This window comes from Rothia sp. P100, from assembly GCF_023712425.1.
GTDB classification, from domain to species: Bacteria; Actinomycetota; Actinomycetes; order Actinomycetales; family Micrococcaceae; genus Rothia; species Rothia endophytica.
Genome location: NZ_JAMAYG010000003.1, coordinates 171,559 through 229,229 on the forward strand (window position 1 = coordinate 171,559; position 57,671 = coordinate 229,229).

A 57,671-nucleotide genomic window follows, 5' to 3' on the forward strand; every position below is an offset into this window, starting at 1 on the left:
GGTACCGAAAGCAACGCCGGCCAGGGGCACGATAATACCTGTAAAGGTGTCACGCCAGCCCAGCTGAGAGACTAGGGCGTAGTTAGAGATAATGGTGATTTCGTTGGGTACCATCAAGGTGCCAATCACCAAGAAGAAGAGGGCATTGACGCCGGGGAATTTTATAAAGGCAAAGGCGTAAGCGCTGAGCACTCCCAGAGACACCTTGATGACCACCAGAATCGAGGTGATGATGATGGAGTTCATCAGGTACTGGTCAAAGTTGAGGGTGTTCCAGACGTAGGAGAAGTTCTGCGGAACCCAAACGCTGGGAACCCACTTGATAGGGTCAGCGTAGATATCGGCGTGATTCTTCAACGAAGTGATGACCACGAAGTAGAGGGGCAGGGCGATTACCAGGGCGGCAATGATGGCACCGGCGTAGCCACCGATTTTGCTCAGTGGGCTAATACCCAGAGCCACCTGTTGCCGTGACTTTTCTTTGCGTACTTTGGTCTTACCCGTAGCTTTAGAGCCGCGGCTGGCGGTCTCTTTTTTGGCAACAGGCGGGATGACCTGTTTGAAGGCGTCCTCAGAACGATGAGTGTTCATGGCTTACTTATCCCTTTCCTGCATACGAACCTGAACCACGGTGATAACTAGAACCGCCAAGAACATGATGGTTGCAATGGCAGCACCGTAGCCTGCACGGGAATTAACGAAGGTCTCCTGATAGACCTGGTAAACCAGGGTGGTGGTGGAGGTTTCCAGGGGGCCACCGCGGGTCATCACGTTGATGATGTCGAAGACCTGTAAGGAGTTCAGTAGCACGGTGATGGAGAGGAAGAAGGTAGTGGGACGCAGCTGCGGCAAGGTGACCTTGAAAAACTTGCGGAGGCGCGGGGTGCGGTCAATTTCTGCCGCTTCATCGAGATCTTTACGCAGACCCTGCAAGGCGGCGAGGTAAATGACGAAGGTATAGCCCAGGTTTTTCCAGATATAGGTGGTCGTAATCATGAACAGGGCCCAGTTGGGGTTGGTGTAGAACTGGGGCGAGTCAAGACCGACCCTGCCAAGAAGGTCTTGAATCAGACCGTAGCCGGGGTCAAAGACAAACTGGAAGGCAACACCAACCGCCGCACCCGAAATAACGTAGGGGGCAAAGACCAGCGAGCGGACCGCGTTGCGCCCCCTGAGGGGGCGGTCCAGTAGCAACGCCAAAGCAAGACCAAGAACCATCGATCCAGCAACAGCAGCCACCGTGAAGATGGCGGTCTGCAGGACGATTTGCCAGCTGACGGGGTTTTGTGCCCATTCGATGTAGTTATCAAGACCGACGAAGGTGGCTGGGCGCGTGGAGGCGATGTTCCAGTTATAGAACGACAAACGAATGTTATCGATCAGGGGTCGGTAAGTGAAGACCAGTAGCAGGATCAGGTTGGGCAAAACCAGGGCAAGACCCAGCAGGGTTGCCTTGGTTCCGCGCTTGTATTTACGCTGGGGCGGTTCGTGGGTGAGAGTCGAATTTTCGAGTCCAGGAATGGTAGGTGCGGTCACATAGCTGAATTTATCCTAAAAAAATGAACAGATAGTGTATTGCATCACTCTGGCAACTAAATCGTGTCGCACTTTTAGGTTACTTCACCGGTCAGCATTCACCCCTGTAGCCAGTGCGCCCAGCCGTCCTGGTGCAGCACTCTACATTTTGACGCTGCGCAGAGTTCGCAGAGCCACAAGAGCTGCGAGCACCATGACCGCCGCACCGATTAGGGAGGTGTAGACCGCTCCAGAGTCGAAGGCATGACGGGCTGAATCCAATAGTTGCTCAGCCAGGGCAGGTTCTAGATGCTGGGCAACGCTGGTGGCCCCACCCAAGGTTTCACGGGCCGCGTCAGCTGCAGCGGTGTCTACCCCTTCTGGCACAACCACCCGAGCAGCATATACCGCGTTCAGAATGGAGCCCAGCACGGCGGTGCCCATCACCGAACCGGTTTCGTAAGCAGTCTCAGAGATAGCGGACGCCGCTCCCGCCTTGGGTGCGGGAACACTGGTCATAATGATGTCATTGGAGAGAGTCTCGGCCATACCGATACCTGCACCCAGCAAAGCGAAAGCTAGAATGATACCCAGATCAGACTCCACCCGTGCCGAGTAGGCTACCAGCGCGAAGGCTAGCGAGCTGAGCATCAGCGCAAAAGCCACCACATGAGAGGGTTTAAAGCGCTTGACCATTCTGACCACCAACAGCCCCATAATCACCGTCGTGGCAAGCCCGGGCAGCAGCAAGAAGCTTGCCTGCAGGGGTGAATGTCCGCTGACCAGCTGCATATGCTGAGAGACAAAGTACAAGAAGCCAACCAGAGCAAAGACCGCCAGTAGATTGGCGGCTACCGCACCCGAGAAACGCGGGTTGGTGAAAAGGCGGACGTCCAACATGGGGTTGTTGCGTGCCAGCTGGCGGCGAGTGAAAAGCACACCTGCGATCACTGCCACCACTAGGGTGAGCGCGGTTTGCAGATCAAACCCAGCGGTCGCAAAGTGCTTGATGGAGTAGACCAGCGGTGCCATGGTTAGCATGACCAAAGCGATAGAGAGCGGGTCAATAGCACCGGGGTTAGGATCTTTAGATTCAGGCAACACCAGGGGCCCGGCAATGAGTAGAGGCAGGAGCACCGGTACTGCCATCAAGAAAATTGAGCCCCAGCTGAAGTGTTCAAGAAGCACTCCACCCACGATAGGGCCCAAGGCAGCGCCACCTGAGAAACCCGCAGCCCAAATAGCGATAGCGGTGCGACGCTCAACAGCGTCTTCAAACATATTTCTGATAATGGAAAGGGTGGCGGGCATCAGCATGGCTCCGAATAGGCCCATAGCGGCACGGGCTGCGATGAGCCAGTCAGCTGTGGGGGCGAAGGCAGCAGCTGCCGAGATGACAGTGAAACCCGTGCCACCGACCAGCAGCAGACGGCGGCGGCCCAGGCGGTCCCCCAGACTACCGGCTGGCACCAGTAGACCCGCGAGAATGAGCGGGTAGATATCGGTAATCCACAGCAGCTGGGCGCCCGTGGGATTAAGCTGTGCAGAAATGACCGGCAAGGCAAAGGAAAGCACAGTGTTATCAACAGACACCAAAAGCACCGGTAGCATCAGCACCGCTAATGCCCACCAGCGTTTGGGGTAGGGCGTTGTTGAGACGGGGTTCACGGCTGGGATTTGGCCGGTTGCCGAGCGCATGGGCACCTCAATACTCTAGGGGTTAGTGATTCCTACCCAAGATACTGTACCGTCTGGACGGTTCTACATCAAGGGTTTTGCGTGTACCCTGGAATACATGAGTGCACGCGAAAAGATATTGGATGCCTACGAGAGAGTGCTTGTTGAGAACGGCGAACGCGCCGCTACTTTAGAGGCCATAGCTAAAGCTGCAAGTGTCTCCAAGGGGGGTTTGCTCTACCACTTCAAGGACAAGCGGGCTCTGGCATCTGGGCTTTTGCAGCGCCTTGAGACCCTGGCTGAACAAGACGCAGTTCTTATGAGCCAGGACCCCGCTGGGGCCACCGACTATTATGTGCGTACCTCGGTCTGGCAGGACTCGCCTCTGGACCGAACCATCATTTCAGTTACGCGCCTGGGCAATGATTTTCAACCAGCGGTGAATACCGCCATGAAGCGGGTGCAAGACCGCTGGCTCAGTCTGCTTGAGGATGAGGTGAAGGACCCCCACGTTGCGCGGGCGATTTTGCTGATTGGGGACGGCCTCTACTACAACGCGGTGCTATCACAGGCAGGGGATAGCAGCGAGAAAGCAACCTCAGCACAGGGGCAGAGCCCCTCCCCCAGCCCAGCAGATATCAAAGGTCTACTGGGGGCTATCAGCAAACTAGTAGGCAATGCAGCCTAGAGCTGCTCAGGCAACCCATAGATCCTGAGCTTCTACAATAACTAACCTATTGGTGAAGATGAGTACCTTATAGCAGTGATGCCGGGTGGCTTCCCTTGGCTCTCAGCTCTCTTCCGTTGGGCTACCGCCATCTCTCCCACCACTGCTGTAGCACCGCTGAGTTAGTCATTTCCTCATCTGAGAATTTTTTAGACCTATTCTCTTGGCCATGGATGGCATCATGCACACCTTCCATACGCTCATCCAGCTCAGCTGTTACGCGAGCATTTTGGGTCAGTCCTTTAACTAGGTATTCAGGCACAGGGAAAGGCTATTCTTCCCGCTAAATCATTACACCCCACCCTTAATGTGGTGTGCCCTGGTTCATAATTCTTCATACCTAGACTTTTCACGTCATCCTCTGTCTTTCGTTTGCCAACCCCTACGAGGCATGATTAGAGTCAAACCCAACAAAACCATCAAGAGCGACCGAGAGACCTGGCTCAGTGACGTCGCAGCAACCAGCCCTTTGAGGCCCGGTGCTCCCGCCAGGAGGCGATGGAATCCCTTTTCCGCTCCGGCCTCCCCTCTGGATAGGCTTATGCTGTTCTAGGTTTCCCTCGCATGACTACGAGGAGTAAACAGTGATTCAACTGGATAACGTTTCGGTGAGCTACGGACGCGGCGAGCGCGAATTCTGCGCAGTCAAGGACGTCTCTCTCCACGTTCCCAAGTCATCTATACAAGGCATCATTGGGTTCTCTGGGGCAGGTAAGTCAACGCTTCTTCGTTCGATAAATCTGTTGGAGCGTCCCAGTGCTGGGCGGATTCTCATTGATGGGACTGACCTGACTATTCTCAACCCAGCGCAGCTACGCGAAGCCCGCCACAACATTGGCATGATTTTCCAGCACTTCAACCTGGTCAATAACCTAACCGTGCGCAAGAACGTTGAACTTGCCCTGAAATTTGCTGGTGTTAGCCGTGCGTTTAGAAAAGAGAAGGCGCGCCAGGCTCTTGAAATTGTGGATTTGGCGAGCAAAGAAAATGCCTACCCCGGGCAGCTGTCAGGGGGCCAAAAACAGCGGGTAGCGATAGCCCGTGCCCTAGCACCTCAGCCTCAGATTCTTCTCTGCGATGAGCCGACCTCCGCCGTCGACCCACGCACCACTGGAAGTATTTTGCAGTACCTCAAAGATATTAATACCGAATTTGGAATTACCACTGTTCTGGTTACCCACGAGATGAACGTAGTCAAGGCTTTGGCCGATGAGATTGCGATTCTTGAGGGCGGCGCCTTGGTTGAGCAGGTGAGCACCAAAGATATTCGCCGTAAAAATTTCATTCCTACTAGCGACATTGGCGCCTACCTGCTTGATGACTCCATCAGGCTTAACCCCACCGTTGAGCTAGCCGCATCAGAACCCGTTCAGTCTGTAGAGGAGCTACACCATGTTTGAGCGCATTGTTGAAATTTATCCGGAACTTCTGACAGCACTGGGGCAGACCTTTACCATGATTGCAGTAGCTATTCCCCTGGCTATTGCCGGTGGTACCCCCCTGGGGATTCTGCTGTACCTTTGGGGGCCAGATGGGCTCTCCCCTCGACCTAAAGTGCACAAGGTACTCGACACCGCGGTGAACATAGCCCGCTCTTTTCCCTTTCTGATTTTGCTCATTGCCATCATTCCCTTCACCAGACTTTTGGTGGGAACAACCATCGGCACCGCCGCGGTCATCGTCCCTCTCACCATCAACGCAGTGCCCTACTTCGCCCGTTTTGTAGAGCAGAACCTCACACAGTTAGGTCAGGGCACCGTAGAAGCAGCCCTTGCTATGGGAGCTAAACACCGCCAGGTAATTTCTCATGTTCTGCTGGTGGACGCAATTCCCGCCCTGGTTGGGTCTGTCACCATCATGACGGTCAGCTTTATTTCTTACTCAGCTATGGCAGGGCTGGTAGGCGGTGGAGGTATAGGCGACTTCGCTATCCGCTACGGCTACTACCGTTACGAAACCCCGCTGATGGTCCTAGCGATCCTTCTTATGATTGCCCTGGTATCTCTGGTGCAGGTCAGCGGATCTCGTCTTTCACGGGCCCTCGATAAACGCTAACACTATAAAAACTTCACCCCGCACGAGGATAACTATGTCTACTTTTAGCCAGCGCCCCCGCCTACTGTTGAGCGCTTTTGTTATGAACACTGGCAACCATATTCGCGGCGGTCAGTGGCGCCATCCCGATGCCCAGCAGCACCGTTTCAACGAGCTAGCCCTCTGGACTGATTTAGCCCAGCAGCTAGAAGCTGCCCACTTTGACGCGCTCTTCCTGGCAGATGTGGTGGGTCTGTATGGAAACCATGAAGGCAGCACAGACTCACTTATTCGTAAAGGCCTTCAAGTTCCTTCCAACGACCCGCTGGTACTGGCATCAGCTCTGGCTGCTGTCACTCAGAACCTGGGGTTGGCTATTACCTCATCGGTGATTCAGGCGCACCCCTTTACCTTTGCCCGCCAACTCTCAACCCTTGATCACCTGAGCGGTGGCCGGGTTGCTTGGAACATCGTTACTAGCTCTTTAGAAAACGCCCACAAGAACTTTGGCAGTTCCTCCATCACGGAGCACGACCAGCGTTACGACTGGGCAGATGAATATTTGGAGGTCTGTTACAAGCTCTGGGAGAGCTCCTGGCAGGAGGGTGCGCTGCTCACAGATAAAGAGTCCGGTATCTTTGCTAACCCGTCAAAGGTTCACAAAATCAACCATTCTGGCCAACGTTATTCTGTGGAGGGGCCGCATCTGGTGTCTCCTTCACCCCAGCGAACTCCCTTACTGTTTCAGGCAGGTAATTCAACCCGGGGCACGGTATTCGCCGGTAAACATGCCGAAGCTGCTTTTGTTTTTGCTCCCTCTCCCGACTACGCTCAGAGGTTTTCAGAAAAGCTGCGGGTGCAAGCAGAGGCAGCAGGACGGCGCCGGGAGGACATCAAGCTCTTTGCGGGCCTGTCCTTCACGGTTGGCTCCACGGAAGAGGAAGCTCACCGCCTGCACGAAGCAGAGCGGGAGTACCTAGATGTTGATACGGTGCTGGCCCATATCGGCGGAAGCCTGGGCATCGATTTAGGTGGACTTCCCTTAGATACTCCCTTAGGTGACATCGAAACCGAAGGCTCACGTGGGATCCTAGATGCGATTAAGGCCTCTACCCCGGGCCAGAATCCTACGTTAGAGGACGTTGCCCGCTACCGTACCGAGGCCCAGCACCTGGTAGGAACCCCAGAGCAGATTGCCGATCAGCTAGAGCGCTGGCAGGACGCCGGAGTGGCTGGAATTAATGTCATCAACTCCTTCTTACCCAGCTCTTATACGGACTTCATCGACCATATTCTGCCCGAACTGACCCGCCGCGGACTAGCCCAAACGAGCTATCCCCCCGGGACTCTGCGCGAAAAATTTGGGGAATCCCAACCCTACAGCGCCAACCCCACTGCAACTTTTTACCGCACACACTAAAACCTCTTCTTATCCTAAGGACGTACACCATGAGCCTCTCTATCAACCGCCGACAGCTTCTCATCAGTTCAGGCATCGCAACCCTAGGCGCACTGGCATTCAGTGCCTGCGGCACTGCCGCTAGCGGTAACGATAAAACCATCACCATCATCGCTACTGAATCAGCCCCCTACCAGGAGCCCACCAAAATCGCCCAAAAAATTCTGAAGGAAAAAGGCTGGGACCTACAGGCAACCTACGTCACCGATATCGTGCAGCCCAACCTCGAGGTTTCCCAAGGCACCTATGACGCTAACTTCTTCCAGCACGGGGCATACCTGCAGCAGTTTAAGCGGGACAAGGGGCTTGATTTGGTGCCCCTTTTCTACGAGTACACGTCCCCTGCTGGTATCTGGTCACAGAAGTATTCATCCCTGGATGCCCTGCCTCAAGGGGCGAGGATCGCCATCCCGGTCGACACCTCCAACAACGGCCGTGCTTTAGCTCTTCTTGCCCAGCATGGTCTTCTCACCCTTACCGAAGGTAAGCCTGTGACCCATCTTTCTCAACAAGACATCCTAGAAAACCCCAAAGATCTCCAGTTCGTAGAGGTCGACCAGCAGTCTCTGTCCAAGACCTTACCGGACGCTGACGCCGGTTTTCTTTTTGTCCGTCTCGCCTCAGAAATTGGGTTGGAACCTCAGGCCGCGCTGGCTTTTGAAACCACTGAAGACGCCCTGCCCTACATTTGCCTGGTAGCTGCCCGTCCAGATTTTGTTGGCACAGAGAAAGCTCAGGCGCTACAAGATGCCTTCCACTCAGATGAGGTTCGGCAGTGGTACAAGGACTACATCGGCGGGGTGCTCGATACCCCCTGGGACCGAGACATTAAAGCTGATTTTGCCTCCTGGGACGTAGACGCCTAACCCCATCTGGAGAGAAGAACGACACATGACACTTTCAATTTTGCCCACTTTTACCACCGTCCAGCGGAAGGCAAGCCACAAGCACTGGGTGGAGGTTGCCCATAAAACCGCTGAGAAACTGCGCGCAGATGTGGTGGAGCGCGACAGCGCTAATTTACCGCCGTTTGCTGCTAAGAAAATACTGCAAGATTCCGGCCTACTTCCCCTAAATATCCCTCGCTCGTTAGGCGGTGAAGGTCTGAACCTGCATGAGGCTTTTGAGCTGGTTCAGATCATTGCCCGGGCTGATAACTCAACGGGGCAACTCCTGGGGTACCACTACCTCTTTCAGGTTTTCCCCTACTTAGATATTGAGGGTGAGCGCGCTCAGCAACTGGCAACAGACAGCATCACCAACCGTTGGCTATTCTCGTCCACAGGCACACCTCAGGGGAGCCAGGTGCAGGCACAACGGGTAGAAGGTGGCTACATCATTAATGGTCTTAAGCCTTTTGCTACCGGTAGCAGGGTGGCAGATCAAATTTTTGCCCGCGTCTTTACTGCTGAGGGGGACCGTATTGCTCTGCTGGTTGATACCACTGTGGATGGGGTTGTGTTGCATGATGACTGGGATGTCTTGGGGTCCCGTGGGACAGCAACCAATAGCATTGAGTTCCGGGACGTTTTTGTGGCCCAAGAAGCGGTCATTGCCGACGTTGGGCCAACCGACGCTGACCGGGAAGTCTATAAGACCCTGTCAACGCTCGGCTTTCAGCTGCTCTTTAGCACGGTCTATCTGGCTGCAGCAGAGGGCGCCTTCCTTGAGGCGCTAGGGTACACGCGCGATACATCGCGGCCCTGGTTTCACGCTGATGTACAAAAGGCCACAGACGACCCCTATATTGTGCGCACCTACGGGGAGCTGGCCAGCAAACTACAGGCACTGAGCGCTCTAGTGCAGCAGGCGACCGATAGCTTGGATTGGCTCATCAGCCAGGGCAAGGGAATCACTCTTGAGCAGCGCTCAGCAGTTGCTGAGAATATTGTGGCTGCCAAGATTACTGCCCACGAGGTGAGCCTGGAGGTCACTCAGAGAGTCTTTGATGTGACCGGTGCAAGAGCCACCAAGACCGAACTTGGGTTAGACCGCCACTGGCGAGATGTCCGCACTCATACCCTGCATGACCCTGTTGCCTATAAATGCAAGGAGCTGGGCGCCTACCTGCTGAACGGTGAGTTGCCTGTTCCTAGCGCCTATCAGTAAAACGCAGAGGCGTGACCTCTCCGCACACGTAAACTGCGCGGGGAGGATTGGCCGGTTTTAGAGCCACTCTTTCTTTTTGAAAACCAACCAGAGTCCCAGAGAAACTGCCACCATCACCCCTAACGCAAAGGGGTAGCCAAAAGCCCAGTGGAGCTCGGGCATATCGTCAAAGTTCATGCCGTAGATTGACCCGACGATGGTGGGGGCAACGAAGATAGCTGCCCACGCTGAAATTTTCTTCATGTCATCGTTCTGACGTTCAGCAACAATCGTGGCATTGACCTGCAGAGCATTTTCTAGGGAAGTGAGCAGGTCATCCACCCGCTCGCTAACGTGCACCGCATGATCGTGCACATCGCGGTAGTGGCGCAGGAGTTCCAAGGTTTCTTCTTGTTGCTGCTCGGCACTCGCGTTGGCTTGCGTGCGGAGCCTGCCCATAATGAGCTCTAACATCTGGGCCACCGGTTTGACAGCGCGCTTGAAGTCACTGACTTCATTGAGCAGCCCGTAGATGCGCTGGGAGATTTCTGAGGCTTCATGATTGTCTCCAAAGAGGGAGTCTTCAATCTCATCCCCGTCATTTTCTAGACCCTCGACCACGGGGATATAACCATCGACTAGACCATCCATGAGCTGGTGTAAGAATTTCATGGGGGTGGGCTCGTCTTCAAGACGGGCGAAAGCGGCTTCCATGACTTCTTGGGAGTGAACCTCTGAGCGCAAGGAGTCTTTAATAAGCCAGATTACGAAGCGTGGACCAACAAAGACGTGGGCCTCACCGAACCTGATTTCCTCGAGTTCATCGACATAGACGGTGGGCTTAAGCACCACAAAGTAGATATCACCGTATTTTTCCATTTTGGCGCGCTGGTGGCCAAATTGAGAGTCTTCGACCGCTAGACGGTGCAGGCCAAAGGTGTCAGTGAGCCAGGCGAGGTCAGTATCGGTGGGGTTGCTAATCCCGATAAAGGCTTGTTCACCGGCCCGGTAAGCATCGATCGTTTGTTGTACCGAACCGCTAGATCGAGCAGCACCGGCGTCAGGGTTGAGGACGTTCAGGAGAAGAGGCATGGTCTCTATCTTAGGGCAGGACGCCGTGCGCGGCAGGGTCAGCGGCCTCAGCGGAAGGAGCCCCCACTGAGCAAGGAAGATTAGGGTCGATTCTCCTCCATGAGCGCCGGGCGAGGAATTCGACGTAAAACTCTGTAAAGGATGGTGCCCTGAAGGATGCCCAGGGCATACCCCAGGTCACTGAAAATCTTCACCCTTGTCTCTAGGTCGCGATAACGAGCCAGACGGTAGGGAGTTTTGAGCAGAATGGGCATCTGCTTGATGACCGAGGTATTTGTCTGCACCTGCGCAGGGAAACGTCTTGTCACCAGCACATCATTGAGACCGTAAAAGCGTTGACGTTTCAGTTGCTGAGCCGGGCTATGTGAAATCCGATAGGCAACTGCTGCCCCGTAGGCTTCTACCTGCCGCATACCTGCTAAGCGAGCGCGGGCAAAGAAATCCCAATCATCCCCGCCTCGGGTGTAGGAGGAATCGAAGCCTCTCAGCTGAAGCCCTGCTTCCCTGCGAAACGCTAAAGACCCCCCACCGATGAAGAAGTGAGTTTCAATGGGGGCAGAAGGGTCAGGGTCCTGAACAAAGACGTCCTGCCATTTAGGTTCAGTGAATAGCCGCTGCACCTCGGCGTGCTGCAGGCTCAGCCCTCCTTCGTCACTGATATAGAGGTATTGACCTAGCACGTAGGCATCGGGATAGGTGCACATTGCATCATACATCGCACGCACCCACCCCTGGGATACGAAATCATCAGCATCGCAAATCATAATAAAATCGCACTGCGATTCTTGAATCCCCACGTTCCGGGCATGGGAAACCCCCTGAATCTGAGAAGAATCCACGATGCGCACGTTGAGCCGATTCCGATATGGTTCAACCGCCGCTGCCAACTCATCTGTGCTGCCGTTATCACTGATAATTACTTCAAAGGTGGGTGCTGACTTTTGGAGCGACAGACATTCCAGCTGATCACCAATGGTGTGGGCGGCATTGTAGGCAGGAATAATAACGCTGACCAGAGGCTGACCTGCCACCCTTCCAGTAGGGTGGGCAGCGCGGTAGTCCACCCAGGACCGTTCCCTATCATACTGAGCATGTGCCAACGTCTCGCTCAGTGAAACCTGGGCTACTTTGGCCCTGCGAGCAGTATTCTGCTTAGACCAATCCCCCACCTCAAAGGTAGGAGCAGGGCCGAGATCCATCAGACCCCCGGAAGCTCGTTGCCCCCGAAGCTCGCTGGCAACAGCGTCCCACCAGGAAACGGAGAAAATTGCCAGCTCACGTGAACGAGATTGTAGGTGAGCGGTAATATCTTCACGCCGTTCAATCGCTTCAGTGAGAGCCTGATCAGCAACCTCAGCGATAAGCTCCTGCGACACAGCAAAACCCTCAACACCGTAATGAGCCATCAAGCCCGCTATCCGTATATCGGTGAATGCATCCGGTATGAGCGCAATATAGGGAACACCAGCTGCCAGAGAGAAAACACCGGGGTGGTAACGGTTAGAAAAGTTAAGGTGAGCGCCTTGGTGTATCGCTACCGTAGAATCTGCGTGCAGGACAGGAAGCACCAGGGAAGGTGAAGTCATACACTCAGCGATGCGCCGTGCAACAATAATGTCGTCAAGGGCGTCCCCGGGCCTACCCTTATGCTGCACCAGCACGGTGGTAAACCCATACCTTCGGTAAATATCATCCAACCGCGCAGCGATTTTCTGCACTTCAGAGTCACTCAGGTTGGTGAAAGTGGCACAGATATAGTCGCTGGGTAGCGTACAATCCGGGGCATGGGGAAGGTTTCGCTGACCTACCTGGTAGAAAGTCGCGTCATCCAGGCAATGTCTCGCATCTATTCCTAGCGCACGCACCCGGTCAAAGGAGGTCTGCTCGCGCATACCGACCAGCTGTGCAGCGCTCAGAAGCTCCGCCAGGGTACGCTCGTCCCGGTCGGTCAAAACAGGGCCAACAGACTGCCCTGAAATCACTAGAGGAATCCCGAAATGTTCTGCCACCAGAGCATAGGCTGCCCGCTCATACAGGAGCCAGCCGAAGACAGAGTTCATATTTCCGCCACCAGCTATCAGAATGCCATCCATGGCAGAAACATGATGGATGAATTCGGCAATCTCCCGCGCCACTCGGGCACCGCTCAGACAGGCTCGCACCTCTTCAAGATATTCTTCACGGCGAGCAGGCTCACCCGGAAAAATCAGGGTTTCTATATAACCTTGGGCAGAGCCAATGTAGGCGCGGGAGTGATCGGTCGAACGAGTAGCGATATAGGTTTCAAAACCCCGCTCTTCTAGAGCTACTTGGGCAGCGATACCCATAGCCTCATCACCGACGTGGTAATTTTCTTGCCCAAGATCCGCAAGGATTAGGACCTTTGGCACTTGATATACCTCATTCCAGACTGTGAGCTGCAGATTTCAATTAATGACAGAAGATAAGACCGCCAATGACGCCGCGTAGCTGTTTCCACCAGCTACTGAGCCCACAATGGCGGTCTTTTAGTGACTTTGACGAAGCTGTCTAGCTTTCGATCAGGTCGCGTACCACAATGGTCTGCTCGCGGCCCGGGCCGACACCGATTGCAGAGATGCGGCAGTCTGAGATTTCCTCCAGCTTTTCCACGTACTTCCGTGCGTTGGCTGGGAGATCCTCCAGGGTCTTAGCCTCGGTGATGTCCTCAGTCCAGCCGTCGAAGTACTCGTAGATAGGCTTAGCATGGTGGAACTCTGACTGGGTCATGGGCATCTCGTCATGACGCACGCCGTCCACCTCGTAGGCAACACATACAGGGATCTTCTCAAGCCCGGTGAGCACGTCCAGCTTGGTGATAAAGAGGTCAGTAAAACCGTTCACGCGCACTGCCTGACGTGCTAGCACGGCGTCATACCAGCCGCAACGACGGGGGCGGCCGGTGTTCACACCAAACTCGCCGCCGGTCTTCTGCAGGAATTCACCCATCTCATCAAAGAGTTCGGTGGGGAAGGGGCCAGCGCCCACACGGGTGGTGTAAGCCTTCTGAATACCGATGACTCGGGTGATGCGGGTGGGGCCTACACCGGAGCCAACGGATGCACCGCCAGCGGTGGGGTTAGATGAGGTGACGAAGGGGTAAGTGCCGTGGTCAACGTCCAAGAAGGTCGCCTGGCCGCCCTCCATCAGCAGGATCTTGCCCTCATCCAGTGCCTTGTTCAGCAGCTGAGTGGATTCAACAATCATGGGGCGCAGGCGGTCAGCGAAGCTCATGAAGTAGTCCACAATTTCTTCAACCTCGACGTGGCGGCGGTTGTAGACCTTGACCAGCAGTTCATTCTTCTGACGCAGGGCACCTTCGACCTTCTGGCGCAGGATGGACTCGTCCAGAATGTCCTGCACACGAATGCCCAGGCGGCCAATCTTATCCATGTAGGTGGGGCCGATACCGCGGCCGGTGGTACCGATGGCGCGCTTACCCAAGAAGCGCTCGGTGACCTTATCCATGGTCTGGTGGTAAGGAGCTACCAGGTGTGCGTTAGCTGAAATTTTTAGTTTGGAGGTGTCAGCGCCGCGTGCTTCAAGACCGTCGATTTCTTCAAAGAGAGCCTCGGGGTTAATCACCACACCGTTACCAATAACAGGTACCGCGTTGGGTGACAAAATGCCTGCCGGAAGGAGCTTAAGCTCGAACTTCTGACCGTTCACAACTACGGTATGGCCTGCATTATTACCGCCGTTAGGCTTCACCACGTAGTCAACGCGGCCACCTAAAAGGTCAGTCGCTTTACCCTTACCTTCGTCGCCCCACTGGGCGCCGACGATTACGATCGCTGGCATATATTCTCCTGTACTAGGATCTTCACCGGCCGGATTTCACGGCGGTGTGGTGTAGAACGAGAATCCAGTATCCAAGGCAGGTTTACGCGGAAAAATCAGAACACACCAGCTTCTAAGAATACCCGTTACCGGGGCGGGGTGCTATTTTTGCCCGATATTTCACCTCCTCAACAGTTGGCCCTGACGTGGAGCGGTCAGTAGATGCAAAAGTTACGCTGATAACACGTGTCACAGCCCACCCTTTCAGATAGAGTGAATCACATCACCCGCATACGTATTGGATCTACCCAAAAGGAATCCCCATGAAAGAAACAACCTCGCGTCAGCGAGTTCTTCGTTCATGCGCGGTAACGACGCTAGGGCTGGCTCTCGCTCTCCCCCTCACCGTCCTACCCACCGCACATGCGACAACCGATGCAGATGCAAATCTCGCACCAGTATCATCCCTCCAAGATGCCCTACTCTCAAATTCTGACGGCCAGAAAGTTAGCTCTAACCTCGATGACGCAGAGGGATCCGTTGCTGTTTTCGTGCAGTTCAAGGGTCAGGGCGCCTACGAAGCTACACAGCCTAGGAGCGTCCTCGACGGGATATCAGACCCGGTGGATACCGCTTCACAGGTTCGCAGCATTCAAAGCGCCGTTGAATCTCAGGCAGCTCAGGTGGCTGGCGAATCAGGTTCTGACGTCATTTACACCACCTATAACTCGGTACGAGGCGTCGCTCTTCAGGGTGATGCGGAGTCCCTGCGCAAACTTGCCGAACGCAACGACGTTGAGCGCATCTCACGTATCATTCCCAAGGAACGAGTCAACGGCACATCAGACATTGACACCGCAGCACTAGCAACCTGGGTCAACACCGGCAAGACCGGTAAGGGTGTCACCATCTCTGTAGTAGATACCGGTGTCGACTACACCCACTCAGCCTTTGGTGGCCCCGGCACCGATGAAGCATACCAAGAGGCTCAGGCAATGTCTGAAATGCCTTCAGCCGATAGCGGCCTTTATGACCCCGAAAAGTTCATCGGCGGTTATGACCTCGCAGGTGATGACTACAACGCTTCTGATCCCACCAAGAACGTCCCTTCACCCGATAACAATCCCCTGGACTGCGCAGCTGCAGGTCACGGTAGCCACGTAGCCGGCACTGCAGCCGCCTACGGCACCAACGCTGATGGAAGCACCTTTGACGGGGACTACTCTAAGCTAACCTCAGAAGATGTTCAGACGATGCAGATTGGCCCCGGTTCAGCACCCGAAGCTCAGATAGTGGGCCTGCGCGTCTTCGGCTGTGAAGGCTCAACCAACCTCACCGGTCAAGCTCTTGACCGCTCCCTAGACCCCAACGGTGACGGCGACTACTCAGACCGTGTTGACATCGTCAACCTTTCACTGGGCTCAGACTTTGGCCCCATTGATGATCCTGACAATATCATCATGGATTCGCTCTACCGCAACGGCGTTCTTACCGTTACCGCTGCCGGTAACGCCAATAACTTTGGCGGTCAGGGTGATACCTATTCAGTACTGGGCACCCCCGGTAACACCATCTCATCTCTAACCGTTGCTAACACCATTGGCTCCACGGGCTACGCAGATGGTGCTGAAATTCTTGCACCCGCCGATATCGCTGGCCCCGTTGTAGGTGACTACAGCGTCAACTTCAACTACAACACCGCCACCGAAGAGCAGCTCACCGGCGAAGTTGTAGCAACCACCGCTGAGAACCCCTACGCTTGTGACGCCTACCCGGCAGACACTAACTTCGCTGGCAAGTGGGTCTTCATCGACTGGTCGGATGAAACCGGTAACTTCCCCTGCGGCTCAGCAGTTCGCTTCAACAACATCCAGAATGCTGGCGCTGAGGGCGTCGTCCTTGCCTCCCAGGTTGTGAAGGAAGATTCGGGTATTGCCGGTAACGCAGGCATCCCCGGTGTTCGCTTGACTGCTCAGGATGCCGAAAAGGCTCGTCCCGCTGCTGAAGCCGGCACCCTGAAGATTAAGCTTGACCCTGAGATGATCGGCGCTGCCCTCCTTGAAACCGGACAGCATGATGACGCTAACCCCTCGACCGCTCGCGGCCAGCACGGTTCAGCAGGTTTCACTAAGCCCGACGTTGCAGCCCCTGGCACTTCCATCAAGTCAGTTGCAGCTGGCGGCGGCACCCAGCCTGCCGTGATGACCGGTACCTCCATGGCAGCTCCTCACGTTGCTGGTATTGCAGCTCTCGTGCTTGAAGCTCACCCCAACTACTCGCCTGCCTCACTCAAGGCAGCGATCATGAACTCGGCTAACCACGATCCCAAGGATCTGGATGGCAACACCTACTCGGTAGAACGTGTTGGTGCAGGCCGTGTTGATGCCCTGCAGGCTGTGAACTCAGATGTTCTGCTTTACAACGCTGATCGCGCTGAGCAGGTTTCATCGAGCTTCGGTGTAACCGAGGTTGCTACCGGTGACGTCCTCACACAGACCCGCAACTTCACCGTTGATAACCGTGGCGATCAGGATCGCACGTTCGCCATTAACTTCAACGACAGCTCCTCCCTGCGGGGCGTAGAGCTGTCCGCACCGGCCAACGTTACTGTTGCAGCTAACTCGAAGGCTACCTTCACCGTTACCGCAACCACTAACGGCGCTGAACTGGCGAAGACCATGGACCCTGCTCAGCTCGAGGAACACCGCGGTATTGCTCGCCAGTACCTGGCTACCCTGTCAACCCGCATGATTCTTTCTGACGGTGGCACCACTCTGCGCGTTCCTGTACAGGCTGCTCCTAAGCCCGTTTCAGAGATGAAGGCCGAGGCTATCCACTTTGGCGCTACATCCGCTCAGGAAAAGGTTAAGCTCTCAGGTACAGCTCTGAACCAGAACGGGTACGTATCAGGTCTGGGTGCCTTCCAGCTCGGTGCTGAAAGCGCCCGAATCCCCACCGGCAAGCTCGGTCAGCCCTCTTTCCAGGCAGTTGACTTGCAGTACGTTGGTGCCAACTCCACCATTCGTGAACTCGGTGGAGTTCAGAACGGCATCCCTGCCGGCGCTATGTTGAACATTGGTCTGTCGACCTGGGGCAACTGGGAAACCATGACCCCCTCTGTAGCGTTTGAAGCAAGCATCGACGTGAACAACGACGGTGTACCTGACTTTGCTGCTGTAACCACCCGCATCACCGGTCTTGACTACCCTGTCGTCAACCTGCTGCGTCGCATGGATAACGGCTCCTGGAGCCCCGTTGACAGCCAGCCCCTCAACGGCGCTCTCGGTGATGTTGACACCAACATCCTCGACACCAACGCCGCTGTTCTCCCTATCTCACTAAACGCACTGAACCTGACTCCCGCTCAGGCTCAGAGCCTCAGCTACAAGGTACACGGCATCGCGAACGGTGAAGTCATCGAAAGCACCGACTGGATCAAGTACAACCCCTACGATCCCGTCCTGTCTTTCGCCTCTAACCAAAAGCTAACTGATTCGCTCTTCATCGATGCTCCGGACACCGAAATTACGGCGACCCGGACCTCAAGCGACTCAACCCGTGCTCTCTTCTTACACATGCACAACTCAACCGGCGACCTCTCAGGTATCCACAAGAATGTTGTAGGTAATAAGGCACAGGTAGTAGACGTACAGAACAGCCCATCAGATCCCACCGTGATGAACCCCCGGTTCACCGACGTCCCCGCTGATCATCCCTTCTACACCGAGATTAACTGGCTTGCAACACGCGGTATTACCACCGGCTGGTCCGATGGCACCTTCCGCCCCAACGAGTCAGTAGAGCGCGGCGCGATGGCAGCATTCTTCTACCGCCTAGCAGGGTCACCGGCTTACACCGCACCCAGCGAATCCCAATTCAAGGATGTTCCCACCGATCACCCGTTCTACAAGGAAATCAGCTGGTTGGCTGAGCAGGGTATCACCACCGGCTGGTCCGATGGCACTTTCCGCCCCAGCGAACCCGTGAACCGTGACGCGATGGCAGCCTTCTTCTACCGCATGGCAGGGTCACCGGCTTACACCGCACCCAGCGAATCACCGTTCAACGATGTTCCCACCAACCGCCAGTTCTATAAGGAAATTAGCTGGTTGGCAGAACAGAACATCACCGATGGTTGGGAGGACGGAACCTTCCGCCCGAAGACCCCCATTGAGCGTGGTGCGATGGCAGCCTTCCTCTACCGCTACGATACAACCGTGCTCAGTCAGTGAGGAAAATAGCTGACATAAGGCTCGAATGTAAGTAGAAATGGTGCCCCCGGTTTCAAGATCGGGGGCACTTTTCTTGTCTCCCACGCGTTCCAATTCTGCTTTCGATAGGCACACGCTACGATGGTTCTAAGACGTCACCTTTCCGAATTTGTTATCGTGAGGCCCATGAATACTCCCTCTGTTGCAATCATCGTCCGCACCAAGGACCGCCCAGTTTTCCTAGCGCGTGCTCTCTCTAATATCGCGGAGCAAACCTTCACTGACTACACCATTGCGCTCATCAACGACGGCGGCGAGACAGAGGCAGTCGATGCCCTCCTAGCAGAACAGCCCGCTGAGTTCCGCAGTAAAATCCAGGCCTTGCACCGACCTGAGTCAACCGGCATGGAAGCCGCAACCAACGCAGGCATCCATGCAACTAACAGCACTTTTATTGCGGTGCACGATGATGACGATCTCTGGGAACCTACCTTTCTTGAAACTAGCGTGCGCACCCTGGTCGAAACCGGCGCTGCTATGAGTGTGGTTCGCACTGACGAATACTTCGAACGCATTACCGATGATGGCTTTGAATTTATCGACTCTGTCCCTTTCTGGGGTTACCTCGAATGGATGAGTATTCAGGATTTCTTCCGCATCAATCGCGCGGTGCCTATCAGCATCCTCTACCGCCGGGAGTTACACGAGAGCCTGGGTTACTATAATGAGTCTCTGCCTGTGGTGGGTGACTGGGAGTTCAACATTCGGGTGGCGTCCGCCCACGAGGTGGTTTTCATTAATGAAAATCTAGCCCACTGGTCAAAGCGTGTAGAAGCTACCGGCCCTAACGCTAACTCGGTTTACGCCGGGCAAAATCTGCACGCCGCCTACGATTCCAAGGTGCGGGCAGAAGCTATCCGTGAGGATCTCGCAGCAGGTGGCCGCCCAGGCCCCTACCTCTACCAGGCTCACCTTGCCAACGAGGTTCAGGACGCTGTGCACCGGGTGCTAGAGGTAGCCGAACGTAACCAGCATTTGCTGGGGGAGCTAGAGCAACGTATCACAGAGCTTGAACGGCAAAATGCCCATCTCAACCAGCAGATAAGTCGCAGAAACCCGAGAAAAATCGCACGGCGATTGACCGGTGGTTTCTCGCGGCGCGATACTGGCACGTAGAGCCAGACAAGCGAGCTCCTAGGCCAGGTGGCTACCGGCATGACCAAGGAACTCTTCTCCACCGAAAAAAGCAGGAAGATGGCAGAAACTGCCATCCCCATCCCTTATAAAGGCAGTGCAGAGGCAGAAGATATCGGCCCTTGTTCACGCCTTTTTCATGAACGCTGAGAACTCACGGATGACCGGGCAGGTTCGCTTTTTAGCTCAGGAGCTTAATGGTCATGGGGTAGGTGTAAACCTCACCCTGGTTAGCCTTAATTGCTGCAAGAATATGTAGCACGAGCAAAGCCACACCAATGGCGAGGAAGATGACCCAGGTGAAGATTCCTGCAAAACCAAGGGTCAGGACTGTCACCAGAATGGTCGCGATATAGACCAGCCAGAGGGTGAAACTGAAGTTAAAAGCACCGGCAGCGGCAACGCGTACAAAAGCGTAACCGGGGCGGTCCTTATAGATAAACCAGAAAACCAGAGGGCCAATAAAGCTGGCAAAAGAAGCGGTGAGGACGAGCCCTAACAGGCCCGAAAGGTGGGCCAGGGTTGCCATCGCTTTTGCATCAGAAGGGATAGGGTTGCCGTACGCGTCGAAAGCTTGCGCGGGCTGCTGCCCATTAAAGTTCTGTCCGTATGATTCAGTCATGATGTGTGCCTTTCTCTATTACTGCCAGCCTACCCAAGGGTTCGGGCGGCGGTAAGAGAAAAACCCCAATTTCATTCCTAAGGATGGTAGGGAGGCTCCCAGTATTCACGGAGTAAGATGGAGGCATGCGCGAACTACAGGCTCACATCATTGAAGAATTGGGCGTGAAGCCCACCATCAATCCAGCAGAAGAGGTGCGCAAGCGCGTCCAATTCCTGGTGGACTATCTCAAAGCCACTGGCACCCGCGGCTTCGTCCTGGGCATATCAGGCGGGCTAGACTCCACCCTAGCAGGGCGTCTTTGCCAGCTAGCTGTAGAAGAGCTTGAACTTGAAGAGATTGAAGCGGAATTTATCGCCGTTCGTCTGCCCTACCAGGTTCAGGCGGATGAGGACGATGCCCAGGCTGCCCTGCGTTTCATCATGCCGCAGCAGACTGTCACCTACAACATCATGGACGCCGTGAACGGCTTCGAGAGTGCCTTTGAAACCGCTACCGGCCGCGAAATCGCTGACTTCAATAAGGGTAATGTCAAGGCCCGTGCCCGCATGATTGCCCAGTACGCCCTAGCCGGGGAGAAAAATCTCCTGGTTGTAGGCACCGACCACGGCGCTGAGGCAGTCACGGGCTTCTTCACCAAGTTCGGCGACGGTGGAGCGGACATCATACCTCTGCACGGTCTCAACAAGCGTCAGAACCGCGAGCTGCTCAAGGTGCTGGGAGCTGACAAGCGGCTCTGGGAGAAGGTGCCCACCGCTGACCTTCTGGACGGTAAACCCGGCAGAACCGATGAGGATGAGCTGGGGCTGACCTACGACCAGATTGATGACTACCTAGAGGGTAAAGACATCGACCCGGCGGCTGCCGAAAATATCGAGGGTAAGTTCCTGCGCTCCCGCCACAAACGCACCACCCCCGTCACCATCTTTGATAGCTGGTACAAGTAGGTAGCGCACCTCCGCGAGTGTGCGTCTTATCGCCGAGCGTGCGCCTTAGAGGTGCACGCTCGGCGTTTTAGTGCACGCCCGTCAGTAGGCATGACCATACCCACCGATGATAGGCCCCCCTTAGATGGTGAAGAAGCCTTCAATTGCGCCGGTCAGGTGGGCCATGTCTGCCACGCTGACCATCTCGCGTGCCGAGTGCATAGAGAGCAGACCGACACCGACGTCCACGGTGCGCATCCCCAGACGGGTAGCGGTGATGGGGCCGATGGTGGAGCCGCAGGGCACGTTGTTGTTAGAGACAAACTGCTGATAGGGAACCCCCGCTTTGGCACAAGCCTGGGCAAAGATACCCGCGCCTACGGAGTCGGTCGCGTAGCGTTGGTTGGCGTTGATTTTGAGCAGGGGGCCGCCGCCGGGAACAGGGCGGACGCTGGTGTCGTGGTGTCCAACGTAGTTGGGGTGAGCTAGGTGTCCGGCGTCCGCTGATAGGCAGACAGATTCAGCAACCGACCTGCGGTAGACCGCCGGGCTTTCACCGCGGGCTTCTGAGAGCCGCACCAGGACGTCCTCAAGGAAGGGGCCAGCGGCACCTGATCGGGTTTCAGACCCGATTTCTTCGTGGTCGAAAGCTGCAAACATGAGGCTGTGATCCCCCACCGTGCCAGCCTCTGCCACCCGCTGCAGCGCGGTGAGGCCGGCATGAACCGAGGAAAGATTATCCAGGCGTCCAGAGGCAAACAGCTCGCCATTCTCACCAAAAGTGCGCGGGGTCTGGGCATCCGCAAAGAGCAGGTCGTAGCCCACGATAGCGGCGGGGTCTAGGGCCCCGCCCTCAGCTCGTTCTGCCAGGTAGGCAAGGACATCCCCGCGAGAGTCACCGAAACCCCAGACCGGGTAGAGGTTGCCCTGCTTATCCAGCTTGAGCCCGGCGTTGGCCTCGCGGTCCAGGTGGATGGCGAGCTGCGGGATACGAGCAATGGCATCGGTGGCTACCAGGCGGGTTTCAAGTTGACCGTTGACGAGTACGGTCAGGCGGCCTGCTAGGCGCAGTTCGCGGTCTAGCCAGGAGTTCAGCAGAGGGCCGCCATACACCTCGACGCCCACCTGGTTCCACGCCAAAGTGCGCACCGATGAGGCAGGTTTGACCTTGAAACCCGGTGAATCGGTGTGGGCACCGAGCACCCGGTAGCTCTGGTGGGTGGGTGACCCTATCCAGGCAATAATTGCCCCGTCGCGCACCACAAAATGCTTGCCAGTGGCGGCTTCATCGCCCCAGAGCTGGCTCTCCTGCAGTTCGATAAAACCGGCAGCCGTCAGACGGCGAGCGCTCTGCGCCGCGGCATGAAAGGAGGTAGGTGACGCCGCCACAAAATCGGCAAGGTCGGCAATGTTGGTCTGAGGATCAAGGGCTTGAAGAGTCATAGGACACAGTCTAGCGAACTGCTAGCGAGCGCCGGTAACCTCCTCCTTACCCCAGACCTGAGCGGTGCGGGTACGCGCCAGTTTCCGCTTCTTAGCAGCCCAAAGCACTACCAGCACGAAGAGGCCCTGGGTGATGACTGCCGATACCAGGTTGACCCAGGTGGAGCCCTCCAGGACGAAGGGGTCAGCCAGACCGTAAATGCCGAAGGTCATAGCCACCAGGTTATTGACGACGTGCAGGGCAATCGCTGCTTCTAAGCCGCCGGTGCGCCAGGTGACAAAACCAGCGGCAAGTGCCATCACTAGGATGGAGAGCTGCGCCCAAAGATCGTAGGCATGGCCTAGCATAAAGAGCGGAGCGGGAAGGACAATCGCCCAGGCGGGGTGCTTGAGCCAGCGGCCTACGGTTTGTAGCAGATAGCCGCGGAAGACCAGCTCCTCCGCATACGCCTGGAAGGGAACGATGAGTACCACCAGCAAGAGCAGAACCGCCAGGGTGCTGCCCTGAGTTTTGGGTTCGAAGGTCAGGTTTCCCCCGGTTGCAAGGTCAAGAGCGACAGGAAACACTACAAAAAGCAAGGCAGCGATACCGCAGCAGGTGAGTAGCCAGTCCCAGCGTATGCGCCCTGCCACCGAGTGCACCAGGCCCCAGGGTTTAGGGCCAATAATGAGGCGGGCCAGCCACATAACGGGGAACATGAGGGCGATTGAACCGAACATGAGGGTAAAGCTAAGGGGAGATTCTAAAGCTGACCGCTGAAGTGTCTCCATCGTGGAGGTCATTTCCCCCGCATCCATCGGCGACTCAGCAGAAGAAACAGCCTGCAGCACCAAGGGAATGCTCATCAGAAGACTCAGAACAAAGTAAATGGGCACCCCGATGGCGGCCTCCACCAGAGGTGACCACCAGCGGTTCTTGGGGTCCGCTAGCGCTAACCGGTGGTAGCCCAGCTCTTGGGTTTCAGCGCGGTAGCCCGGACGCCACCCCGGCGGTGGTACCTGTAGGGACGGAGCTTGGTCGTTGCCAAGGAACGGGGCCGGAAGATAGCCACCAGGAGATTGTTGCAGCGGCGCCTGCGTGTAAGGGCTCAGTGGTGGCTGGGTGACCTCTGGGCCGGGCGCGTCCTGCCCGTCTGAACCCCAGGGGGTGTGTTCTCTGCTGTTTTCGCTCATACTCCAACCTTACGCAAGAAAACCGGTTGTCACAGACTTTTAAGGAGGCCACGAGTGACGGACAAGGCGGTACGGTAGAAGTACAGGAATTCAGAAAGGCATACCCGTGGCTCTCATCTTCAATCCTCCGCCCAATTGGCCCGCACCACCCACCAAAGATTGGATACCGCAACCAGGCTGGCAACCTGACCCCGCCTGGGGTGAGGCGCCTGAAGGCTGGGATTTCTGGGTTAAAGAAAGTAACCTAGCTAGTGCCCATCAGAGCCATGCAGATGAGGCAGACCGCACCGCGGTCCTGTCATCCGAAACTGAAAAAGATTCAGCAGGCACCAACTCCTATGCCGCCGTTTTTGAAGCGATACGCCAAACCCTACCAGAGGATCAGCAATCCTCACCTGCCAGAGATGAAGCGACGGGGAGCCTGCGGGCAGGTAGTGCCGCGGGCGATACATCTGATGACGCGGCGACAGTCCCCCTTGGCGCCGCAACCCAGCCCGGTTTTACCAGCGCTTACCCCGGTTCTTCAGCCGGCACCTATCCTAACGGCGGTGGACCAACAGGGTCGGGGACCTCCAACGGCGCGGCGCCCTACAATGCTCAGCCAGCAGGTGAGCAGCCCAAGAGCAAAACCGGGCTGATCATCGGCGTGATTGGTGGCATCTTACTACTGCTCCTAGCCCTCATTGTCGGTCTTATCTTTATCATCGGAGGGATTAGCTACAACACTTCTACCACTAGTGATTCAGGTGATTCTTGGTTCTCAGACGGCACCGATAACTCCAGCGATACCGGTAATAGCGGCTCAGCTGATACCCCGGTCTACAGTGGTAGTGGCGACAGCACCTTTACCATCGAAAAACCGGGCGGGCAAGACAGCGTTGTCTGGTTAGAGTACACCTTCACCGGTGAGGACAAGTACGCCTCTTTTAATGTGCATTCTCTCGACGCAGGCGGAGAAACTAACAACTCTGTTTATGGTTCGGTTTACAGTCCGGAAAGCAGCGGGTCTTACTGGCTAGATTCAAACCTCTATGATGTTGAGGACCGCACCACCCAGCTGGTGATTGAAGCTGAGGGCGACTGGACGGTTACGCTTCACACCCCCGATAAGGCACCGGCGCTGAAATCCGAACAAACCCTTACGGGTGAGAATGCGACCGCCTTCCGAATTGATGAGGGCGCGGAGATAACCGCCGATATCGGCTTCACCGCCACTGATGAATACGGTGGTGACCTGGAGATTAGTTCCAGCACCGGATTAGTGGATGACTATGAGGTAACGGTACTACGCACCAGCCTAAGCCCCTTCAAAGGTAGCGTCACCTTCCCCACCGGCAAGCAGTATATTTTGGTGGAACCCTATGCCGGGTCCTGGGAGATTAAGGCCCACTAGCTCAGAGACAAAAATGCCCGGGCGGGTTTCCTACAGCTACGGAAACTCACCCGGGCATCTCTTTGTGCGTTTAGATTTCCTGCGCTCGGGGCTTACGGTAGAGCCACACTGCTGCCAGCCAGATGAGAGTGAGCAGGGTCAACGCGGCCATGGGCAGGGACGAGATCAACAGGGATGAAGCGCTCAGCTCATCCAGGTTGTGGGTGGTGGGGTCCAGCTTGATGGCAATGTTCATGGGGCCATAGCTCACCCCGGCAACACCTACCAGCGCCAGTGCGCCTGCCAGCCAGCGCACCGAGGCGGGGGCTGGCCGGAAGAAAACCGGGAAGGCGTCCAACACCAGCGCTGCGATAAAGACCGGTAGCCAGATGAAGTGGTGGGACCAGGAGATGGGCGAGAGCGCCATCATCAGAAAAGCGTTAAGTGAGATTTCCGAGAAGACCATACCGCGGCGGTGGAGCACCGGGATGGCAGCGGCGGTTCCCATAAAGAGCAGAGCAAGGATACTCAAACGCAGGGCAGAGAGTAGCGGGCCTTCGTCCAGCCCCAGGTGCATGAGCAGACCCTGAACCGAGATGTTATCGACGTAGCCGATGTTGCCCACGCGTGAGGGGTCTGAGATCGCGAAGAACCAGAAATCAAAGGCTTCATCACGCATGAAGATAAAGCCGGCGGCAACGGTTGCCGCAAAGCTGGCACCCAGGGTAAGAACGCCCTTATAGTCTCGGCGCATGAGCAGAATCAGACCGAAGGCAAGCGGAGTGAGCTTAATACCGCCGGCGATACCAATCAGGACGCCGCGGGGCACCCGGGTGCCCGGGCGTAGTAGGTCAATCATGACCAGCAGAAAGATGAGCGGGTTGATTTGCCCCAGCTCGATGCCGCGATCCCAGGGCGCTACCAGCGTCATGATAGTCGCCAGAAAAACCACCAGAGTGTAAGACCCGAAGAAGCTCTCACCGGGCACGCTAAAGCCGCGCGAATGAGCATAGTTAAACACTAAAATTGCCAGCCAAAACGCGGCGAGTAGGGCTAGCAGGGTCATAAAGCCCGTGCCTGCTGCCAACGGCAGGAAGGCAAAGGGAGCAAAGATCATCACCGCAAAGGGCGGATAGGTGAAGGGCAGGGTAATGGGCTGGCCATTCTCTAGGTGGTAGTCGTAGAGGCCCTTGCCCTCATACATGCCAGCGAACATGACCCCAGCACCGCTGCGGTAGACCTCAAAGTCCTGACCAGAGACCACCATGGAGGTGTAGAAATGGTCGAGGGCGATGTAGATTAAACAGGCAGCGGCTAGTAGCAGAAAAATCCAGTGCCTACCGCGCACCGGGGCATCAAGTGTGAGAAGACCCAAAGGTTTACTCGCCTGCTGGCGTTGAGCCGTTGCCGGCGTCCTTCTTGACCGCTACCAAGTTGGTGCCGCGCTGGGTCTTCTTGCGACGGGGTTCACGCACCGGCTTATCTTTTTTGGGTAGGGCAGCGATACGCAAGCCCAGCTCTAGCACTAAGAGCCCCAGCGCTACGTAGTAGACGTAGGCCGAGGGGTAAAAGTAGTAGAGGCTAGCGGTCATACCCGCAAAGCTTGCAGCTAGCGCCACCACAGCAAGCGCCACAATAATGATGTGCAGCACAGCAAAGCGCCCGGTACATTCCCGGTTCTTCCAGGAGATGTAAACCGCCATCAGTGCGAACAGCACGGGAAAGAAAACCTGCCCGGTGAAGCTCATGGTGTTCTCGGTGTAACGGAAGATTGCGAGCGCCTGCATAATTGCGGTGGCACTCAGCAAAAGGGAGGCTGGCAATGATTTCATGAGTCACCACTTTACCGGCTGGGCTGTGACTGTGCACCGGCGGCGCGATGCGATGGGTTAAAGGGTGATGAAGTAGGTGAAGGCGGCGATAGTAAAGACGCTTCCAGCGGTGAGCGCGCAGGCGAATTCAACCAGCATGCCCAGCCCCATTGAACGAAGGGCGGCGCCGGTGTTACGCAGGGAGGTGGTGAAATCCCCGCTGTTGCGAGTGGTTTCGCTGATGAGAAGCGCCGCGGCGAAGCCGACGAAAAGACCAACCACGGGAATGACGAACATACCGATGACCGCACCGATGACTCCCCAGAGGATGGACTTATTGGGGATGGCCCGCTTCTTCATGGTCCGGCCGGTCAGTGCCGCCTGGGCTAGCATGCCCGCAATAACCAGCGTGCCACCGAGACCCAGCGTCCACCAACCTTCGGGGCCGCGCACCGTTAGGCCCCAGAGGATGAGGCCGCCCAGCACGGCGAAGGAGCCGGGCAGAACGGGGTAGATGATGCCGATGCAGCCCACGGCAATCAGCAGGGCGGCGATGATGGTGATGAAAATGATCATGGGCTTAACTCTATCGGTTCGTGGTGGCTGAGGCTCGCGCGTATAATCGGTACAGCAAATACTAATTTTTGGAGTGGTGATGACCGGGCAGGATGCTGGAAGGCAGGCAAAGCAGCAGGGTGCAGAGGGTGCAGGTGGAGGTGACGCCAGCTCAGGCGCTACCAGCGCTGACCTGGGCCAGACCCACCGTGAAGGTCTCCCCCTGGGCAGCCGTCCAATAGATGCACCCGGCTCCCCCCTCAGCAGCCAGCAGGCAGGCAGGATTGCCAGCGGCAGGGCAACCTGGCACCGGAGGGCGTCCAAGCCTGTGACCTACTGGATTGTTGCCCTCTTTGCGGTGCTCATGACCCACCGGTGGATCCCGGAATCTATCTGGCTCATGGTGCACATGGTGACGCTTGGCTTAATTACCAACTCCATTCTCATTTGGAGCCAGCACTTCACCGAAGCTCTACTCAAACACCGTCTGCCAGATTCTGCACGCCCGGTACAGCTGGTGCGTATTTACGCACTGAATGTCAGCATGATTCTGCTGATGCTCAGCATCATTTTTAGCATCTACCCCCTCACCGTTCTTGGATCGTTTGGCGTGGGAGCAGTCGTCGCCTGGCACGGTCTTGCTCTGCTTAATCAGCTCAAAGCGGCCCTGCCCGCCCGCTTTAACTCGACCGTTAAGTATTACATTGCCGCTAGCTGGTTGCTGCCCCTGGGGGCGACATTCGGCGCCATTCTTGCTCATGACGGCCTGAATGCTAGCTGGCACGGCCGTCTCTTGCTGGCCCACGAGACTGTCAACATTTTGGGTTTCGTGGGACTAACAGTGGTGGGCACCCTGATGACGCTCTGGCCCACCATGCTGCGCACCAAGATGCTGCCCAGCGCGGTCACCGATTCCCTGCGAGCGCTGGGCGTTATGTGCGCTGGCCTGGCAGTGACGGTGGGTGGCGCTCTGGCAGGCCTCAACCTGCTGGCAGGTGCCGGGCTGATTCTCTACGCCGCCGGGCTGCTGCTGGTCGCTGTGCTGCTACTCAGAACCTGCCGCCAGAAGAAGCCGGTAGAGTTTGCCACCATGTCAGTGGCAGCCGGGTTCGCCTGGTTCTTTCTGGGCACTCTGTTCACTGCCTACCTGGTCTTTACCTCACCTTTTGATGCCCTGCCGTTGCGCAGTATGACCCCCATTCTGGTGGTGGGCTTCCTGGTGCAGGTGCTCCTCGGTGCCATGAGCTACCTCCTGCCCGCCCGCATGGGTGGCGGCCCCAAGGCTGTACGGCAGGCAAACCGAGAATTCAACCGTTTTGCCGCCGGTCGCGTCCTCATGGTTAATCTCTGCCTGGCTATCTTTGCCCTGCCGGTCAGCTTGACCGGCTCCCTAGTGCGCACCCTGGTGTCCCTAGTCGGTACCTTCACCCTCTTTGCTTTTGTGCCGCTGATGATCCGCGGGGTCAAAAAATCGGTGGCGGTCCGCAAAGAAATGATCCAGGCACGAGCACGCGGAGAAGCTCCTAAGCCCGACCCCGAAGCTGTGACTCCAACCCCGCTGCCTCACCTGCGTAATGCGCTCATCGGTGCCCTGGCGGTCATCTTGGCAGTCACCGCCGGCATAGCCGCTGACCCTGCCTCTGTGGGACTGAACTTTAGCCGCGGTGCAACATCCACCGGTACCGGCCAGACCACCACCATTTCGGTGGAGGCAACCAGCGACATGCGCTTTACCCCCGACACCGTGGAGGTGCCCCTGGGCGACCGCCTGGTCATCGAGGTCACCAACACCGACACCGCTAACGCCCACGATCTGACGTTTGCTAACGGCACCTCCACTGGCCGTATCGACCCCGGCGCCACCAAGACCGTGGACGCCGGCATCATCACGGGCGCACTGGATGGTTGGTGCTCGGTAGTGGGGCACCGCGCTATGGGCATGACCTTTACCGTCACCACCACCGGCACCCTGGAGAGCGGGCACCACAACGGTCAGGGAGCCAGCGGCACTAGTGCTGATGGTGCAGCTGGCACCGGTGCGCTCTTACAGGGCACAGATATTGATTTGCAGGGGGAAACCTCAGAGAATTTTGAAACCCGCTCCCCCGTCCTAGAGCCGGTGGAGGCCGGTGAGGTAGTAGACGGCAAGACCGTGCATCGCCAGACTCTTGAGGTCAACGAGCTACAGCGCGAAATTGCCCCGGGTGTAGCGCTGGACGCCTGGACCTTCGGTGAGGACTACATGGGCCCCACTCTGCACGGAAAAGTCGGCGATATTTTTGAAATTACATTAATTAATAATGGCTCCATGGGGCACTCGGTGGACTTTCACGCTGGCACCGTCTCGCCTGATGAGGTCATGCGCACCATCGCCCCGGGTGAGAGTCTGGTCTACCGTTTTGAAGCGGTGGCTAGCGGCATCTGGCTCTACCACTGCGCCACAGCACCCATGAGTGTCCATATGTCTGCCGGTATGTTCGGTGCGGTCGTCATTGACCCACCGGATCTGCCAGAAGTTGACCGGGAGTTCCTGCTGGTTCAGAACGATGTCTACCTGACCGAAACAGGCACCGCCGACGCCCAGGCGGGTGGTGGCGTCCTGACCTCCATCAGCCCAGAGGGTATCGCGGCGGGAACCCCCAGCCTCACCCTGTTCAACGGGCACGCCACCCAGTACCTAGAGAACCCCCTGACCGCCACCACCGGTGAGCGCGTGCGCATCTGGGTGCTAGCCGCCGGGCCAAGCGGCGGGACCAGCTTCCACGTGGTCGGCAGCCAGTTCGACACCGTCTATAAGGAGGGTGGCTACCTCCTCGATAAGGGTGTGGACGCCTTCGGCAAGACCGGCGGTGCCTCCCAGGCACTGGATCTCTCCCCCGCCCAAGGTGGCTTTGTGGAAATGACCTTCACGGAGCCGGGCACCTATGTCTTCGTCAACCATGACTTTGCCCAGGCAGAACGTGGGGCTAAGGGACTCATTGAAGTGACAGGCTAAGGACAGCATGGGTAGACCTCACGAGCATGGGCCAATCCCCCTGCTCATGAGGGATGACACATGCTGGTCTGGGACGCCACACCGTAAGTTCGGTTCCCCGGAACTGCGTTTAGTACACAGGTGAAGTAATCTAGAAATCAATGACTTCTAAACCTAAACAGCGAAGCCTCCTGCTCCGAGCAGGTGCCGGGCTTCTGGCGCACTGGCAGGTGGTGGCGTCCGCGGTATTCATGACTGCGGGTGTCGCCGGGCTTTCTGCTACCTATGAGGACTACTGTGGGCAGACCGATCTGACCTTTGCCCCCACCGAACTGCGCGACGATATTGAGGCAGCAGCTCAGGTAGCGGGCATGCGCCCGGGCGTACTGGCAGCACAGCTTGAAACGGAGTCTCAGTGGCGTAACTCGGCCCATTCCCACGCTGGCGCTCAGGGTCTGGCACAGTTCACCGATGACACCTGGGAAATCTGGGGCGAGGGCGACATTAACAACCCAGAAGCATCTATTGCCGCCCAGGGGCGTTACCTCGCCTATCTTTCAGAACGACTGGCACCCTACACCAAGGACGGGGTCAGCCTGCAGGACGTCACCCTGGCCGGTTACAACGCTGGGCCAGGTGCGGTGGAAGAACATGAGGGCATCCCCCCCTACTTTGAAACCCAGAACTACGTGGTCAAGATTGATGACCTCGCCAACTCCAAGTACGCGGTGACTTGCTCACCTTCAACCGAATACCGCCAGGCCAAACTGGTCATAGACTAGATTTTTACCTGAGCTAAGGGGCGCGAGAATCTTCTCACACCCCTTTTATCTACCCTGCTCAGACTCTGGAAAGTTAGCTGATACGCGTCAGGACTTTAGAGTAACCAGCTGCCGGGTAAACAGCATTCTGGGTGGGGTTAGCTCCACCGAACTCGATAAGATCAGTTGTAGCTAGCAGCTCTTCCATGAGCACCCTCAGTTCCAGACGAGCCAGCGGGGCACCTGGACATACGTGTAATCCCTGGCCGTAGACCAGGTTGTTCTCTTGGGAACGATGGGGGTTGTAGGTTGTGGCGTCCTCAAAGGCGTCTTCATCCCGGTTGGCAGATGCCCAGTTGATGGTAACCTTGGCACCGGCGGGGATGCTCCTGCCACCGATTTCTACCGGCTGGGTGGTGACGCGGCGGTTAGTGACTAGGGGGTCTTGAAGGCGCATGACCTCTTCAACGGCGGCAGCAATTTCAGCGGTCTTTCCTACTGCTAGGCTGGTGCGCAGGCGGTCTTGTTCCTGCGGGTGCTCTGCTAAGAAGGCAAGGATGATGCCGGCGCAGGCAGAGACGGTGGACAGTTCACCGACCGTCCAGTTGCGAATCAGGGAGATCAGCTCTTCGTCAGTCATGGTGCGGGGGCCGCCCAGGTCTTGGGGCAGGTCTATAACGTCCTGTATCAGTTCAGCGGTGATATCGGCAGCAGCGTCGGCGCCCCGGCGTTCGTCGAGCAGGGCACGGATGTAGCCATCAAATTCTAGGGCGATCTTGCCCATTTGTTCGCGGTCACCGGCAAGGGTAGCGCGGCGGTTCTTCTCTACCCACTCGATCAGGGGCTGCTCTAAGCTGGCGGGCCAGCCCATGAAGACATTCTGGATGCGCACGGCGTAGAGCTGGGCAAAGCCGTCCATGGCGTCGAATACTTCATTGCGAGGCAACTTACTGACCAGAGACTTCACAACCTGGCGAATTTGAGGCTCAAAGACCTGCATACGGTCAGGGGTGAAGTACTTGTCGTTAACAGCACGGAAGGCGGTGTGTTCGGGGGCATCCATACCGTTGGGGACGGCAATGTGGCGGGTTGATACCTTATTAGAAAAAATTTCTGGGTGCTCCAGGGCGTACTTGATGTCTGCGTTTTTGAGCAGGGAGTAGCCCATGTAGTCATCGTGAGCGACGGGGCATTTACTACGCATGGCGTCGTAGGCGGCGACCTGGTCGGCTTGGACGTCGGGTGAGCGGGTATCCCAGTCGTTGGGGGTTGTTTCTTGAGGGTTAGTGGTCACGGAACACTCCTAAATTGGCATATTGAATACTTATTTATATTTTCACCCTAACACCACCACTCACCCCATTTCTGCACGTTAGAATGTGAATCATTAGATAAACCCCTATGGGAATCATCACCCCAAGGCTAGCCATCAAGCTTCTCTGCCATAAAAGTCGTGTTGAAATCTCCCCAAACTAACCCTGGCTGTTTAGGGTTAGAAGGGAAACCCATCACCCCAGGAGGTAACCATGACCGATTCACTCTTTCCCCTCGGCAAGCCCGCTCCCGCCGGCTCCTTTACCGGCCAGGCCTACATGCACCCGCTGGCCCCCAGCAAGGAGCTCCAGTCCCTCGCAGTGACCTTCGAAGCCGAAGCCCGCACCAACTGGCACACCCACGACGTTGGCCAGCTCATCGTGGTCACCTCGGGCACCTGCGTCTACCAGCTCCAAGGCGAAGAACCCAAACTACTGACCCCCGGCGAAGCCTTCTTCTTCGAACCCGGCATCAACCACTGGCACGGCGCCACCAGCGATGGACCCATGACCCACATCGCCGTTACCCCCTTCAATGACAAGGGTGAATTTGTTAACTGGGGTGAACCCGTGGACGACGCCACCTTCAAGAGCTAAAAGGCTACCACCGGAATCAACCGGTGGCAGCCTTTACGTTTAAGAAAGCTCCTTGAGGCTAGCGCTTCTGGTAGAGCGCCTTCTTCTGGAACTTGGGGTCAGAGGTAACCAGCATGCCCAGGGCACGGAAGACGCCCTCGTCCACTGAACCCAGAATGGTGGTGGTGTGCACGTCCGCGCCGCGCAGGTTTTTGACCTGCTCAAGCGCTAGACGGGCGTCCTCATCGTGGGCAGCCGAGGTTGAGAGGGCAATCAGCACCTCGTCGGTGTGCAGGCGGGGGTTCACGCTGCCCAAATGCAGGGTCTTGAGATCCTGAATAGGCTTGATGGACTTATCAGACAGCAGGTGCTTAGAGTCATCCAGGCCAGCCAGGTGCTTGAGAGCGTTCAGCAGGGCAACGGCAGAGCAGCCCAGCAAGCCGGTGGTCTTACCGGTCACGATGGTGCCATCGGCCAGCTCAATTGCGGCGGCGGGGGCGTTGGTTGACTCAGCACGCGCGCGCGCAGGTTCAACCACGGGACGGTCGGTGGCCTTTAGATTGGCCTTTGCCATCACCACGGCGGCGCGGTCTGACTGGGTGGAGTTCAAGCCGTCGCGAGCCTCGTCCACCAGCGCCTTAAAGTAGCGGCGGATGATCTCCTGCTCGGAGGCGTAGCGGCAGGCGGCGTCATCGGTGATGCAGTTACCAGCCATGTTTACGCCCATGTCAGTGGGTGATTGGTAGGGGGTGGTGCCGGTCATTTTTTCCAGCAGAACCTTGAGCAGTGGGAAGGCCTCAACGTCGCGGTTGTAGTTGACGGTGGACTCCCCATAAGCAGTCAGGTGGAAGTGGTCGATGACATTGGCATCATCGAGGTCAACGGTGGCCGCTTCGTAAGCCAGGTTGACGGGGTGTTCCAGGGGCAGGTTCCAGATGGGGAAGGTCTCGAACTTGGCGTAGCCGGCCTTCACGCCGCGCTTGTTCTCATGGTAAACCTGCGACAGCGCAGTAGCTAGCTTGCCTGAGCCGGGGCCGGGAGCGGTGACAACCACCAGGTTGCGGGTGGTTTCGGCGAACTCGTTGCGGCCCAGACCGTCCTCAGACACAATTAAGTCGGTGTTAGCAGGGTAACCGGGAATAACGTGGTGGCGGGAGACTTTCAGCCCCAGACGCTCCAGGCGATCCTTGAACTCTGCTGCCTTGCTGTTCTCGTCTTCCATCTGGGTGATGACCACGTGCTCAACCAAAAAACCGCGGTCACGGAAAACGTCCACGAGGCGCAGCACATCGTCTTCATAGGTGATACCCAGATCGGCACGGATTTTGTTGCGCTGAAGGTCTTTGGCATTCAGGCAGACTAGAATCTCGACCTCATCGCGAATCTGCTCAAGCATGGCGATTTTGTTGTCGGGGGTGAAGCCAGGCAGCACACGGGATGCGTGCATATCGTCAAAAAGCTTGCCACCCATTTCAAGATAGAGCTTGCCGCCGATTTCTTCGCGGCGCTCCTGGATGTGTCGAGACTGCATCTCGATGTATTTCTCACGGTCAAAACCAATTGCATTTACCATGGAATACCAGTCTACAACGGACAGGTTACCGCCACGTTTCACAGGTGTATTTTTTAGGTTTACTGCATCCCTTTTCAGCTACTACAAAAGGCGGTGTCCTGGCAGCATTTCTACAGTATTTTGGCGGGTTCTACGCGGTACAAAAATTGCCCTTAGATTTAACTATCACACTTTGCGGGCTCAGATGCGGGCAACTTCTGCAGAGTCGGTAAAGACACCGGTGGCGCCCCAGTTTCGCAGTTCGTTGGCGCGGGCACGGCTGTTGACCGTCCACACGTTGACATCGTAGCCAGCGGTCCGAAGCTGCTGGACGGTGGCTCGGGTGAGGCCTTCGGACTGGATGTGCACAGCGTCTGCGTTGATGAGTTCTAGCACCGAGAGCCAGTCAGGTTGCAGCATTTCGCGGGTAAAGAGAGCGCCAGCTCGGTACCGAGGTGCCCGGCGCTTGAGTTCAGCCAGCAGCAGGTGGTTGAAAGAAGAGACCAGCACCTGGCGCCCCGGTTCTAAACGGTCTAACTGCTCGATGACGGCGTCTACCAGCTGTAGGGAACGTTCCCTGCCCTGCTCATTGGATTTCAGTTCAATGTTGGCATTTAGCCCACGCTGGTTCATGAGGTCGATGAGCTGAGCCAGAGTGGGCACCGGTTCACCGGCATATTCGGGGGCAAACCAGGAACCGGCGTCCGCCGATGCAAGTTGCTCTGCGGTGTGCTCGTAGAGGCTACCGGAGAGATTGGTGGTGCGATCCAGGTCAGTGTCATGTAGCAGGACGGGGGTGCCACAGGCAGCCAGGTCAACGTCGGTTTCACACCAGGTGAAGCCGGCATCTACGGCTGCGTTAAAAGCGGCCAGGGTGTTCTCTGGGTGGGTGGCGGATAGCCCGCGGTGCGCAAAAAAGATCATGCTTCTATTCTGGAGCAAATAGAGCGCTCAGCATAGGAAACAGCATCTGTAGAGCAACCAAATTTCAGGGGTACCTTCCGCCCAAAAATACTGATAAACCGCCACTCACGGGCAGAAAGTACCACTTTTTTATCAAGAGCTGAGGGAGCTTAAAGTCCTTTGGAGAAGGCGCGCACCTGCACCCCGGTGTCCTCAAGTTTGCTACGCACAGCGCCGGCGAGAGCAACAGCGCCGGGGGTATCCCCGTGCACGCAAATACTGTCAGCTTCGAGTGCCACGCGGCTGCCATCTACGGCGATAACCTCGCGGTCCACCACCATGCGCAGCACCCGCTCCGCTACCTGCACTGGATCATGAATGACGGCACCTGCCTCGCGGCGTGACACCAGCGTGCCCTGCGGAGTGTAACCACGGTCAGCAAACGCTTCATAGAAAACCTCCACCCCAGCGTCCTTGGCGCGGCGTTCAATTTCACTGTTAGGCAGGCAGAGCACCGACAGGTTGGTGCCGGACGCTCGGTTAAGCTCTGCGAGCGCCGTGGCAACTGCCTGCGCCTGGGCCTCGTGGTGCACGATGGCGTTGTAAAGCCCGCCGTGGGGCTTGCAGTAAGTGACCTGCCCGCCGGTCATGCTGGCGACTGCTTGCAGGGCACCGATCTGGTAGATGACAGCGTCAGTGAGTTCGGTGGCGGTCATATCCATGAAACGGCGGCCAAAACCCGCTAAATCCGGGTAGGCAACGTGGGCGCCGATGGCTACACCCTGGGCGACGGCAGCGGTGCAGGTTGCACGCATGACGCTGGGGTCACCGGCGTGGTAGCCGCAGGCGATGTTGGCTGATGAGACGATACCCATCATGGTTTCGTCATCGCCCATGCTCCAGGAGCCGTAGGCTTCGCCGGAGTCTGAGTTAAGGTCTACTGCCAGGGTCATAGGGGCCTCCTTGAGCGGGATCTGGGTCTGGTTTCTATTCTGCCAGGCGCACGCAGGAAGAAAGCCACTATCTAGCCACATTGTTGAACAATTATTGAGAAGAGGAATAACCCTTCGGCAAGAGAAACTTCTTGCCGAAGGGAAGGCATCAAGCTGCCAGCACCTGACTTAGGCGCTTGACACCCTCGGTGAGCACCTCGGGTTCAACCGCTGAGAAGGCAATGCGCAACTGGTTGGCGCCGGGGTTGACCAGTGCGCCGTCTACCACCACCGGCTCATAGAAAGCTGAGCCGGGAATGAAGACTACGCCAGCTTCGATAGCCGGTGCCAGGGCGTCGGCGGCATCTGCAAACTTTCCACCCTCAGGCAGGGTGAGCCAGGTGAAGAAGCCACCGGCGGGCACCGTCCAGGTAGTGCCTTCTGGCATGTACTTCTCACACGCGTCGAGAACCGCCTGACAACGCTGCTGGTAGAGGGCAGCAGTCCGGCGGGTATGCGGCTCCCAGAGCCCTTCACGCATAAAGCCCAGCACCAGGCGTTGGGACAGCACCGAAGGGCAGATCGTCACCGCTTCACCGGCAATCTGCAAGAACTTGCGCACCCGCAGAGGTGCAACCATCCAGCCCACGCGCACCCCCGGCGAAAAGACCTTAGAGAAGGACCCCAGATAGAGCACATTCTCAGGGTCATAAGAGTAAAGCGAGCGGCGGCGGAGCCCATCAAAGGACAGCTGACCGTAGGGATTATCCTCAACAATCAGAACGTCAGCCTCCCGGCAGACTCGCACCAGCTCGGCGCGGCGCTGATCCGAGAGGGTAATGCCGGTGGGGTTCTGAAAGTTGGGGATGGTGTAGAGGAACTTGACCTTCTTACCTTCAGCGCGAATCTCAGCGATCGCCTGCTCAACTGCAACGGGGTCTAGCCCATCGGCATCCAAAGGGACCTGGCGTACATCCGCCTGGTAGCCCTCAAAGACGCCCAACGCGCCGGTGTAGGTGGGGCCTTCTGCCAGGATGACGTCCCCGGGGTTAACGAAGAGTTTTGTGGCAAGGTCCAGGCCCATCTGAGAGCCAGCAGTCATCTGAATATCATCGAGCTGCGGGCTAAGACCCTCAGAACCCATAAAGTCGCAGACCAACTGTGCCAGTTCTTCCAACCCGGCACCAGAACCGTACTGCAGAACCTCCAGACCTTCGTCTTCAATGATGCGGGCGCTCATGGCACCCAGCTCACCCAGGGGTAGCAGGTCAAGGTCTGGGTTACCGCCGGCGAGGGAGATGATGCCGGGGCGCATAGCAACCTCAAAAACATCACGCACTGCCGAGGGACGGAAGCCCTCGGCGCGGGCGGCAAAATGATTCATGATGCGCGCTTCGGCGGGGGTGGCATTGGCCAGCAGTTCCTCAATCTTTGTCATGTTCTAGCCCTCTGCCTTCTCACCGTAGGTAACCGTGGCTTCACCGTAAGCAGGTGAGGTGGGCTGAGCGTTTACACCAGCGGCATGCAGGGAGATCAGCTCGTAGACGACGTGGGCACCCGCAAGACCGGTCAGCTCAGCATGGTCGTAGGGAGGGGACACCTCAACCACTTCAGAGCCCACCAGGTTAAGCCCGCGCAGACCGCGCAGAATTTCCAGAAGCTCACGGCTAGTCATACCGCCGGGCTCAGGGGTGCCGGTGCCCGGTGCGTGGGCAGGGTCAAGCACGTCAATGTCGATGGAAACATAGAGCGGGCGCTCGCCAATGCGAGCGCGCAGCAGCTCAACCACCTTGGTTACGCCCAGGTAGTAAACATCGGCTGAAGAGACGATACCGAAGCCGAAGCGGGCGTCGTCATCTAGGTCCTCGGTGCCGTAGAGGGAGGCGCGGGTGCCCACATGGCAGAGGGCATCGGTATCTAGCAGTTCTTCTTCAAAGGCGCGGCGGAAGGGGGTTCCGTGAGTGTACTCAGCACCGAAGTAGGTGTCCCAGGTATCCAGGTGGGCGTCGAAGTGCAGCAGGGCAATTTTTCCATGCTTCTTGTGCAGGTTGCGCAGGTTAGCCAGAGCAATGGTGTGGTCCCCGCCGATGGAGATCAGCGTGGTGCCGTCCTCGGTAAGTTCATGGGCGCCAGCCTCGAGCATTTCTAGGGCTTCATCAATGTTGAAGGGGTTACCCACGATGTCCCCGGCGTCCGCCACCTGGGCTTCTGCAAAGGGGGAGATATTGGCTGCAGGGTTGAAGGGACGGAGCAAACGGGAGGCTTCACGCACATGGTTGGCGCCGAAGCGGGCACCGGGACGGTAAGAGACACCGGAGTCCCAGGGCATACCGGCCACCACGATATCCGCTTTTTCCACCTCGTCCAGGCGCGGCAGACGAGCAAAGGTTGCTGATCCTGCCCAGCGCGGCACCTGGGCTGCGTTAACAGGCCCGAGCCGTTCGGTACCGTCTGTGCCGGTGGCGGTGACTCGGTTGGGTTTGGCTGAGAAGGATGCTTCTGCCATGGTGCTCCTTAAAGAGTTAGATAGCGCGCTCATATGTGAGCACTGCCACGAGATTTCACTCAACTATAACCCGGTGACTGACAAGTTTTTATTGCATCCCTAGTGACTATCTATGCAGTCTTCGATACATATGCAAAACAGCGGAAACCTATACTAAATCAGGCGACTGTAACCCTCCTGGAGTACCCATAATGGTGAATAGTTTTTCAAAAAATTTCGCTCCGCACCCCTCCCATCCCTTACAATGTGACTGCCCGCACGCACACACTCACCCTGGAGTTTCAGTGAATCTTGCCATCATTCTGCTCTACCTAGTAGCCCTTATCTTCTGTGGCTACATGGGTAAACGCCGCGCCAAAAATGCAGAGGATTTCCGTGTCGCCGGACGCCGCCTGGGCCCCCTGCTGTACACGGGCACCATGAGCGCCGTCGTCCTAGGCGGGGCATCCACCGTAGGCGGTGTAGGCCTGGGCTACACCTACGGTCTGTCAGGCATGTGGCTGGTTGTAGCTATCGCCACCGGCGTGGTGCTCCTGTCGCTGATCTTTGCGCCCATCATTTCTAAGCTCAAAATTTACACGGTCTCGCAGATGCTCTCCCTGCGGTACGGAGTACGCGCCACTCAAGTCTCCTCTATCGTCATGCTGGGCTACACCCTCATGATCACGGTGACCTCAACCGCCGCCTACGCCTCCATCTTCCGTGTCATGTTTGATATAGACCGCTCCTGGGCAATTCTGCTGGGCTCCCTGGTCGTTATTGGCTATTCCCTGCTGGGCGGCATGTGGTCCATTACCCTGACCGATATGATGCAGTTCGCCATCATGACCGTGGGCATCTTCCTGCTCATGCTGCCTTTATCCCTATCACAGGCCGGCGGCTGGGATGGACTGACCGAGCGCCTTTCCCCCGAATACTTCTCACTGGACACCATGGGCACTAATTCCATCATCACCATGTTCGTGATTTATACCCTGGGCATTCTGGTGGGGCAGGACATTTGGCAGCGCGTCTTCTCAGCACGCTCCCCCGAAGTCGCCCGCTGGGGCGGGACCGGTGCAGGTGTTTACATCGGCCTCTACGGCATAGCCGGAGCTGTCATTGGCATGGCAGCCGCAGCGCTATTACCAGTCCTAGAAAGTCAGGATGACGCCTTCGCCACCGTAGCTCAGAACTACCTGCCTACCGTTGTAGGCGGCGTAGTACTGGCAGCCGGCGTAGCCGCCATGATGTCTACCGCCTCCGGCGCATTGATCGCCTCAGCCACCGTGGCTCGCGTGGACGTTATCCCCTTCTTGACCGGCAGGCCCGCCCTTGAAGAAGAAGGCGGAGATTCGGGCGCCACCCTGGCAACTGACCGGATTTACCTGCTGATTCTCGGCCTGGTTGCTACCGTCCTGGCAATTTTCCTGACCGATACCGTCACCTCTCTGACCATCGCCTACGACATTCTGGTCGGCGGTCTGATGGTTGCTATTCTGGGCGGCCTGCTCTGGCGCCGTGGCACCGGTGCGGGCGCAGCGGCATCCATGCTAGTCGGTTCAGTGGTGACTCTAGCGTCTATGCCCATTTTTGGAGTACTCGCTAACGAGCCTATTTACTACGGCCTAGCGTCCTCGCTGGTGGTTTACGTTGCGGTCTCGCTATTCACCAAGCCCACCTCGTCTGAGGTCATGAACGCCTGGGACGCCCGGCTGCAGCAACGCCACCAGCACTCAGTAAGACCCAGCCAGCGAGCGCTTAGCTGAAAGTACCCGTTTTGTTTCGAAAATACCCACGGTGGAGGGTGCCGACGAGAGAAAGCGGGTATTTTCGTCCGGCCGCACCAAACCCATAAACATACTGTGGTCTGCATAACATTTCAGGGGTGGAAATATGCAATATTTATGCGCCCAGCACGTATGCTAAAGCGGACAACTGCTGATGAAAGGCACCCTCTTGGCACACTCTCCCCAGCGCGCAGGCACCACCGAGCCTCGCCGCAACGCCGGTTACGCGATTCTGGCAACCCTGCGTAATTACGGCATCGACACAGTCTTTGGCATTCCCGGCACCCACAACCTTGAGTTCTACCGCCATCTAGAGGAGCTGGGCATCAAGCCCGTCACTACCCGTCATGAGCAGGGTGCTTCTTACGCTGCCGACGGCTGGTCCCAGACTCGCGGGCTGCCCGGTGTGGTCATCACCACCTCAGGACCCGGCCTGCTCAACTCCCTCTCGGGAGCAGCCACCGCCTACGCCGAATCTCGCCCCATGATTATCCTCTCCCCCGGCCGCCCGGTCGGGCACGAGTTCCGAGATATCGGCGCCCTGCACGAGACCAAGAACCCCACCGGCGCGGTCAACTCCATTGTTGAGTTTTCCCGCCGCGTGAACTCGGCTGAAGAAGCGGTGGACATCATCCACAATGCCTTCCGCTCCTTCGCGCACGCCCGTCCGCGCCCCATCCACATCGAGGTGCCCCTTAATATCTTGGAAGCCGAAGTCGAGGTGGACGAGGCGCTCCTCGCTGCCCGCCCCTTGGGCAAACCTCAACCGGCACCCGCCGAAGACGTTGAAGAGGCAGCCCGCATGCTAGCGGCGTCCACTAACCCGGTGATTATTGCCGGCGGCGGCTCCCTTGCTGCAGCCGATGACCTGCTGCTCCTAGCAGAAACGCTAGAAGCCCCCGTGCTCACCTCCATTAACGGTAAGGGCGCAATCCCAGAGAAGCACCGCCTATCCCTGGGCGCAGACCTGCGCCTCACCGCCGCCCACTCCTTCTGCCAGCAAGCCGATGCCATGCTGATTATCGGCTCGAAAATCGGTGAAGCTGAGCTGTGGGAAGGCGATATCCGCCCCGCAGGGCCGGTCATCCGGGTGGATATTGAACGCTCCCAGATGCTCACCAACATCACCCCGGATATTGAGTTGCCGGGCAACTCAAAAGCTGTCGTGCCGCAACTCTTGAAAGCGCTGTCAGAGCAGGGAGTCACCCCCGCATCGCGCACACAGCGAGACCTGCAAGAAATCTTTGACGCCCTAGATAATGAGGGGCGGGCCATTGCACCTGAACTAGCCCAACTCAACGAGCTGATTATGGAAGTTCTGCCTGAAGACACTATCATCGCCGGTGACTCCTCCCAGGTCACCTACATGGGCACCACCACCTTCTACCGGGCGCCCAAGCCCAATTCTCTGCTCTACATGGCGACCTACGCCACCCTGGGGTACGGTCTGCCCGCCGCGGTGGGCGCCAAGATTGCCGCCCCTGAGCGTCCGGTGGTCTGCCTGCTGGGCGACGGCGCACTCATGTTCGCCATCCAGGAGATGATGACGGCGGTGGAGCAGCAGCTCGACCTACCCATTATTTGTGTGGATAACGGCGGCTACGGCGAAATCCGCCAGAATGAGCGCGACCGGGGCATCGCGGATGTTGCGGTCAACTTGGTGCAGCCTGACTGGGTGAAGCTGGCGGAGGGTTTCGGTGCCACTGCTTTCACCGCCACCATGGACACCTTGGCAAAGACGGTCACCCAGGCTCTAGGGACCAAGGGGCCCAGCCTGATTCACCTCAAAATTGGTGAGAGTCTGCGCTAGGCAAGGAAAGTGGCTGGGCGATAATAACTGGTTTCACCTACCCCAAGACCTGATAGAACAAAGCGCCCCGTCTGCTCTCCACCTTTGACTGGAAACAGACGGGGCGCCTCGGGGTGCGAGTTCCCTAGTGATCACTCATGACGTAGGGCGTCAATGGGATCTAGTTTTGCCGCCTTATTGGCGGGGTAATAACCAAAGAAGAGGCCGATACCCAGTGAGAAACCCAGAGCCAGTAATACTGCGCTCAGTGGTGGGAAGGTCATTTCACTGAAGAAGGTGGACCCAAAAATACCCAGAGCGCCCCCTAAGAGCACACCAATCACCCCGCCCACTAGGCACACCATCATGGCCTCAATCACGAACTGCAGACGAATAGCCCCGCGAGTAGCGCCCAGTGCCTTGCGCACACCGATCTCTCGGGTGCGTTCGGTGACGGTCACCAGCATGATGTTCATGACGCCAATGCCACCCACCAGCAAGGAAATACCAGCGATAGCCGAAATGGCCGCGCTGATACCGTCCAGAACCTGGTTAAAAGCGTCCGTGGATGCCTGGAAGTCCTGGATTTCTGCATGGAAGTTTTCATTGGATCGGTACATACCCGTCAGCACAGCCTGCAGCTGGGACTTAACCTGCACGAGGTCCTGACCTTCAGCCGGACGCACCGTGAGGCTAGCCCACGATTCCTCCTTATAACCCAGCGCACCGCTATTAGTGTAGGGCGTGTAGGTAATATCGTCGGTGGACGAGAGTAAGAGACCGCCAGAGGTGTTGGGGGCAAAGACACCCACTACCACGGCGCTGGAGCTAGAACCCTGAGCATCCAGCTCGACCTCCCCACCGATAGCGTCCTCTGGGCTATCGAAGAGGGAGAACATCTGGGATTCGGAAATCAAGATCACCGGGCGGCGGTGATCAATATCGGTCTGGGTCATGGTGCGACCGTAGGTGATATTGACTTTCTCAAGCTCTAAGAAGTCCAAGTTCACCGGGGAAACACTCGCTGACTGGCTCCGTTCCCCGTTATAGAGGGTCACGCCCATACCACCGTAGGCACTACCCACCGGCACACCGGAGATTTTATCCCCCATAGCGTCCTTGATGCGCTGAATATCATCGACATCAAGTTTTGAGGCTTCATCAGGGGCAGCTCCACCCCCACCGTACATGGCGGCATAGGGATCATTACTGGTTGATGTGTCCTCTTCTCCCTCCTTGGGTCGCTCGGTCACCTGCACCATGAGGTCATTGGCGCCAGAACTGACGATGGACTGGGTGGTCTGCATCTTGAGCGCATGGCCCAGAGTAAGAATGGCAATTACCGAGGAGATACCCACGATGATGCCGAGCAAGGTGAGGAAAGAGCGCATCTTGTTGGTGCGTAAGCTACTGAAGGCTAGCGAGATTGATTCGCGGATGTTCATGCCTGTCCCCCTCCTTGCGGGGTAGCTGCAGGGGGCGCAAGGACGCTGGTGGGCGAGGTCGCCACAGGCCCTGCGGCAGGTGCCCCCAGGTAGGGGGTGGCGGCGTCCTCACCGCTCACGATTCTGCCGTCTACCATGGTCACCACGCGGGTGGTTTCGGCGGCTAGCTCGGAGTTGTGGGTGATGAAGACAATGGTCTTGTTCTGCTCGCGGTTGAGCTGGTGGAAGAGGTCCATGACCATGCGCCCGGTCTGGCTGTCCAGCGCACCGGTCGGTTCATCGGCTAGCAAAAGCGGCGGATCGTTGGCGAGCGCACGGGCGATGGCTACACGCTGCTTCTGACCGCCTGAAAGCTGAACGGGGTTGTGCATCATGCGGTCAGCGATGCCCATTTGTTCGAGGAGGTGCTCGGCGCGTTCGCGGCGTTCTTTGACGTTGATGCCGGCGTACATCATGGGCATCTCTACGTTTTTAAGGGCGGAGATTCTGCCGATGAGGTTGAAGCTCTGAAAGATGAAGCCGATGTTTTGGCTGCGGTAGAAGGCTAGATCGTCATCGTCGAGCTGCATGATGTCTTCGCCGTCAAAGGTGTAGCTGCCCTGGTTGGCTCGGTCCAGCAGTCCGATGATGTTCATGAGTGTGGTTTTGCCGGAGCCGGAGGCACCTACCACCGAGACGAATTCGCCGCGGTCCACGTGAAAGTTCACGCCGGGGAGGATGGTGATGTGGCTTTCGGCGCCCACGTTGAAGCTTTTGACGATGCCGCGCATATCCAGCAGGCGGTTGGATGCCGCGCCGGGGAGCGCCAAGGTCGGATCAGCTCCCGACTGGCCGGGTAGCCAGGCGCCGGGTTGCCCGGGCAGGTTGTATTCGTAGCCGGTCACGGGTTACCAGCTCATTCCTGAGCCGAGGGTGACGTTCTGGCCCAGCTGCGAGCGGTACTTCTCACCGGGGGTAAGCACCATGTCACCCTCAGCCACGTCCCCGCCGGTCACGGCGACATCAACGTCGTTGGCTAGGCCGGTTTCAACGGAGCGCTCTTCGAGGGTGTAGCCGCCGGAGTCGGTGGGTACTGCCACGACCACCGCTTTGGTGTCGGCGTCGGTGGTGTAGACGGCGTCCAGAGGGAGGGAGAGGGTGGAGGCTTCTTCAGCGGTGATGATCTGCGCTTTGACGCTGGAACCCAGCTGCAGGCCTTCGCGATCACCGGTTACTTCGATTTCAACGGTGAAGGTGGGGTCACTTGACCCTGCGGGGGCGCCTGCTGCCTCTGAATCGGATTGCTGCACGGAGTCAGCGATGGAGGCCACCGAGGTAACGGTGCCGGTGTATTCCTTAGAGCCGGTGCTGCCGGAGGTAAAGGTGACCTTGTTGCCTTCCTTGATGGAAGCGATATCTGCTTCACGCACCTTGGTGGTGATGGTGAGCTTGGAGTCATCACCGATAGTCACCACCGGGCCGGTTGCAGGAGCGCCAGGCTTAGCCACGTTCATCACCACACCGTTGATGGGTGAGCTAATGGTTGCCGAGTTGATATCGTCCTGTAGCTTCTGGAGGGCCTGGTCACGAGTGGTCTGGGCGGTGGTCAGGGCGCTACGAGCGGTTTCTAGTTCGGTAGCCAGAGTAGCGAGTTGAGTATCGGCTGCACTGCGAGCGGTGGTGATACCGGTGTCAGCGTCAGCCTTGGCTCCGGCTGCGATGCGTTGGGCACTCTCTGCGGCGCGGACCTCCGTGGCAAGAGCGGGGTCGTTGCCTGATGTAGCGAGTGCCTCACGCAGAGCGGAGAGGTCGTCGTTGGCAACGGTGAGCTGTTCATTGGCGGTTCGCTGGGCTCCCTGAGCCGCAAGGATGTCAGGGTTAGTGCCATTGTTAATGCCGGCACTGTAGTTGTCATAGGCGCCCTGGGCGGCGGTAAGGGCGCTCTGCGCTGAGGTGACCTGACCGTCCAGGGTGGTGCGCTGGCTATCCAGCTCACCCTGCAGGGCTGAGGCGTCAATCGTCGCTAGGGTCTGCCCCAGTTCTACACGATCACCGGGTTCAACGGTGACAGAACTAATGGGTGAAGTGAGGTGGGTGGTGACTGACTCTACGGTACCGGGGCTGACGTACCCCTCAACCCTCACACGGTTACTTACATCTGAGCTAGTCAAAATGAGGTAGTCAGTGGCGGGAACCTCCGAAGCACTCTCTTCCCCACCCCTCAACAAGGACGTCAACAGGACACCGATGAGTATGAGTGCCAGGAGACCAGAGCCCACCCACATCAAAGTTTTGGTGAGGGTAGACATCTTCTTACGGCGCACGGGCCGGGAGCGCTGGGACGCCGGCCGATGGTGTGCCGGAGCGGCTGGTTCGAAGCTGGGGTCGTTCTGCATCGGGGTCACTTTCGATGATAGGGAGGTGAGAGAGACTAGTAGCCCTGTCTTATCCCTCAGTATAGGGAGCCTCTCCCCCCACTATTTCAGCTTCTCACCGCTAGATTCCCAAAAATCATACCTAGGGATGACTCATGATCTTCCAGCTCTCAACCTCTAGGCTGAGCCACCCCTGCTTACTTGAAGAAAGAGCCACCGCGGGCGTCCTGCTCTGCCGATGCCCCGGACCGCTCTTGTGCCTGCGCGATAATCTGCGCCTGCTGTTCGGGGCTGTAGGTTTCATCGACTACGCGCACCACTTCAGAGATGTCGTAGATTTCATGGTCGGTGAGGTAGTTAGCTGAGTCAGTCAGCACATCGCGCACCCGCTGCTCCAGCTCTTCCAAGGTGGCGATACCCGCTTCTTGCAGCACCACGGTTTCCTCTGCGGCGTCCTCCTCAGTGGCCTGCGGGTCATCCTCAGACTCATAGAGGGTGAAACTGTAGGCACGCTCATCATCAACATGGGCAATATTCATGATGATGGTAAAGATTCTGCCGGTCAGCTCAACATAGGTCTTATCAAGCTCAGCAGTCTCTACCACCACCCCATCTATCATTTCTGGAGCGTCATACTCAAAGGCAAACTCAAAGTCAGTGGCAAGGGAACGGGCGAGCGGAGCGATACCGCGATCAGGTGTAGGCATGGTCCAAGACTACCGGCAGGAAACCTATCTGGTGATGCGCCATTAGGCTTGTGGCACCGCCAGCTCACCCAACGCATACTGCGCTTTACCGAAGCCAAAGCTCCAGTCATTAAAGGTGTTCTCAACATAGCCAATAAAGACGTCCTCGCCCGCTACCCCTACCTCGGCAAGTTCACTGGCAATTCGAGCGTACAGTTCCTGCTTAACCTGCGGGGTGCGGCCTTCCTGAGTAAAGATCTGAATCATCACTACCCCGTCGCTGCGTTCAAAGCCGAGACCTGCATCCTCTGCAATAATGCTTCCGGGCTCATGACGGTTAATAATTTGAAAGCGGTCGCGCGGTGGAATAGCGTAAACAGCAACGATTGCACTATGAATGGCATCGGCAATGTTGCGGACGCTTTCGGGGCTGTGAGTGTTATTGAGATCAATGCGGACGAGGGGCATAACGGCTTCCTTCGACGGGAGTAATGTGACACCACCAACACTATACTTTGTCCTTACAAAGTTCAATTCTTTTCTCATTTTTATCAACATAGGGCCACCTCCAGCGGAATCTGAACCCTTCCTATATACTCTAATTGTCCATACATAGTGACATTCGAACTATCCCTGCTCACAGAATATGGCTTCCGATGTTTACGCTTTCTTCTCTATCCATCGATAGAACCTCTCCCGTACCGCTTTATCACCAGCTGGTCAGCGAAATCAAGAATGCAATCTCAACCAGCACCCTCACAGCCGGCACCATGCTCCCCAACGAGCTAGAAATCGCCGCTCAACTCCACCTCTCTCGCCCCACCGTGCGCAAAGCAATGGACGAGCTGGTGAGGGCAGGGTTACTCGTTCGCAAACGCGGGGTTGGCACCCAGGTTGTTGCTAACGAAATCCGCCGACCGCTCTCCCTGACCTCGCTCTATACCGATCTGTCGCAGAGCGGAGTCACCCCCGGCACCAAGGTTCTCACCTTCGAAATCATCGACCCCCCCGCCCATATAGCTCAGGAACTGCAACTTACTAGCGGCGAACAGGTCTACCACCTCTTGCGTCTGCGTCTCGAAAACAACCAGCCACTGGCCATAATGGAAAACTGGATTCCTGTAAAACTGGGCGCCATTGAACCCGATGATCTCACCCGGCAGGGTCTCTACGATGTCCTGCGCGCCCTAGGTGTCACCTTCTCGTTGGGGCATCAGACGGTTGGTGCAAAAATAGCCAACGCTTTTCACGCAAAAACCCTCGATATTGAGCTGGGGGCCCCCTTAGTCTCCATGCAACGCACCGTTATCGATGACATTGGCACCCGCGTGGAAACCGGTAGGCACGTCTACCGCGCTGATCTTTACAGCTTTGAAATGACCCTCTCAAACTAAACACAACCCAAGAGCGCGGCCTATACACGCCCCGGCACCCTACTCACCCCGCAGTAGACACAGCTATTCCAAGGAGAAAATATGTCAGAGTGGTTTTACCCCGCAGGTAGCGCAGCAGAGGGCCCCTGGGACCTATCGCTGGGCACCCACGATTCAAGTCTCGCGGTAGCAAGCTGGTCTCATACCGGCATCAAAACCGCCACCTTCAATGACCAGAAGATTACTCTCGAAGCCGCCCCTGAAGAACGCATTATTGTGCCGCTGACAGGTGATATTACCGCTACTGTAGACGGCAAGACCTACGAGCTTGTCGGGCGCGAATCGGTCTTTCACGGCCCTGCCGATGTGCTCTACACCGGCGTTAACCGCCCCGTCACTCTGGAGGGCGCCCCCGGGGTGCGGGTAGCAATAGCAACCGCCCCTGCCACGGCAGACTACCCGGTACGTCACCTGACCCGCTCAGAAATCCCTCTTGAACTGCGCGGTGCGGGTAACTGCTCCCGCCAAGTTCACAATTTTGGCACCCCCGCCACCCTAGAAGCTGACCGCTTCATCGTCTGCGAAGTCATCACCCCGGCAGGCAACTGGTCTTCCTACCCGCCACACAAGCATGATGAAGAAAAAGAGGGCGAAACCGCCCTCGAAGAGATTTACTACTTTGAGACCCGTAAGACCCCCGGAGCGCCAGAAGAAGCCAAAGATGCCATTGGCTATCAGCGGGTCTACGCCTCTGATGAGCGCCCCATTGACGTCAATGAAGAGGTACGCACCGGTGATGTCGTACTGGTTCCCTATGGCTGGCACGGCCCCGCTATGGCCGCCCCCGGCTACGACCTTTACTACCTCAACGTCATGGCTGGTCCCGGGCGTGTGCGAGACTGGCTCATTTCAGATGACCCCCACCACGGTTGGGTGCGTTCCACCTGGGAAGACCAGAACATTGACCCACGCTTACCCTTCACTGCCTAGATAGAATGCCTACCTGGCTCAGCGCCTACCCTGTAAGACGGTGGGCGCTGAGCTCAGCGAGGTTCCCATGACCTACGAACTGAGCTTAACCGCCTGGGTACTACTGGCAGTTGCTGCCCTGCTGGTAGGTGTTTCTAAGACCGCTCTGCCCGGAGTGAATATGGTTTCTGTAGCCATTTTTGCGGCTCTCATCCCAGCAAGAGAATCCACCGGGGCCTTGCTTTTACTCCTGATGGCGGGGGATATTATGGCACTCCTTGCCTACCGACGCCATGCCCACCTCCCCACCCTGGCAAGACTGGTTCCCGCCGTCCTGCTAGGTCTACTAGCCGGCGCCGGTTTCTTATTGATAGCAAATGATGCCTGGGTTCAGCGCGCCATCGGCGGACTGTTGCTAAGCCTTATGGTCCTGACCCTTTGGCAGCGGCATCGGGTTACACAGACTAGGAGTAAAGACGGCGCACCCAGCCCTCAGAACAGGTCAGGAGCCCGGTGGCTCTACGGCTCCCTGGGCGGCTTCTCCACCATGGTTGCCAATTCAGGTGGGCCGGTGATGAGCATGTATTTTCTTGCTATCCGCTTTGAGGCTGCGGCACTGCTGGGCACTGCTGCCTGGTTCTTCGCGGTGATGAACGCCGTCAAGTTGCCCTTCTTAGTGGGCATGGGATTGGTGAGTACCCAGACTCTTGCTCTGGATATTTGGCTTCTACCCGCCGTCCTTGCCGGGGGCTTACTGGGACGCTGGTTGATTTCAAAGATTGACCAGACGCTCTTTGAACGTCTGGTCATCTGGATTACCGTACTCGGTGCGCTCTGGCTACTAGTGCGCTAAGATCACCTCAATTAAGTTAGCCGGCTTGTCGCGCAGAGGTAGTGCCTTCCACCGCTTGCACAGGCTCCCAGCGGCCACTGTTGGAAGAATCCTCAGCTGCCTGCACCACGCGGTTAGCCAGCAGAGCATCATGAACATCGGCGTTCAGGCTCTCACCTCCGGTGTAGGCAATCAGGAATTTCTTCGCTTCAATGACCTTCAGGTCGTCATAGCCCATGGATGTTCCGGCGCCCGGCTGGAACTTGGCAAAGTCACCAAAGCCAGCACCAGCCATCACCCGGGTATAGCCCACAGTGGGACCGCTGCGATCTAGCGCGACCTCAAGCTCGTTCATACGCTCAAAGTCCCAGCGTACCGAGCCCTCAGTGCCGTAGATTTCGATGGAGTACTGGGCGCGAGGGCCAACCGCCACGCGGGAAGCCTCAAGGGTCCCTACTGCACCGGCACCAGCGGCGTCCTGCCCAAAACGCACCAGAAGAGCCGCGTAGTCCTCATTTTCAACCGGTGCCATCTCCCCGTTTTCGATAACGGCAAAATGGGTGCCCTGCCCTACCGACAATTTGGGGCGCTCAGTGTAGACCGTGGAGGTCAACGCACTCACCTCAGAGATGGGCCCAACAATATAGTGGGCAAGATCTGCCAGGTGCCCCATAAGGTCCCCAAGAACCCCTGTTCCAGCTAATTCTCTGATGAATCTCCAGGAAAGCGCACCCTTGGGCTCTGATGAGTAGTCAGCAAAAAAGGCACCACGCACATTGGTAATACGCCCCAGCGCCCCGTCGGCAACCAGCTGCCGGGCATACTCGATGGCAGGGGTATTACGGTAGTTAAAGCCCACCGCGGTTTCCACGCCCGCTGCGTCAGCGGCTTCTACCACGCTCAAGGTCTCGTCAGCAGAACGACCCACTGGCTTCTCAATCCAGAAGGCTTTACCTGCGGCAGCGGCTGCTTTACCCATCTCTGCGTGCAAAAAGTTGGGCGCACAAATGGAAACTACATCCACATCGGGGTGCGCTAGCACTTCATGGTAATCCATAGTGGAAGATTCAAAACCTAGGACATCGCGCGCGTAGTCTGCGCGGTCGGGGGAGGTATCTGCGGCAATAATCAGCCGGGGCTTTATGCCAAGTTCGGGGTAAACGATGGGCAGGGAAGTATAGGCACGGGTGTGCACCTTACCCATCCATCCAACGCTAATAAGGCCTACGCCAATAGTCTTCTGTTCCATAGTGGTCTCCTGTAGAAGTGCTGATAAAAATGACACAGACAGCACACAGGTCTACAGAAAGAACGTATCTTTGCCCAGAACTATACCCCACCCCACCAATATTTTGGAGCACTCTCAACATTAAGGTAGAAACACTGACCCTAAGAGGGCCCTGTGCGAAAATATATTCATGCCCACTCCCCCCAAACGTGCCACCATTATGAACGTCGCCACAGAAGCCGGTGTATCAAAGTCCCTGGTTTCTCTGGCCTTTAAAGATCCCAGCAAGGTCAGCGATGAGCGCCTCAAACGTATTCGTAGGGCGGCCGACAAACTGAACTACTCCCCCAGTTTTGTGGCACAAACACTAACATCCCAGAGCTCACCCTTTGTAGGGATTCTGGTGCTCGACTTACATAACCCTATCTTCATTGAGATTGCTAATGCTGTGCGCCGAACACTGGCGCAATACGGTGAGTTTGGGCTGATAATGAGCGGCAGCGAGGAATCCAGCGACCAGCCGGGTCGCCCCTATGGCACCTTAGACCCCCAAGTGCTACATATGCTCCAGAGCCTACGCCCCAAGGCTCTGATAGTGGTGGGCACAGCCAATCAGGAAAAAGAGTTACCCGCAGGGATCCCCATTATCTACGCCAGCGCAGCGGCCGCCGCAAGCTCCCACCATACCTGCGTACGAGCCGACGATATGGCGGGCATGGAACTGCTGATTGACCACCTCACCAACCTCGGGCACCAATCTATCGCTTTTGCAGCGGGCAGTTCCGGTGAGGTCACAAAGGAACGGCAGGAGGCCTACGAGAACCTGCTGGCAACGCGCGGCTTGAAGCCTACCATTCTTACTGGGGACTATACCGAGGCAGGAGGCTACCAGGCAGGAAAAGCCCTCCTAGAGATAGAACCCCGCCCTAGTGCCGTCATTGCGGTTAATGACCTTTCAGCGTTGGGGCTCATTCGGGCGGTCGAAGAAGCTGGCGTACAAGTTCCCGAGGATTTGGCAGTAGCAGGTTTTGACAACATTCAGCTGGCTGGGATTCCGCGAATTTCACTCACGTCGGTAGACCCAGATAAGGCTAAAATCGGGGAACTCGCGGCACTTGCGGCTATGGAAGGCATCGCCCAGGGAACCACTCAGGTAGGGCTCCTTGAGGTAGCACCCCGACTCATGGCACGCACTTCCACACTAGGAACTAGCATCTAACTAACCCCACAGAAATGTGACCTCCACTATCTTTTTTTAGATTTTTTCTGCATTATCACTTTTTGAACCGGTTCAAATATGCAAAGATGGTGTTTGTTCTTACAAATTGCCCCCATGGGGCATCCGACTCCCCCGCTTACCCAGCGGGCAAAACCACCAGGAGTTTCCGTGTCATCTAAGGAAATCTCAGTAGCAGTTATCGGCGCTGGAATGGCAGGTCAAGGCCATGCCTTTGGCTACCGTATGGCAAGCGCGATCCACAACTCCAACCTCCCTAAGGTACGCCTCGCTGCAATCGCCGACCCAAACCTTCCACTTGCACAAGAAGTTGCGGCTCGTTATGGCTACGAAAAGGTCTACGCAGACTGGACCGAAGTTGCCAATGATCCAGACATCGACGCCGTCTCCATCGTGGTCGGCAACGCCCTGCACCTTCCCATTGCTAAGGGCCTACTGGAAGCAGGTAAGCATGTTCTCTGCGAAAAGCCTCTCGCCGGTACCATCGAGGATGCAGAGGCAATGGTTGAACTCGAAAAGCAATACGGTGAACAGCTAATTACCGCTGTTGGTTACACCGTTCGCCGAACCCCGGCACTCAACGCCATCAAAACAAAAATCGACAATGGGGACTTTGGGCCGGTGGCAGGTTTCATTTCTAACTACCTGTGTGACTATGGTTCAGATGCAGAAGCTCCCATGACCTGGCGCTACCGCGGCGGCCCCGGCTCCGGCGCCCTGGGAGATCTGGGTTCCCACACCATTGACACCGGAGAACAGCTCAATGGCAAGGTAGTCTCGGTACGCGGCGCCTACCTCTCCAATACCATCACCACCCGTCACCTACCCGCCGGCGCGGTAGTGGGCCACGGGAGGGTGAAGCTGTCAGAGGAAACTGAAGAAGTAGGCAACGAAGACACCGCGACCTTCACTTGCATGTTTGAAAATGGGGCAGTGGGCACCTACACCATCTCCCGGGTTGCCTACGGTAACCCCAATGGGCAGACCTATCATGTTTACGGACCGCAAGCGCAAGCTGCGTGGGACGTACTGCGCCCGGCAGAGTACATGTACAACGATGCTGCGGCACCTGCTGATACAGCTGGCCCTCGCACCGTCGTCATCAATAACCACACCCCTAACTACGCCAGCTCGCTGGCAATGGACGCCCCCGGCGTGGGTTATAACTACAGCCAGAACTTTGCCTTCCAGGCTCGCGCCTTCCTTGAACAGGTTGCCGGCATCAACGGGCACCTGGAGCCCTGCGCCACCTTTGCCGATGGCCTTCATACCCTGAAGGTCATTGCGGCGATTGCAGAATCTGCAGATAAGAACGGGGCAGAGATTCACCTAAACTAGAGGAGAACGGTTACCAGAAGAGCACCCCATCTCTTACAGTCATCCGTGCCAGATGCGCCTGCGATGGTTACCGCAGGCGCTTTTGCGCACCCTCAGCACAATGTATTTTCCACTTACCCCAACCCACAGAGCTAAAGATTTTGACCCTTCGAACAACATCTAGCAGACCGCTATAAAAATAATTTGACGACCCACGCTAGTAGTATTGTCAATATGTTAGGACATATGTATAGTGTTTTGTGACACAGATGTTACGCAGGTTATATAGAGACCTACACTCCATTCACTGTCACTGCAGACACAAGGAGCCTCAATGAAAATTGCACTGGACCCCACCCCCTTCCACCACAGCCACTCACTGCTGGAGTTCCCCAAGGTCGCTAAAGACATGGGCTTTGACTACCTACAGATGACCCCTCATAGGGACTTCATTCCCTTCTACAACCACCCCAAGGCAGACGATGACCTCGTCCAAAAGCTTGCCCGAGCAGCAAAAGATGCTGAAGTAGAAATTGCTTCCCTTCTTCCCGTCCTACGATGGTCCTCCCCTGATCCCGATGCCCGCGAAGCTGCGGTGCGCTACGGTAAGCGGGTTCTGCAGATTGCAGTTGACTTGGGCGTGCAGCAGATTGGTACCGAGTTTTCAGGCCGCCCTGAGATGGCGGAAGAATCAGAGCGTGCCTTCTACCGCACCATGGAAGAGCTCCTACCCATCATTGAGCGCGAAGGCCTGCACCTTGCATTTGATCCGCACCCCGATGACTTTGTAGAAAACGGTCTTGAAGCTTGGCGCGTTATCCGCGGCGTCAATTCCAAGAACCTGGGCATGGTCTACGTTGCTTCCCACACTTTCCATATGCAGGAAGAACCCCTGGAAATCATGCGAGAAACAGGCGATCGCATCCGCATCGTCCATGTTTCTGATACCATGAACCACCACGCCTCCCATGGTCTTCGCTACATCACCAACCCTCCCGGCAACCCCGTGCGCGTGCATCAGCACCTCAAGATTGGTGACGGCGACGTCAATTGGGATGAGTTCTTCCACGGACTAGCCGAAATCGGCTTCCTCGATGACCCCAACACTGTCATGGCATCCTCCGTTTTTGCAGAAAACGAAAACGCCATAGAAGTTTCCAAATATCAATCACAAACCATTCGCGAACTCACTGAGCGCGCACGCAGCGGCAAGTAAGCCGCCCGTCAGAAAGAGGCACCAATATGTCTTCTCACGCACCCAGCACAGCTGAGGCAAATCTGCCGCCGCTGACCAAAGGTCCCCATTCACGCCGCCTCGGGCAGGTCGCAACGGTAGCGACACTGGGCGGTCTGCTCTTCGGTTATGACACTGGTGTCATTAACGGTGCTATTCAGCCCATGACCGCTGAGCTAGGTCTTGAAACTAGCCACATCGGTGTGATTACTTCGTCACTGCTCATTGGTGCGGCCGTCGGCGCGCTCACTATTGGTAAGATGGCGGATGCTATGGGACGCCGGGTCACCATCCTCTTCCTCGCAGCGCTCTTCTTCTTTGGCTCAATTGCCTGCGCTATCGCACCGGGGCTGGGCATCCTCATCATCGGTCGCGTGCTCCTCGGGCTTGCCGTGGGCGGTGCCTCCACCGTGGTACCTGTCTTCCTTGCCGAACTAGCACCCTACGAAATCCGCGGTTCGCTCTCAGGCCGTAACGAAATGATGATCGTGGTGGGCCAGCTTGCTGCCTTCGTCGTCAATGCGATCCTGGGTAACGTCTGGGGCGATCATGACCATATCTGGCGTATCATGCTCGCAGTCTGTGCTATCCCGGCAGTCTTCCTCTTCATCGGTATGCTTCGGATGCCCGAGTCACCCCGCTGGTTGATCACTAAGGGCCGGAAAGAAGAAGCCTTCGCTATTCTTGCTACCATCCGCTCAGAAGAGCGCGCAGCAGCCGAAGTTCGTGACATCGAGCGCACCCTGGCTTCAGAGGAAACCATGGTTTCCCCCTCCATCTCTTCCATGCTGAAGGACAAGTGGATTGTCCGCATCCTCTTTGTGGGCGTCGCCCTCGCTGTATTCCAGCAGCTCACCGGCATCAACTCGATCATGTACTACGGTTCAATCGTGCTTGAAGAAGCCGGCTTTGCCGCGAATGCAGCACTGATCGCTAACATCGCCCCCGGCGTCATCGCAGTTATCGGTGCTTTCATCGCACTGTGGATGATGGAAAAAATCAACCGCCGTACCACCGTCATCACCGGCTACTCCCTGGTGACCATCTTCCACCTACTCATTGGTTCCTCAGCCCTCTGGTTGCCTGAGGACGCCGCAATCCGCCCCTGGGTGCTGTTGGTTCTTATCGTTGGCTTCGTAGGTTCTATGCAAACCTTCCTGAACGTTGCTACCTGGGTTCTCCTTTCGGAGATTTTCCCTCAGCAGATTCGCGCTTTCGGTATGGGCTTCGCCGTCTTCTGCCTGTGGTCCGTGAACGCAATGGTTGCTTATGTCTTCCCCATTGCGCTGGAAGCAGTTGGTCTGAACAACACCTTCTTCGGCTTTGCCGCTATCAACGCAGTTGCTGTTCTGGTGATGATTAAGTTCCTGCCCGAGACCCGCGGCAAGAGCCTTGAAGAGGTTGAGGTCGGCGTTACCACCGGTGCTATCTACATCGTAGAACCCAAGAAGTAGAGCTCACTCCAGCCGCTTGCTCACAGGCACTCTAGCAACGGTTTCTGTCGCTCACCACTACCCGTTTTCTGCGGGGCACTCCGCTCCAGGAGTCCCCCGCAGAAAACGGGTTATTTTTTGGTATTATCGTTTCCCCAGAAATAGTTTCTCACCTCCCTCTACTTTTCAGTTCTCCCTCTTAACTTCTTCTCATAATTGATACCCTCAGCGCTATTTCCTTGCTTTAGCTTACAAGCTAGCGGTTGCTCAACACACTCAACGTAAAAAGTCCTTTCCGCATAAAAAAGACCACCGTCTACGTTTAGGTAGACGGTGGTCGTCCTATGGTGTGGGGTGCCGGTGAAAGCTGAAGCCGGCTCTTACCCCAGCTTTTAACCTATTTGTACAGGTCAGGCTTCTGGTTGAGGCTAACCTCAACAATCTTGCCGGATGCCTCAGCTTCAATACCAGCTTCACAGCAAGCAGCAGCTGCGTAGCCATCCCAAGCCGAGGGGCCCACCTGGGTGCCCGCCAGTGAAGCGTCCACCCAAGCCTGAACCTCGGCGTCGTAAGCATCAACGAAACGGGGCTCAAAGCTTTCACACACCTGATCTTCGCCTACAGATACGTGCCGCTCTTCGAAGATACCCTTAGTGGTCACAGCATAACCATACTGTGCAACCACGTGGGTGTTAACGGTCACGAGGATTCCACCCTCAGTTTCGATAAGTACCTGAGCAGGGTCGTTCAAATCTGCCGAAGCGTACTTGCTCTTCTTACCTGCGCGTACC

Annotated in this window: 49 protein-coding genes and 1 riboswitch (2 of these 50 only partly in view); of the genes, 23 read left to right on the top strand and 26 right to left on the bottom strand. The window is 56.9% G+C overall.

The genetic code is table 11. The features are described 5' to 3' along the window. The 3 genes from M3668_RS08040 to M3668_RS08050 form a co-directional block, all read right to left on the bottom strand. A protein-coding gene (locus tag M3668_RS08040) for a carbohydrate ABC transporter permease (RefSeq protein WP_251380327.1) crosses the window boundary here: on the bottom strand, positions 1 to 591 show its 5' portion. It extends 372 nt beyond the left edge of the window; only the first 591 of its 963 coding nucleotides appear in the window; it begins with the start codon at positions 589 to 591; its stop codon lies beyond the left edge, outside the window. 3 nt (positions 592 to 594) lie between these two features. After that, positions 595 to 1,536 (bottom strand): carbohydrate ABC transporter permease, encoded by a 942-nt coding sequence (locus M3668_RS08045; protein ID WP_251380328.1) that lies wholly within the window; start codon positions 1,534 to 1,536, stop codon positions 595 to 597. Between the two features lie 141 nt (positions 1,537 to 1,677). Continuing rightward, positions 1,678 to 3,213, bottom strand: coding sequence for an MFS transporter (locus M3668_RS08050; protein WP_251380329.1), 1,536 nt, complete (start codon positions 3,211 to 3,213; stop codon positions 1,678 to 1,680). A gap of 97 nt (positions 3,214 to 3,310) precedes the next feature. Between M3668_RS08050 and M3668_RS08055 the strand changes: the two genes are divergently transcribed. After that, positions 3,311 to 3,880: a TetR/AcrR family transcriptional regulator gene (locus M3668_RS08055; RefSeq protein ID WP_251380330.1), complete on the top strand. Its 570-nt coding sequence runs from the start codon at positions 3,311 to 3,313 to the stop codon at positions 3,878 to 3,880. Positions 3,881 to 4,001: 121 nt separating this feature from the next. On the opposite strand, the gene M3668_RS08060 is transcribed toward M3668_RS08055, so the two are convergent. Continuing rightward, positions 4,002 to 4,181, bottom strand: coding sequence for a hypothetical protein (locus M3668_RS08060; protein ID WP_251380331.1), 180 nt, complete (start codon positions 4,179 to 4,181; stop codon positions 4,002 to 4,004). A gap of 151 nt (positions 4,182 to 4,332) precedes the next feature. Then, positions 4,333 to 4,424, top strand: a riboswitch (SAM riboswitch). A 79-nt stretch (positions 4,425 to 4,503) separates the two neighbouring features. On the opposite strand from M3668_RS08060, the gene M3668_RS08065 reads away from it, so the two are divergent. From M3668_RS08065 to M3668_RS08085, 5 genes are read left to right on the top strand one after another with little or no spacing between them, the layout of a single operon-like run. Beyond that, complete coding sequence (locus M3668_RS08065; RefSeq protein WP_251380332.1) at positions 4,504 to 5,319, top strand: methionine ABC transporter ATP-binding protein; 816 nt, start codon at positions 4,504 to 4,506, stop codon at positions 5,317 to 5,319. Then, positions 5,312 to 5,974, top strand: coding sequence for a methionine ABC transporter permease (locus M3668_RS08070; RefSeq protein ID WP_251380333.1), 663 nt, complete (start codon positions 5,312 to 5,314; stop codon positions 5,972 to 5,974). Before M3668_RS08065 ends, M3668_RS08070 begins: the two co-directional genes overlap by 8 nt. Positions 5,975 to 6,008: 34 nt before the next feature. Further along, positions 6,009 to 7,373: an LLM class flavin-dependent oxidoreductase gene (locus M3668_RS08075; RefSeq protein ID WP_251380334.1), complete on the top strand. Its 1,365-nt coding sequence runs from the start codon at positions 6,009 to 6,011 to the stop codon at positions 7,371 to 7,373. Positions 7,374 to 7,402: 29 nt separating this feature from the next. Further along, positions 7,403 to 8,278 carry a MetQ/NlpA family ABC transporter substrate-binding protein gene (locus M3668_RS08080; protein ID WP_237203221.1) on the top strand — a complete coding sequence of 292 codons (876 nt, stop codon included), beginning with the start codon at positions 7,403 to 7,405 and terminating at the stop codon, positions 8,276 to 8,278. A gap of 25 nt (positions 8,279 to 8,303) precedes the next feature. Then, positions 8,304 to 9,521: an acyl-CoA dehydrogenase family protein gene (locus M3668_RS08085; RefSeq protein WP_251380335.1), complete on the top strand. Its 1,218-nt coding sequence runs from the start codon at positions 8,304 to 8,306 to the stop codon at positions 9,519 to 9,521. Positions 9,522 to 9,578: 57 nt separating this feature from the next. Here the strand turns inward: M3668_RS08085 and M3668_RS08090 are convergent, their stop codons facing one another. The 3 genes from M3668_RS08090 to M3668_RS08100 form a co-directional block, all read right to left on the bottom strand. Beyond that, positions 9,579 to 10,592: a magnesium and cobalt transport protein CorA gene (locus M3668_RS08090; protein ID WP_251380336.1), complete on the bottom strand. Its 1,014-nt coding sequence runs from the start codon at positions 10,590 to 10,592 to the stop codon at positions 9,579 to 9,581. A gap of 80 nt (positions 10,593 to 10,672) precedes the next feature. Next, a complete protein-coding gene (locus tag M3668_RS08095; RefSeq protein WP_251380337.1) occupies positions 10,673 to 12,982 on the bottom strand; it encodes a glycosyltransferase in 2,310 nt (769 codons plus the stop codon). A 139-nt stretch (positions 12,983 to 13,121) separates the two neighbouring features. Then, complete coding sequence (locus M3668_RS08100; RefSeq protein WP_251380338.1) at positions 13,122 to 14,411, bottom strand: adenylosuccinate synthase; 1,290 nt, start codon at positions 14,409 to 14,411, stop codon at positions 13,122 to 13,124. A 302-nt stretch (positions 14,412 to 14,713) separates the two neighbouring features. Between M3668_RS08100 and M3668_RS08105 the strand changes: the two genes are divergently transcribed. The 3 genes from M3668_RS08105 (at position 14,714) to M3668_RS11055 (ending at position 19,945) form a co-directional block, all read left to right on the top strand. Continuing rightward, positions 14,714 to 18,622: a S8 family serine peptidase gene (locus M3668_RS08105; protein ID WP_251380339.1), complete on the top strand. Its 3,909-nt coding sequence runs from the start codon at positions 14,714 to 14,716 to the stop codon at positions 18,620 to 18,622. 165 nt (positions 18,623 to 18,787) lie between these two features. Then, complete coding sequence (locus M3668_RS08110; RefSeq protein WP_251380340.1) at positions 18,788 to 19,777, top strand: glycosyltransferase family 2 protein; 990 nt, start codon at positions 18,788 to 18,790, stop codon at positions 19,775 to 19,777. A gap of 39 nt (positions 19,778 to 19,816) precedes the next feature. Next, positions 19,817 to 19,945 (top strand): hypothetical protein, encoded by a 129-nt coding sequence (locus tag M3668_RS11055; protein ID WP_285835820.1) that lies wholly within the window; start codon positions 19,817 to 19,819, stop codon positions 19,943 to 19,945. A gap of 31 nt (positions 19,946 to 19,976) precedes the next feature. On the opposite strand, the gene M3668_RS08115 is transcribed toward M3668_RS11055, so the two are convergent. Then, positions 19,977 to 20,417: a DUF4870 domain-containing protein gene (locus M3668_RS08115; RefSeq protein ID WP_251380341.1), complete on the bottom strand. Its 441-nt coding sequence runs from the start codon at positions 20,415 to 20,417 to the stop codon at positions 19,977 to 19,979. Between the two features lie 125 nt (positions 20,418 to 20,542). Here M3668_RS08115 and nadE point away from each other — a divergent pair, with 125 nt between their 5' ends. After that, positions 20,543 to 21,364, top strand: coding sequence for an NAD(+) synthase (gene nadE / locus M3668_RS08120; RefSeq protein ID WP_251380342.1), 822 nt, complete (start codon positions 20,543 to 20,545; stop codon positions 21,362 to 21,364). A gap of 120 nt (positions 21,365 to 21,484) precedes the next feature. On the opposite strand, the gene M3668_RS08125 is transcribed toward nadE, so the two are convergent. Both M3668_RS08125 and M3668_RS08130 read right to left on the bottom strand, forming a co-directional pair. After that, positions 21,485 to 22,786 (bottom strand): M18 family aminopeptidase, encoded by a 1,302-nt coding sequence (locus tag M3668_RS08125; RefSeq protein WP_251380343.1) that lies wholly within the window; start codon positions 22,784 to 22,786, stop codon positions 21,485 to 21,487. 21 nt (positions 22,787 to 22,807) lie between these two features. Next, positions 22,808 to 23,959 (bottom strand): CPBP family intramembrane glutamic endopeptidase, encoded by a 1,152-nt coding sequence (locus tag M3668_RS08130; RefSeq protein ID WP_251380344.1) that lies wholly within the window; start codon positions 23,957 to 23,959, stop codon positions 22,808 to 22,810. 106 nt (positions 23,960 to 24,065) lie between these two features. Here M3668_RS08130 and M3668_RS08135 point away from each other — a divergent pair, with 106 nt between their 5' ends. Beyond that, the gene (locus M3668_RS08135; RefSeq protein ID WP_251380345.1) at positions 24,066 to 25,352 is read left to right on the top strand and encodes a hypothetical protein; all 1,287 of its coding nucleotides are present in this window, start codon (positions 24,066 to 24,068) and stop codon (positions 25,350 to 25,352) included. A 70-nt stretch (positions 25,353 to 25,422) separates the two neighbouring features. On the opposite strand, the gene M3668_RS08140 is transcribed toward M3668_RS08135, so the two are convergent. From M3668_RS08140 to M3668_RS08150, 3 genes are read right to left on the bottom strand one after another with little or no spacing between them, the layout of a single operon-like run. Next, a complete protein-coding gene (locus tag M3668_RS08140; RefSeq protein ID WP_251380346.1) occupies positions 25,423 to 26,706 on the bottom strand; it encodes a glycosyltransferase 87 family protein in 1,284 nt (427 codons plus the stop codon). A gap of 4 nt (positions 26,707 to 26,710) precedes the next feature. Continuing rightward, complete coding sequence (locus M3668_RS08145; RefSeq protein WP_251380347.1) at positions 26,711 to 27,163, bottom strand: hypothetical protein; 453 nt, start codon at positions 27,161 to 27,163, stop codon at positions 26,711 to 26,713. A gap of 57 nt (positions 27,164 to 27,220) precedes the next feature. Beyond that, complete coding sequence (locus M3668_RS08150) at positions 27,221 to 27,718, bottom strand: DUF456 domain-containing protein (protein WP_251380348.1); 498 nt, start codon at positions 27,716 to 27,718, stop codon at positions 27,221 to 27,223. 79 nt (positions 27,719 to 27,797) lie between these two features. On the opposite strand from M3668_RS08150, the gene M3668_RS08155 reads away from it, so the two are divergent. Then, the gene (locus tag M3668_RS08155) at positions 27,798 to 30,692 is read left to right on the top strand and encodes a multicopper oxidase domain-containing protein (protein ID WP_251380349.1); all 2,895 of its coding nucleotides are present in this window, start codon (positions 27,798 to 27,800) and stop codon (positions 30,690 to 30,692) included. Between the two features lie 140 nt (positions 30,693 to 30,832). Further along, positions 30,833 to 31,453, top strand: coding sequence for a lytic transglycosylase domain-containing protein (locus M3668_RS08160; protein ID WP_251380350.1), 621 nt, complete (start codon positions 30,833 to 30,835; stop codon positions 31,451 to 31,453). Positions 31,454 to 31,526: 73 nt separating this feature from the next. Here the strand turns inward: M3668_RS08160 and M3668_RS11175 are convergent, their stop codons facing one another. After that, positions 31,527 to 32,726 carry a cytochrome P450 gene (locus M3668_RS11175; RefSeq protein WP_251380351.1) on the bottom strand — a complete coding sequence of 400 codons (1,200 nt, stop codon included), beginning with the start codon at positions 32,724 to 32,726 and terminating at the stop codon, positions 31,527 to 31,529. Positions 32,727 to 32,958: 232 nt separating this feature from the next. Here M3668_RS11175 and M3668_RS08170 point away from each other — a divergent pair, with 232 nt between their 5' ends. Continuing rightward, entirely contained in the window at positions 32,959 to 33,342 is a 384-nt protein-coding gene (locus M3668_RS08170; protein ID WP_251380352.1) for a cupin domain-containing protein, read from the top strand. 58 nt (positions 33,343 to 33,400) lie between these two features. Here the strand turns inward: M3668_RS08170 and M3668_RS08175 are convergent, their stop codons facing one another. From M3668_RS08175 to speB, 5 genes are all read right to left on the bottom strand, one after another. Further along, the gene (locus tag M3668_RS08175; protein ID WP_251380550.1) at positions 33,401 to 34,894 is read right to left on the bottom strand and encodes a DUF1846 domain-containing protein; all 1,494 of its coding nucleotides are present in this window, start codon (positions 34,892 to 34,894) and stop codon (positions 33,401 to 33,403) included. 180 nt (positions 34,895 to 35,074) lie between these two features. Next, positions 35,075 to 35,797 (bottom strand): glycerophosphodiester phosphodiesterase family protein, encoded by a 723-nt coding sequence (locus M3668_RS08180; RefSeq protein ID WP_251380353.1) that lies wholly within the window; start codon positions 35,795 to 35,797, stop codon positions 35,075 to 35,077. Positions 35,798 to 35,946: 149 nt separating this feature from the next. After that, positions 35,947 to 36,729: a LamB/YcsF family protein gene (locus M3668_RS08185; protein WP_251380354.1), complete on the bottom strand. Its 783-nt coding sequence runs from the start codon at positions 36,727 to 36,729 to the stop codon at positions 35,947 to 35,949. A 148-nt stretch (positions 36,730 to 36,877) separates the two neighbouring features. Continuing rightward, the gene (locus M3668_RS08190) at positions 36,878 to 38,146 is read right to left on the bottom strand and encodes an aminotransferase-like domain-containing protein (RefSeq protein WP_251380355.1); all 1,269 of its coding nucleotides are present in this window, start codon (positions 38,144 to 38,146) and stop codon (positions 36,878 to 36,880) included. Positions 38,147 to 38,149: 3 nt separating this feature from the next. Then, positions 38,150 to 39,214, bottom strand: a complete 1,065-nt coding sequence (speB, locus tag M3668_RS08195; protein WP_251380356.1) for an agmatinase — start codon at positions 39,212 to 39,214, stop codon at positions 38,150 to 38,152. 284 nt (positions 39,215 to 39,498) lie between these two features. Between speB and M3668_RS08200 the strand changes: the two genes are divergently transcribed. After that, a complete protein-coding gene (locus tag M3668_RS08200; RefSeq protein WP_251380357.1) occupies positions 39,499 to 40,962 on the top strand; it encodes a sodium:solute symporter family protein in 1,464 nt (487 codons plus the stop codon). A gap of 190 nt (positions 40,963 to 41,152) precedes the next feature. Beyond that, a complete protein-coding gene (locus tag M3668_RS08205; RefSeq protein WP_251380358.1) occupies positions 41,153 to 42,793 on the top strand; it encodes a thiamine pyrophosphate-binding protein in 1,641 nt (546 codons plus the stop codon). 131 nt (positions 42,794 to 42,924) lie between these two features. Here M3668_RS08205 and M3668_RS08210 read toward each other — a convergent pair whose 3' ends face one another. The 5 genes from M3668_RS08210 to M3668_RS08230 form a co-directional block, all read right to left on the bottom strand. After that, complete coding sequence (locus M3668_RS08210) at positions 42,925 to 44,217, bottom strand: ABC transporter permease (RefSeq protein ID WP_251380359.1); 1,293 nt, start codon at positions 44,215 to 44,217, stop codon at positions 42,925 to 42,927. Further along, entirely contained in the window at positions 44,214 to 45,101 is an 888-nt protein-coding gene (locus M3668_RS08215) for an ABC transporter ATP-binding protein (protein ID WP_251380360.1), read from the bottom strand. The genes M3668_RS08210 and M3668_RS08215 overlap by 4 nt, the downstream gene beginning before the upstream one ends. A gap of 3 nt (positions 45,102 to 45,104) precedes the next feature. Next, positions 45,105 to 46,592, bottom strand: a complete 1,488-nt coding sequence (locus M3668_RS08220) for an HlyD family efflux transporter periplasmic adaptor subunit (RefSeq protein ID WP_251380361.1) — start codon at positions 46,590 to 46,592, stop codon at positions 45,105 to 45,107. 176 nt (positions 46,593 to 46,768) lie between these two features. Beyond that, on the bottom strand, positions 46,769 to 47,278 hold the full coding sequence (locus M3668_RS08225) for a hypothetical protein (RefSeq protein ID WP_251380362.1): 510 nt from the start codon (positions 47,276 to 47,278) through the stop codon (positions 46,769 to 46,771). Positions 47,279 to 47,320: 42 nt separating this feature from the next. Further along, entirely contained in the window at positions 47,321 to 47,725 is a 405-nt protein-coding gene (locus tag M3668_RS08230) for a tautomerase family protein (protein WP_251380363.1), read from the bottom strand. Between the two features lie 188 nt (positions 47,726 to 47,913). Here M3668_RS08230 and M3668_RS08235 point away from each other — a divergent pair, with 188 nt between their 5' ends. The 3 genes from M3668_RS08235 (at position 47,914) to M3668_RS08245 (ending at position 50,452) form a co-directional block, all read left to right on the top strand. Next, entirely contained in the window at positions 47,914 to 48,651 is a 738-nt protein-coding gene (locus M3668_RS08235) for a GntR family transcriptional regulator (RefSeq protein ID WP_251380364.1), read from the top strand. An 81-nt stretch (positions 48,652 to 48,732) separates the two neighbouring features. Further along, the gene (iolB, locus tag M3668_RS08240; RefSeq protein WP_251380365.1) at positions 48,733 to 49,620 is read left to right on the top strand and encodes a 5-deoxy-glucuronate isomerase; all 888 of its coding nucleotides are present in this window, start codon (positions 48,733 to 48,735) and stop codon (positions 49,618 to 49,620) included. A 67-nt stretch (positions 49,621 to 49,687) separates the two neighbouring features. After that, the gene (locus M3668_RS08245) at positions 49,688 to 50,452 is read left to right on the top strand and encodes a sulfite exporter TauE/SafE family protein (RefSeq protein WP_251380366.1); all 765 of its coding nucleotides are present in this window, start codon (positions 49,688 to 49,690) and stop codon (positions 50,450 to 50,452) included. 16 nt (positions 50,453 to 50,468) lie between these two features. Here M3668_RS08245 and M3668_RS08250 read toward each other — a convergent pair whose 3' ends face one another. Then, entirely contained in the window at positions 50,469 to 51,680 is a 1,212-nt protein-coding gene (locus tag M3668_RS08250; protein ID WP_251380367.1) for a Gfo/Idh/MocA family protein, read from the bottom strand. 169 nt (positions 51,681 to 51,849) lie between these two features. Between M3668_RS08250 and M3668_RS08255 the strand changes: the two genes are divergently transcribed. The 4 genes from M3668_RS08255 (at position 51,850) to M3668_RS08270 (ending at position 56,901) form a co-directional block, all read left to right on the top strand. Then, positions 51,850 to 52,878 carry a LacI family DNA-binding transcriptional regulator gene (locus tag M3668_RS08255; RefSeq protein ID WP_251380368.1) on the top strand — a complete coding sequence of 343 codons (1,029 nt, stop codon included), beginning with the start codon at positions 51,850 to 51,852 and terminating at the stop codon, positions 52,876 to 52,878. A gap of 168 nt (positions 52,879 to 53,046) precedes the next feature. Next, positions 53,047 to 54,234, top strand: coding sequence for a Gfo/Idh/MocA family protein (locus M3668_RS08260; protein ID WP_251380369.1), 1,188 nt, complete (start codon positions 53,047 to 53,049; stop codon positions 54,232 to 54,234). 313 nt (positions 54,235 to 54,547) lie between these two features. Next, positions 54,548 to 55,429, top strand: coding sequence for a sugar phosphate isomerase/epimerase family protein (locus tag M3668_RS08265; RefSeq protein ID WP_251380370.1), 882 nt, complete (start codon positions 54,548 to 54,550; stop codon positions 55,427 to 55,429). A gap of 26 nt (positions 55,430 to 55,455) precedes the next feature. Beyond that, entirely contained in the window at positions 55,456 to 56,901 is a 1,446-nt protein-coding gene (locus M3668_RS08270) for a sugar porter family MFS transporter (RefSeq protein ID WP_251380371.1), read from the top strand. 376 nt (positions 56,902 to 57,277) lie between these two features. Here the strand turns inward: M3668_RS08270 and M3668_RS08275 are convergent, their stop codons facing one another. Continuing rightward, on the bottom strand, positions 57,278 to 57,671 hold the final stretch of the coding sequence (locus M3668_RS08275) for a Gfo/Idh/MocA family protein (protein WP_251380372.1). 581 nt of this gene lie beyond the right edge of the window; 394 of the gene's 975 nt are visible here — the last part of the coding sequence; its start codon lies beyond the right edge, outside the window; its stop codon occupies positions 57,278 to 57,280.

Excerpts from the sequence above, each read along its gene's own strand:
- M3668_RS08245 (WP_251380366.1), top strand. The coding sequence starts at position 49,688 with ATGACCTACGAACTGAGCTTAACCGCCTGGGTACTACTGGCAGTTGCT.
- M3668_RS08180 (WP_251380353.1), bottom strand. The coding sequence starts at position 35,797 with ATGATCTTTTTTGCGCACCGCGGGCTATCCGCCACCCACCCAGAGAAC.
- M3668_RS08185 (WP_251380354.1), bottom strand. The coding sequence starts at position 36,729 with ATGACCCTGGCAGTAGACCTTAACTCAGACTCCGGCGAAGCCTACGGC.
- M3668_RS08075 (WP_251380334.1), top strand. The coding sequence starts at position 6,009 with ATGTCTACTTTTAGCCAGCGCCCCCGCCTACTGTTGAGCGCTTTTGTT.
- M3668_RS08115 (WP_251380341.1), bottom strand. The coding sequence starts at position 20,417 with ATGACTGAATCATACGGACAGAACTTTAATGGGCAGCAGCCCGCGCAA.
- M3668_RS08125 (WP_251380343.1), bottom strand. The coding sequence starts at position 22,786 with ATGACTCTTCAAGCCCTTGATCCTCAGACCAACATTGCCGACCTTGCC.
- M3668_RS08085 (WP_251380335.1), top strand. The coding sequence starts at position 8,304 with ATGACACTTTCAATTTTGCCCACTTTTACCACCGTCCAGCGGAAGGCA.
- M3668_RS08255 (WP_251380368.1), top strand. The coding sequence starts at position 51,850 with ATGCCCACTCCCCCCAAACGTGCCACCATTATGAACGTCGCCACAGAA.
- M3668_RS08210 (WP_251380359.1), bottom strand. The coding sequence starts at position 44,217 with ATGAACATCCGCGAATCAATCTCGCTAGCCTTCAGTAGCTTACGCACC.
- M3668_RS08090 (WP_251380336.1), bottom strand. The coding sequence starts at position 10,592 with ATGCCTCTTCTCCTGAACGTCCTCAACCCTGACGCCGGTGCTGCTCGA.
- M3668_RS08270 (WP_251380371.1), top strand. The coding sequence starts at position 55,456 with ATGTCTTCTCACGCACCCAGCACAGCTGAGGCAAATCTGCCGCCGCTG.
- M3668_RS08100 (WP_251380338.1), bottom strand. The coding sequence starts at position 14,411 with ATGCCAGCGATCGTAATCGTCGGCGCCCAGTGGGGCGACGAAGGTAAG.
- M3668_RS08230 (WP_251380363.1), bottom strand. The coding sequence starts at position 47,725 with ATGCCCCTCGTCCGCATTGATCTCAATAACACTCACAGCCCCGAAAGC.
- M3668_RS08190 (WP_251380355.1), bottom strand. The coding sequence starts at position 38,146 with ATGACAAAGATTGAGGAACTGCTGGCCAATGCCACCCCCGCCGAAGCG.
- M3668_RS08055 (WP_251380330.1), top strand. The coding sequence starts at position 3,311 with ATGAGTGCACGCGAAAAGATATTGGATGCCTACGAGAGAGTGCTTGTT.
- M3668_RS08235 (WP_251380364.1), top strand. The coding sequence starts at position 47,914 with ATGTTTACGCTTTCTTCTCTATCCATCGATAGAACCTCTCCCGTACCG.
- M3668_RS08145 (WP_251380347.1), bottom strand. The coding sequence starts at position 27,163 with ATGAAATCATTGCCAGCCTCCCTTTTGCTGAGTGCCACCGCAATTATG.
- M3668_RS08150 (WP_251380348.1), bottom strand. The coding sequence starts at position 27,718 with ATGATCATTTTCATCACCATCATCGCCGCCCTGCTGATTGCCGTGGGC.
- M3668_RS08155 (WP_251380349.1), top strand. The coding sequence starts at position 27,798 with ATGACCGGGCAGGATGCTGGAAGGCAGGCAAAGCAGCAGGGTGCAGAG.
- M3668_RS08110 (WP_251380340.1), top strand. The coding sequence starts at position 18,788 with ATGAATACTCCCTCTGTTGCAATCATCGTCCGCACCAAGGACCGCCCA.
- M3668_RS08105 (WP_251380339.1), top strand. The coding sequence starts at position 14,714 with ATGAAAGAAACAACCTCGCGTCAGCGAGTTCTTCGTTCATGCGCGGTA.
- M3668_RS08225 (WP_251380362.1), bottom strand. The coding sequence starts at position 47,278 with ATGCCTACACCTGATCGCGGTATCGCTCCGCTCGCCCGTTCCCTTGCC.
- M3668_RS08170 (WP_251380352.1), top strand. The coding sequence starts at position 32,959 with ATGACCGATTCACTCTTTCCCCTCGGCAAGCCCGCTCCCGCCGGCTCC.
- M3668_RS08175 (WP_251380550.1), bottom strand. The coding sequence starts at position 34,894 with ATGGTAAATGCAATTGGTTTTGACCGTGAGAAATACATCGAGATGCAG.
- M3668_RS08250 (WP_251380367.1), bottom strand. The coding sequence starts at position 51,680 with ATGGAACAGAAGACTATTGGCGTAGGCCTTATTAGCGTTGGATGGATG.
- M3668_RS08080 (WP_237203221.1), top strand. The coding sequence starts at position 7,403 with ATGAGCCTCTCTATCAACCGCCGACAGCTTCTCATCAGTTCAGGCATC.
- M3668_RS08265 (WP_251380370.1), top strand. The coding sequence starts at position 54,548 with ATGAAAATTGCACTGGACCCCACCCCCTTCCACCACAGCCACTCACTG.
- M3668_RS11055 (WP_285835820.1), top strand. The coding sequence starts at position 19,817 with ATGACCAAGGAACTCTTCTCCACCGAAAAAAGCAGGAAGATGGCAGAA.
- nadE (WP_251380342.1), top strand. The coding sequence starts at position 20,543 with ATGCGCGAACTACAGGCTCACATCATTGAAGAATTGGGCGTGAAGCCC.
- speB (WP_251380356.1), bottom strand. The coding sequence starts at position 39,214 with ATGGCAGAAGCATCCTTCTCAGCCAAACCCAACCGAGTCACCGCCACC.
- M3668_RS08070 (WP_251380333.1), top strand. The coding sequence starts at position 5,312 with ATGTTTGAGCGCATTGTTGAAATTTATCCGGAACTTCTGACAGCACTG.
- iolB (WP_251380365.1), top strand. The coding sequence starts at position 48,733 with ATGTCAGAGTGGTTTTACCCCGCAGGTAGCGCAGCAGAGGGCCCCTGG.
- M3668_RS08050 (WP_251380329.1), bottom strand. The coding sequence starts at position 3,213 with ATGCGCTCGGCAACCGGCCAAATCCCAGCCGTGAACCCCGTCTCAACA.
- M3668_RS08160 (WP_251380350.1), top strand. The coding sequence starts at position 30,833 with ATGACTTCTAAACCTAAACAGCGAAGCCTCCTGCTCCGAGCAGGTGCC.
- M3668_RS08130 (WP_251380344.1), bottom strand. The coding sequence starts at position 23,959 with ATGAGCGAAAACAGCAGAGAACACACCCCCTGGGGTTCAGACGGGCAG.
- M3668_RS08220 (WP_251380361.1), bottom strand. The coding sequence starts at position 46,592 with ATGCAGAACGACCCCAGCTTCGAACCAGCCGCTCCGGCACACCATCGG.